We start from the raw sequence: 57,671 nt of genomic DNA on the forward strand, positions 1-57,671 counted from the left end.
CTTTACGGGCATTGGGAGGTATAAAATTGGCACCAGAAATTCTAACTCCTGCATTTCTTAACCTTCCTGCAAAATCATCTTCTATGGAACGTAGTACTAATGCATGAAGCGATAAAATATCCTTTTCATTAAGCTTATACCCTTTAGTAACCAATGTATACAAATAGTTTATGGCTGTTTCGTGGTTTTTTGCCTCAAAATGTTCCCTTAAAGATTTTCCTTTAATCGTAACCCCTTCCTGAAGTACCATTTGGGTTTCTCGCAAACTTAATGTGTTACCCTCTATACTATTGGAATTGTAAGTCCACTCTATAGATAGGGCTTCCTTAATTTTTTGCAATGCAATATTAGGCAGCGGTCTTGCTGCTTCTAGCATTGCTACCTTATCAAATAAACGTTGAAACGTTTCATTTAAGTCTTTCCCGTATGTAACATCTATATCCCACACAGTACAAAGATACTAAATATCGTTTGTACTTAAAAATAATTCTATCCGATATTGAAATTATTCCAACCAACCTTTAAAGTCCTTAACCCGTTCTCTGGCTACAATAACGTCTTGTTCATTATAAGAGTTTAATTTTATTTGTAAACGCGAATTGGTATAGCTTACCATATCTTTTATGGCGTTAATGTTGACAAAAAACTTACGGTTAATTCGGAAAAAAGTTTGTGGTTCTAGCTCTTCCTCTAATTGCTCTAAAGTAGTATCTATTAAATAATTTCTACCATCTGTAGTGTGTAAATAGGTGCCTTTATTTTCGCTATAAAAACACTCTATCTCGTCTATATTTATCAATTTTAAGTGTTGCCCAACTTTTACAGAAAATCGTTTTTTATATTCCCTATCTATAGGGTTTACTAATAGTTTTTTAATATCATTAAAATCTAGTGTTACGGCTTGTTTTTGTGGTGCACGGTCTTGGTATTTTTTTACTGCTATAGCTAAATCGTCTTCATCTATTGGTTTTAATAAATAATCTATGCTATTTAATTTGAAGGCTTGCAGCGCATATTCATCATAAGCTGTTGTGAATATCACGGCAGACTTAATTTCTATAGTTTCAAAAATTTCAAAGGAGAGTCCATCGCTTAATTGAATATCTAAAAATATTAAATCGGGATGCGTATTGTTTTGAAACCATGCTATGGCTTCTTCTACAGAATGTAGCATAACTTGTGCTTCTAAATGTAATGTTTGAAGCATGCGCTGTAAACGTCTTGCAGATGGTTTTTCGTCTTCTATAATTATTACGTTCATTGTATTTCGATTGACTGTTTTTGGTTGATAAACTTTGTACTAGTACGCTATTTTTGCCGATTCCACGTTAAGACTTTGAGAAATGAAAGCCTGTCAACAGAGAGGTATTTAAATGATTATTCAAATTGACGCTCGTCTCGTTGTTCTCTTTCCATATACTCTCGTATTTTACGTTCTTCCCATTTTTTATTGAAGGCTAGACGCTTGCCAAATACGCCTATGGCATGAAACCCCAAACCTATACCCCAAAAAACTGGTGTTGACCATGTGCCGAAATGCCACATATTCCCACTATTAACGGCTATTATCACAACAATAAAAATATTTACGACTACATACCAGAAGGCATGCCAGTAAAAGCCCTTAAGAGCTTTTAAGCGTTTTTCTGCCCGTAAATATGCATCTTCGTTTCTATAATTTCGTTCCCCGTAAGGTTGTATATCGTACTTATCCATTGTTTTAAATTTTTATTTTTTGTTTATTTTATAAAACTGCTACAACTTCAGTTCTATTTCCATCTATTCTCTTCCTCCTCACGCATAAATTGCTCTATTTTGCGTCGTTCCCAGTTACCCCCAAAAGTTTTATCACTTACAAAAACTTTAAAAGCTTGTATGGTTAAACCTATGCCCCAACCTATCATTGGAAACCAAAACCATTGAAAACCCCAAAACGTTTTATAATTGATAAATATTAAAAATGGTATCACTAAACAGTAGGATATTAAACTGTAGTAAAAGTTTTTTAATTCTTCTACATGATTGCGGGCTCTTAAATAAGTATCGTCTATTTGATTTGATGTTTGTGTTCTCATAACTGATATTTGTTTTGTAAGCATTGGTATTGCAACAGCAAACTTTTGTGCTTCTTTGTTAATGTCTATTTTTTTCTTTGTGAGCAGTTTGTAACGTTGCATGATATTTGCCAAACCTACACCACTACTCTTTTTTACGATTTGTTTGGGTTGTAAATTATTTTCTACTACCAGATATCCCTCATCCTCATAAATTTTTATGTGTAAAGGTTTATTTGGAGTTACCATATTGTGCTTTACAGCATTTTCTAATAATAATTGTAGCGATAACGGCACTACTTTACTTTCTGGATTTTTAGCTTGTGCTGGCATGGTAAAGACAATACTGTCCTCAAACCTCATTTTTAAAAGCGACATATAGGTTTTTGCAAACTGTAGCTCTTCGTCTACGGTTACCAACTCCTTATTTTTTTGCTCTAACACATAGCGATATACTTTGGATAATGAGGTAGTGAACTTTTGAGCTTGATGGGGATTCTCTTCAATTAAACTGGTTAATACATTTAAACTATTAAATAAAAAATGCGGATCTAGCTGATTCTTTAATGCATCAAACTTTGCACTTGCCGTACCTGCTATTACTTTTTGTTCCTTTAATTTGTTTTGCTGGTACTTGTTATAAAAGTATATAATGTGGAATACTGATACTATAGCAAGGGTAATCCAAAGCCCGAAATAGTAATATTCCAATTTGTCATTTGCTATAAATTCTTCAACAGAGGTCCCTCCAAAAACAAAGTAGGTAAATAATCTTAAAAAGAATAAACCTATTAATGTGATTAGTGTTGACCCTATAATTCCAGCGATAATACGCTTTAGTGTACTGTTCTTTTTCCATTTGTAGGCATTCATTTTATCAAAAAAGTACATATTGGAGTACCCTAACAGAAATGCATACAATTGATAGAATCCAAAATCGATTAAAAAATCCTGTATACTGTCGTAGCTAAACCTATCGGATAGTAGCTCTCCAATAACATAAACTATACAACCAATTATAAATGTTATAAGAATTTGTCTAATCGATTTTTTCATGATACGTTTTATTGCAAAAATTTACTGTTTACATGATTTTAGTAACTCCTCTACCCGATCCTTACCCCATTTGGGATGAAATTCCGTTTCTGCTTTAAATTTAGCAAAAAGTTCTAAGGCGCGTTCTAAGTCTTTACAAAATGGTGTGGTATCTTGTCCAAAGTATTTTGCACTGCCAATATTCCACTCTGCTTTAGATGCAACAACCCTTGGGTTATCTGGTGCTATGGCTTCTGCCTTAGCATATAACTCAATTACTTTTGGAGATAAGGTCATACCGTAAGTGGCACCATCTGAAGCAATCCAAGCCGTATGCAATAAGGCTTGCATTACCATAATCTCTGGGTTATTTTTTGAAATTGCTGTAGCGTCATTCAATAAATCCTGTCCCTTTTTTAATTTTGCAACTAGTTTATCTTTATCCTGTTCCCCAAAACTGGTTACGATATTTATTTGAGCTGCCCAGTACGGTGGCAACCAGTTGTCTGGCTCTGCTGAAGCTATGCGCTCAAACAAATTGGCAGCTTCTGCTGGTTTGTTTTCCCCCCACAACTCAAATGCTTTTTGCATTCCTTTTTCATAATTAGTTTGTGCCGTTGTTAATATTGACACTAAAAATGTTGCGATAATAAATAGGTGTTTCATGATATTAAGTGTTATAATGTGATATGTTGTGTTACTGATTCGTTATTGATTGTGAATTTGGCATCTTCCCATTTTGGTGGCCCCATAAAACCTTTAGCATTATTTGAGCACCCATAATCTTCTTTGGGAATACCAAACATACCTGTATCCATTTTATTGTTATTGTTTTCATCGTGGTAAAATGATACAGCATAAGTACCGTTAGGTATATTTTTAAAAACTACTTCGCAACTGTTGTTTTGTATTATTAAGGAAGTAGATTTATAGCCTTTTCCTAGGAAGCTGGCTTGTGAATTATAAAGGGATATGTAAACTTTCCCTGAATTACTTTCTAAATTAGAGATTGTTACGGTTACATGATGTCCTGTAGCCTCTTGTGCAAATGAAAGCGATGTGCTTATAATGATGAAGCAGATGATTTTGATAAGTTGTTGCATAACTGTTTTATTTTTAATGACAGTTCAAATATCTTATCAAAGCCCACGAATTTAAAATTGAACTTACCGAACTGTAAAAAACAGATACTGAATTGTAGTTTTCTTTTAAACTGTAGTAAACAGGCATAAAAAAGTTAAGGATACTTTGTAATAAAGTATCCTTAACCGTCCAAACATGATAACTGGGTATTAACCCTAAAAAAGCTTGTTATGTGTTTGCTATTGTTCTGCCATTTTAAAATTAATAGGCAAACTAAATGGTACACTTACAGGTTTACCGCGTTGTTTTCCTGGAATCATTTTTGGCAATAAACTTACTATACGGTGTGCTTCATCTTCCAATATTTTATCTGGACCTCTAGTTCTAATTTTTGTAATTCTTCCATCTTGAGCTATTACAAATATTACAAACACACGTCCTGATATTTCCATATCTAATGCCATTTCTGGATAGTTGAAGTTTTTTGCTACATGCATATTCATTTTTTCTTGAAAACACTTTCTGCGCTCAGATTTTTTTACCTTCTCACAACCAGGAAATAAAGGCACATCTTCAATTACAGCAAATGGTACCTCAACTTCCTCTTCTATTTGCCCAACATTTACATCTTCAACACGTATTACATTATCACTTATTAAATCATCCTGACTAGTTTCTGTACTTTCAAATACAGTTTCTTCAATCTCTTCTGTATCCTCTACAATTTGTACAGTCTCTTGCATAACTACTGGCGGTGGTGGCGGTGGTGGCGTATTCATACTTACCAACGGAATTTCTTCATCTATTTCCGTATCCATCACAATCATATCTATTACTACTGCCTCTTCTTCATATGTTTTATATTCAATCGCTTGCCACGAAAAGAATAACATAATATTGAGTCCTATAGCGAAATAAAGGCTGCTATTCCGGCCTACCTCTAATTCTGGGTTCTTTTTAGGTATCATGTTTACCGGTTTTAAAGTTTGTAATTGCTCTAACAATGAAATTTTTAAAATCTCATTGTTTGTTATCATTTTGTTACTGTAAAATTAAAGTGTGCCTTCAATATTAATTATGACTTTTGTCATATTACCAAAATAACATCGTAATTTTAACAATATGAAAATATAAAAGCCTTATAAATGAATATATTTATGATTATTCATTTTTTAATAAATCTACCATATGTTTGGCTCTGGCATAACTATCCTGTAACTTAGAGACTTATTTTAAACACTTATTATGAATATTAATCTTGCTGTTTTAATAGATGGGGATAACATACCTGCAAGTCATGTTAATGAAATGATGGAAGAAATCGCGAAATATGGTAATCCCACCATAAAGCGTATTTATGGAGACTGGACAAAACCAAATTTAAACAAATGGAAAAAAGTATTACTTGAAAATGCAATCACACCTGTACAGCAATATAGTTATACTATTGGAAAAAACGCCACAGACTCCGCCATGATAATTGATGCTATGGATATTTTATATTCCAATAAAGTTGAGGGGTTTTGCCTAGTGTCCAGTGATAGTGACTTTACACGTTTGGCTACACGATTAAGGGAAGCCCGTATGCAAGTTATTGGCATTGGGGAAAAGAAAACGCCAAATCCGTTCATAGCTGCATGTGACAGGTTTATATATATTGAAATTTTAAAAAGCAGAGATAACGAAAAAGAGGATAGTGATACTAATGATTCTAAATCATCCAAAAAACCTTCTGTTGATATTATTACCCTGAAAGAGATTAATTTGATAAAATCCTCAATAGAAGATTTGTCTGATGAAGATGGATGGGCATTTCTAGGGGATGTTGGTAGTTTAATACAAAAGAAACGCCCTAATTTTGACTCAAGAAACTATGGTTTTCAAAAGCTAACGCCTCTAATAAAATCTACAGGTAAATTTGATATTGAAGAGCGTAATGCCCCAAACAATAGTAGGTATAAACATATTTACATTAAGAACAAAGCAAAAGAAAAACGCGGTGAAAAACGCCACAAATCCTAAATATCGCACACCATATTAAAAACAAAAAATCCAGCTTTTCGCTGGATTTTTAAATTTCATGTAGTCTATGCAAATATTAAGCATTTTGCTTCTTTATTAAATTAAGTGCAGAGCCTTCCTTATACCATGCTATCTGTGCATCGTTATATGTATGGTTTAATTTAACAGTATCCTTAGTTCCGTCAGTATGCACAATCTCTAAGGTTAATTGCTTATCTGGTCCAAACTCGTTTAAATCTAAGAAGTTAAAGGAATCATCTTCTTGAATCAAATCATAGTCACTTTCATTAGCAAAGGTTAACCCCAACATCCCTTGTTTTTTCAAGTTGGTTTCATGAATACGCGCAAAAGATTTAACAATAACTGCCGCTACTCCTAGATGGCGTGGTTGCATTGCAGCGTGTTCTCTAGAAGAACCTTCTCCATAATTATGATCTCCTACCACAATAGTTTTAATACCTGCCGCTTTATAAGCACGTTGCACATCTGGTACACCACCATAATCTCCTGTTAATTGATTTTTAACAAAGTTGGTTTTCTTATTAAAAGCGTTAACCGCTCCAATTAAGGTATTATTGGCTATATTATCTAAATGTCCTCTAAAACGTAACCATGGACCAGCCATAGAAATATGATCGGTTGTACACTTACCAAAGGCTTTTATTAATAGTTTAGCACCTGTAATAGTGTCGCCTAAGGGTACAAATGGCGTTAGTAATTGTAAGCGTTCTGAATCTTCTTTAACCACAACATTTACATGGCTACCATCCTCTTCTGGAGCTAAATACCCATTTTCCTCAACCTCAAAACCTTTTGGAGGTAATTCCCATCCTGTAGGTTCATCTAGCATCACTTCTTCCCCATTCTCATTGATGAGTTTATCCGTCATCGGATTAAAATCCAAGCGTCCTGCAATAGCTATTGCTGCTGTAATTTCGGGAGAGGCTACAAATGCATGTGTGTTTGGATTTCCATCTGCACGCTTCGCAAAGTTTCTATTGAATGAATGTACGATACTATTTTTTGGTGCATTTTTAGGATCGGAGTATCGTGCCCATTGGCCAATACAAGGGCCACAAGCATTGGTAAATATAGTAGCATCTAATTTTTCAAAAACTTGTAAAATACCGTCACGCTCAGCAGTATAACGCACTTGTTCAGATCCTGGATTAATACCAAATTCTGCTTTTGTTTTTAAATTCTTATCTAATGCTTGTTGTGCTATTGAGGCTGCCCTGGATAAATCTTCGTACGAGGAATTAGTACAAGACCCAATCAAGCCCCACTCTACTTTTATCGGCCATTCGTTATCACTAGCTTTTTTTGTCATTTCAGAACCTACCGTTGTAGACAAATCTGGGGTAAATGGTCCGTTTAATAATGGGCCTAGTTCAGATAAGTTAATCTCTATAACTTGATCAAAATACTGTTCTGGATTTTCGTAAACTTCAGCATCAGCTGTTAAATAAGCTGCCACTTCATTTGCTGCATCAGCAACACCTTCTCTATCTGTTGCCCGTAAATACCTATCCATAGAATCATCATATCCAAAAGTTGATGTGGTTGCACCTATCTCTGCCCCCATATTACAGATAGTTCCTTTACCCGTACATGACATCGATAAAGCCCCAGGACCAAAATATTCTACAATAGCACCTGTACCTCCTTTTACCGTTAGGATTTCTGCAACTTTTAAAATCACGTCTTTTGGTGCTGTCCATCCCGATAGCTTTCCTGTTAGCTTAACACCTATTAACTTTGGGAATTTTAATTCCCACGCCATACCTGCCATCACATCTACTGCATCAGCTCCACCAACACCAATGGCCACCATGCCCAAACCTCCTGCATTTACCGTATGCGAATCGGTTCCTATCATCATACCGCCAGGAAACGCATAGTTTTCTAGTACCACTTGATGAATAATTCCTGCACCTGGTTTCCAAAAACCAATACCATATTTATTGGATACTGATTCTAAAAAATTAAATACCTCGCTACTTACTGTATTGGCATGTTTTAAATCTTTTGCTGCACCTTCTTTGGCTTGTATTAAGTGATCGCAATGCACAGTCGTTGGAACTGCTACTTTATCTTTTCCAGCTTGCATAAATTGCAACAAAGCCATTTGTGCTGTTGCATCTTGACATGCGATTCTATCTGGTGCAAAATCCACGTAGTCTTTTCCTCTTACAAAAGCTTTGGTTGGCATGCCGTCCCATAAGTGGTTGTATAATATTTTTTCTGAAAGTGTTAGTGGTTTTCCAACAATGTCTCGGGCGGTGTCTACACGCTCTTTCATTCTGGCGTAAACGCCTTTTATCATGTCAATATCAAATGTCATAGAAATTTATTTTATTTAATTTTTAGTTTCTTTTTAACGCTCTCTAAGATACGAAAATATGTAAGGTATTGAAAAAGAGAAAACATATAAATTTCATGGTTAAAAACAACTTTTAGAAAAATTGATCCGTAATTTATATCTTTACACTCTGTTATATTTTTCATTACATACTATCTGAGTCTTTTCAAGAAAGACAACTCTTAAAAAAGAGTAAAAATTGCATTATAACATCTTCTTGTTCTTTAATGCATAGATAGGCACATTTATTTTTCACAAAAAACTTAAAAATAAAAATCGCAGAAAAGCTATACCATCATTGATGCTTTGTTAAATGTGATTAAAAAATAGACAATAATGAATAAAAAACAGTTAATAAATAAGAGCATAGAACAATTTTATAATAATTCATCAGAAGAAACAAGATTAAATCAAGGTATGGGAGTTTTTGAGTTTGAAAGAATTAAAACTCTCATAGAAAAGTATATTCCAAACCAATGCTCAACAATAATAGATGTTGGAGGAGGTACAGGAAAATACGCCGAGTGGCTTGCAAAAAAAGGACATGTAGTACACTTAGTTGATCCCATTAAGAAACACATAAAACTAGCTCAAAATAGGGCTCATAAATTAAAGAACAAATTTACCGTAAACTATGGAGAGGCAAGAAAACTTGAATTCCCTAACAACTTTGCCGACCTTATAATACTACATGGACCTCTATATCATCTTCAAAAAAGAGAAGATAGAGCATTGTGTATAAAAGAAGCCAAACGCATCTTAAAAAATAATGGTATAATTTTAGGTTTTGCGATTAATTATACAGCATCAACGTTGGTAGGTCTATTAAATGGTTATATCCATAAAAAACCATTTCTTAGCATGTGCAAAGAAGTATTAACAACAGGTTTACATCATCAACCTGATGCGTTCCCGTGGGTTTTAGCTGAAGCATATTACCATAGACCAGAACAGCTCAAAGAAGAGTTTATTAATCAACAGCTACATCATATTAACATACATGCTGTAGAGGGAATAACATGGTTAGATAAAGATTTTTTTCTAAGTATGGCTAATAGTAGTAGAAAAGAAACTTTATTGCAACTCTTAAATATAACCGAGACTGATGATGCACTTTTAGCTTTTAGTCCTCACATAATGATAGCAACAAAAAAATTACCGTATGAACTATAAAAAAAGATATTTAGATGCATTTATTAAAAATGATGGTTTACTTAACGAAATAGATCTTGGGGCAACTTATTGGTCTTAACGAAGATGAAACAATTAAAATACTTGCAAAGTTGTTACAGGAGTATAAAATTGAATATACTATGCACAAAGCTTGTAATTATCGTGTAATGAAAAAACGAATAGCAAAATAAATCCAAAGCATAAAAAAGCCCAAGCATTACGCTTAGGCTTTTCATTTATGTGTGTCTCTGGTTAGAATTAGATGACTAATTCTTTTTGAGAGGGTTTAAACTTGGTTAATACGATACCATCTACTGCTGCTTCGTACTCTGCCATAGTTGGTGTACGACCTAAAATGGTAGATAATACGACTACTGGCGTAGAGGATAGTAAAGATTCTCCTTTTTTACCGTCTGTATCTTTTACCACACGGCCTTGGAATAAACGTGTAGAGGTTGCCATTACTGTATCCCCTGGTTCTGCTTTTTCTTGGTTACCCATACATAGGTTACATCCTGGACGCTCTAAGTATAGCATGTTTTCGTACTTGGTACGTGCTAAGCCTTTTGGTGCGCTATCGTCAAACTCAAAACCTGAGTATTTTTGTAATACTTCCCAATCGCCTTCTGCCTTTAACTCGTCTACAATGTTGTATGTTGGTGGCGCTACAACTAGAGGCGCTTTAAATTCTACTTTACCTTGTTGTGCTTCTATGTTTTTTAGCATTTGTGCTAAAATCTTCATATCGCCTTTGTGTACCATACAAGACCCTACGAAACCTAAATCGACTTGCTTTGTACCACCGTAGTATGATAATGGACGGATGGTATCGTGCGTGTAACGACGTGATGGATCTTCGTTGTTTACATCTGGATCTGCAATCATTGGTTCTGCGATTTCATCTAAATCGATAACCACCTCTGCATAATACTTAGCGTTTGCATCTGGTTTTAATGCTGGCTTGATACCTGTTTTAACTTCTGTTATTCTGGTATTTGCTTTATCTACTAAACCTTTAAGCACCTGCTTTTCATTGTCCATACCTTTATCGATCATGATTTGGATACGGTCTCTTGCAATTTCTAAAGATTCTACCAAAGTCTCGTCTTCTGAGATACAGATAGACGCCTTAGCTTTCATCTCTGCTGTCCAGTCTGTGAATGTAAAGGCTTGGTCAGACGTTAATGTCCCAATATGTACTTCTATAATACGCCCTTGGAATACGTTTTCGCCACCAAATTGCTTTAACATTTGTTGTTGTGTAGCGTGTACCACATCACGGAAGTCCATAAAACTTCTCATGTTGCCTTTAAAAGTTACTTTAACAGACTCTGGAATTGGCATCGTGGCCTCTCCTGTTGCTAAAGCTAGGGCTACTGTACCAGAATCGGCACCGAAAGCTACCCCTTTAGACATACGTGTGTGCGAATCTCCACCGATAATGATATCCCAATCGTCTACCGTGATATCGTTTAATACCTTGTGTATTACATCGGTCATTGGGAAATATACACCTTTAGGATCGCGTCCTGTAATTAAACCGAAGTCGTTCATAAACTTCATTAATCTTGGGATGTTAGCCTTAGACTTATCATCCCATACAGAAGCGGTGTGACATCCAGACTGGTAGCTGGCATCTACTATTGGCGATACCACTGTTGCTGCCATCATTTCAAGCTCTTGAGACGTCATTAAACCTGTAGTATCCTGAGAGCCTACAATGTTTACTTCTACACGTACGTTAGAACCTGTATGTAATATTTTGCCTGGTGTTGTACCTACAGCGTTTTTGTTGAATATTTTCTCTACTGCTGTTAAGCCTTGTCCTTCTATAGAAATTTCTTTAGATGGTGCATATACTTGTGGTACATCGATACCTAAGGCTTTACAAGCAAATGTTTGTAATTTTTTACCAAATACAACTGCATAAGAACCTCCAGCTTTTATAAACTCCATTTTTTGTGGTGTTAATGCTGTAGAGATATCTTTTAACTCTTTATCGCCGTTGTATAACTTTTTAGTTTTTGTATTTATAGTAAGTACAGTTCCTGTTTCTACAGAGTATACTTGCTCTAATACAGGCTCGCCATCGGCATCGTAAACCGTTTTACCGTCGGCATCCTTTTTAGTTACCCAGTTTTTAAGGTCTATCCCTATACCTCCTGTTACACCTACTGTCGTTAAGAAAATTGGTGCTATACCGTTTGTTCCTGCTATTACTGGTGCTATGTTTATAAATGGTACGTATGGGCTAGATGAGATACCTGTCCATAACGCCACGTTATTTACACCAGACATTCTAGACGATCCTACACCCATAGTGCCTTTCTCTGCCACAAGCATTACACGCTTATCAGGGTGCTGCTCTTTAAGGGCTAACACTTCTTTTTGCATGTCTTTGTTGTGCTCAAAAATACACTGTCCGTGTAATTCTCTATCTGAACGTGAATGTGCATCGGCTCCTGGTGATAATAAATCGGTTGAAATATCACCAACACCCGCAATGTAAGTTACTACTTGAATTTCTTCATCTACTTCTGGTAACTTGGTAAAAAATTCTGCTTGAGCATAACTCTCAATAATCTCCTTAGCAATAGCACTTCCCGTTTTCATTGCTTCTTCCAAGCGATCAGTATCTGCTTCGTATAAAAATACTTGTGTTTTTAACACTTTGGCTGCCTGTTGTGCTATGTCCTCATCATTTCCTAATGCTAAATCTAGAAGCACTTCTATTGAAGGTCCTCCTTTCATATGCGACAGTTGCTCGAAAGCAAATGTTGGAGTGATTTCTTCTACTACTGATTCTCCAAGAATAATCTCTTTTAAAAACTTAGCCTTAACACCTGCTGCACTTGTGGTTCCTGGCAAGGTGTTGTAAATAAAGAAATTTAAAGATGCTTCTCTGTGCGCATTACCCTCATCCTTAATTTGAGCGATAATGTCACTCAATAAATCTGCACCGTCGATTGGCTTTGGGTGTAAGCCCAGAGCTTTTCTTTCCTCGATTTCCTTGATGTAATCGTTGTAGTTCATATAAGAAATATTTCAGTTTTAGTTTTATTTAAAAAAGTGACGCAAAATACGAATTTAATGCAAAGGTTTAAAAGGAAAACTACAATAAAACTAAGTATCTATACTTAATTATTATAGTATCATTATTAAATAAAATGATTGAATTTTTGTTAGTTGAATACAGCAATTTCTAATGAATTAATAATTTAATGTTGACTTTTAATCTATACCTTTGAGGTAAACCAAACAAGAAGATGCTTCTTATACTATTAAGCTGGATATACATAGCCTTAACTTGCCTAAATTTTGGATTTGTTTTCAGGAGAATTCTCAAAATTGACAATTGCCATTTTACGATACATCATATCTTAGGGCTTTTTCTCTATACCATTACAACTAGTCTTGCAGCTTTTTTTATGAGAATTCATATTGAATACTATGTAAGTGTTTTAATTCTTAATTGTATACTACTTATATGGTTTAGAGCAGATATTAAACAGCTTTTAAATAGTGTGTGGCATGCAATCAAAAATTTAAAAACTCCTTATAAACTATTATATCTACTGCTATGTATTTTGGTATTGGCACAGAGTGCTACCAAGCCTTATTTAATTGATAACGAATCGTATTATATACAAACCATAAAATGGATAAATGAATTTGGTTATGTAAAAGGGCTAGCCAACCTACATCTTTTTTTAGGACAAAATTCTTCATGGCACGCCTTACAAGCTGGTTTTAATTTCCCTTTTATCACTAATTGCTTTAATGATATTAACGGATTTATTTTTGTGCTATTAGGCTTTCTGTTTATTGAAAAATTGAATCATAATTCTAATGTTCAGGATTATTTTTTAGGTCTGATACTTGTGTTTAGTTTATTCTTGATGCAATTTGTAAATACACCTTCTCCTGATTTAATTATCTTTTTGTTGACGCCATATGTTGTCTATGAATTCTTGATGAATTATAACACCATATCCATCAATACATTTAAACAGCTTTTATCTATAGTCCTTTTTTTATGTCTTGTAAAAGTAACGATGTTGGTAGTATCCCTTCTTATACTAATTTTATTTTTAAAACATTATAATGCATTGAAAATATATAGTATTAAGTTTACCTTACTGTGCATTGGAATACTTGGACTGTTTTTATTTAAAAATTATATCATCTCTGGATACTTATTTTACCCTACATCTGCTTTGGACATCTTAAACGTAGATTGGAAATTACCGCCTGAATTATTACAACTATACAAAACTGGCACCTATCAATCTGGTTTTAATAATATTGACACTTCATCATTTAGCTTTCTTGAAACACTTAAATATTGGTTGCAAATCCCCAAACTTAATGGGCTATTTAATAAACTGTTCTTATTTCTTTTAGTACTTTTTCCTTTTTGTATTCTTAAAAGTAAACACAAAACGCAACTATTAATTGTTTACCTATTAGGACTTGTACAACTTGTAATCGTTTGGCTTAATTCTCCTCAATACCGCTTCTTTTTTGTATTTATTGTTATTTTTTCGCTTCAAATATTCGTTACTTTATTTAAATCTCAAAAGTTGGGATTGTACCTCACGTGTAGTGCCATAATTTTAAGTGCAATTACTATTTTTATTCCTTTAAATTTAAATGCTTTTACTTCAAATAAATTTGCTATGACGCTAAGTAATTTCAAGTTTAAAAATATTATTATTCCAGAGAACAATACTAAAACTGCCACTACTTTTTCTAAAGTTACTGTTGATGGGTTTGATTTTTATACCCCTGAAAAAGATGTGTTCTTCTGGGGTACTGGCAATGGTAGCTTACCTTGTGTGAATCAGCAACAAGTGGAATATATAAAACACTATTATCATTATATTCCTAAGTTGAGAGGGAACAGCTTAAAAGATGGGTTTATGTCCAAAAAAACCAATCCTTAATTAGAATAAACTCTTAATGATCTGATTTTCTGAAATACCTTCTGCTTCTGCTTTGTAGTTTTTAATGATACGGTGCCTAAGAATACTGGTAGCTACCGCCTGTACATCTTCATTATCTGGAGAAAATTTACCATTAACTGCAGCATGGGTTTTGGCTGCTAGTATTAAATTTTGAGATGCTCTTGGCCCTGCTCCCCAATCTATATATTGTTTTACTAAATCTGATGCTACAGTACTATTTGGCCTAGTTTTACCAACCATAGTAACTGCATATTCAATAACATTATCAGCTACGGGAATTCTTCTAATAACATGTTGTAATTCTAAAATTTCTTTTGCAGTAAAAAGTGCATTTACCTCAACTTTCACATCGTTAGTTGTAGCCTTTACCACTTCTACTTCTTCTTTAAATGAAGGGTATTCTAAGTTAATGGCAAACATAAAACGGTCTAATTGTGCTTCTGGTAGAGGATAAGTTCCTTCTTGCTCAATAGGATTTTGCGTTGCTAAAACAAAATAAGGTAAATCTAGTTTATAATGATGTCCAGCTACTGTTACTGCTCGTTCTTGCATTGCTTCCAATAGTGCTGCCTGGGTTTTTGGCGGTGTTCTATTTATTTCATCTGCTAGAATAATGTTGGCGAAAATAGGACCTTTTACAAATTTAAAATGACGGTCTTCATCAAGAATTTCACTTCCTAAAATGTCGCTTGGCATTAAATCTGGCGTAAACTGTATGCGCTTAAAATCTAAACCCAAGGCTTGCGCAATGGTATTTACCATTAATGTCTTGGCTAAACCTGGTACACCTACAAGTAAAGAGTGTCCTCCAGAAAATACAGATATTAAAATTTGATCGATAACATCATCTTGTCCTACAATGACTTTAGCTATTTCCTGTTTTAACGTTTTATATTTTTTAACAAAATGTTCTATTGCAGCAACATCAGACATAAATTCCTATTTTTTTAACCAGTTACTAGAAAACTCACAATCTCTTGTATTACCTGTTATCTTAATGTAGGTATCATCAATCTTTTCCGCTTGCCAATTTTCTATAGCCTTAATTTTCTTTTCGTTAAGAGCAAGTCCCTTAATTTTTAAGAAGTCTCTTGCATAATCAGCTTCATGGTCTTCTACCCTATCAGAAACTGTAAGGATTTTAAACTTAAGCTTTTGAGATCTGTCAGACTCCGCAACTACTTGGCTAACCTCTCCATCCTTTAAATCTTGAATTTGAGAATATAATTCAGGATCCATACGCGTTAATTCAAAATTATAGTCTTGAGTTTCTGGATTTATTAACTGTCCTCCATCAAATCGCGTTACTTCATCATCACTTATTTCTCTAGCTGCTGCTTCGAATGTAATTTCTCCACTAACTATTTTTTGTCTTACTTCCTCAAGTTTTTCTTTTGCTTCAATTATTGAGGCATCAGAAACTTTTGGAATCAATAGCACATGACTAACATCATACTCCTGGCCTCTAATTTTTTCGCAATAGACAATATGGAATCCAAAATCGGTTTCAAAAGGCTCAGAAACCTGTCCTTCTTGCAAGGAAAATGCTGCTTCACGAAATTCCTTCACCATCCTAGGTTTTTTTCTGTTAAGCGTATATTTGTAACCCGATTGTTTTATACCTGGATCTTGACCGTATAGAATAACTTTAGACCTAAAACTTGCGCCATTATCCTCTACATCACTCTTAAATTTTTTTAGCTGACTTATGATACGTTGCTTTTCTTCTTCTGATACTTTTGGCTCTACCACTATTTGAGCTACTTTTAATTCTGTACCAAAATTTGGACGTTCTTCTTTTGGAATTTTATTAAAAAATTGCCTTACTTCTTCTGGAGTTATTTCAACCTCTTCAACAACCTTAGCTCGCATACGCTGGGCTAACATCATATCCTTATTGGTTTTAAACATCTCCTCCCTAAGACTTTCCTCACTTTCTTTATTGTATATCGCTAAGAGGCGGTTTATGTCCCCATTAACTTGGGACAAAAACTGCTGTAATTGATACTCTACATTATTTCTAACTTCAGCATCAGACACCAATACACTATCTTGAATAGCATGGTGAGCATATAATTTATCTTCTAGAAGTTTACCAAAAAGCTGACATCTGGTAATATTTTTAGTGTCTACACCAGAGGCTTGTAACTGTAAAAACTCTTTATCAATATCAGAGTTTAATACGATATAGTCGCCTACAACACCCGCAACACCATCAACCTTTACAGGTTTAAATGCTGAAGTAGAATCAGTAATTACCTTCTTTTCACTTTCTTCAACTTTAGTTGGCACGTCTTCAATAATTTCTTGCGCTTGTATTACTCCAACTAAGAGGAGTAGCACTAATAGGCTAATTATAAATTTCAAATTCCTTATTCTTAATGGCATCTTTTGTAATGTCTTTTTCTAATTTTTTAATGAGTTCTAGTTTTCGCTTATTGATAACAATTTGGTCAATTGTTGGTCTTACATACTCCAAAGGCGCAGTATCATTCCTAACCAAAACATCATTAACTTGCATCAAATATACTCCTAATGAATCTTTGAGTTGCACAAAATTAGATTTTTTTAACAGTTGATTTTTATTTTCTGAGTTCACACCTGGAATCTTAGTAATAACCTGACTCATTTTTACCCAAATAGAATCATTTAATGAATAGGATTTAAATTGGAGTGCTATAGAGTCTAACACTATTTTATCATCTTCCTCAAAGCGCTTAAAACGTTCTTTAATGTTATCAAAATCTATGATATTTTCATCTAAGTGAAGGTATCTAAATTTGATAAGCTCTTCATTAAGTTTAAATACATCTTTGTGCTTTTCATAATAACTACTGGCCTCTTGTACACTTACTGTTGTATCTAGGTTTTTCTTAACCAATGCTTCTAAATACGCTTTACTAAAAAGATCATACTTGTACTGCTCTACTAGCTTATTAAAATCCTCTTGTTTTTTTTCACTTAAATTTATTTGGGCTCCGTCCACCAGAAGTCGTCCTGTAGCCCATTCTTTAATAAAATTCTGAACAATTAGAGTACTATCCTTTCCTGTGACGCCCTCAGCTACCAAACCTTTTAAGTCATCCTTGTAGAGATACGTATCGTTGACCCTGGCTATAGGTTCCCTGTCATCGGTTTTTCTAAAAAAATCACAGGATGCAAGTAGAATAAAAACTAATATTATATTGAGGGATTTAATGCGCAAAACTCTACTTAATACCTGCCTTAACTTTCTTAAAGACATCCTTATTAATAATTACCTCATACTTCTTTCTCAGTTCGTCTAACCAAAGGTTTTCTTTATGGGTTTGATAATCGCTAATCACTAACCCTTTAACTTCTTCATAGGTCTTCTGCTTTTCAGAAAATACTTGACTTACATTAGCCACGATAAAGCCGTTATTGTGTTTATACACTTTTGAAACACCTTTCTTTACGTCAAATGCTTTTGGTAATGCTTGATGATCTACATCCATAGTATCTACTGTAAAAATCACATTAACCTCTCCATTCGTGTTCACTAACGCCTTAATATCATCAATTGCCATTCTTTCCTTCATGAGTTTAGCTACCTTTTTAATCACTTTCTTGTTTGTTGAAGATGCTACCTCTGCCTCTACCCTTATAGGCCAGACATATTTGTCCTTATTATTGTTATAAAATGCTTCAACCGCTACAGAATCAGTTTTTGCTGTTTTCCATATGGTATTTTCCATTAAATCGAATAACAGTAATCCATCTCTGTACTCACTAAAAATATGGGCAAAATCTTCATTTTCGTTTTCAAGATTGTCTTCTTGATATTGTTTTAAATTTGAGTTTAGAAAAGCTTCATAAGCACCATTCACTATATTTGGAAAACTTTGCTTTCCTCTTATTCGCTTTTGCTGGGACAACAACGCATCTGCAAAATCGGCATTTGTTAATTGCTTTTCTCCTATTTTCACTAGAGGTAAATCTCCTTTAAAATCTTTGGGCAATTCCCAAGTACGCTTGTAAAAGTCATCATTTAATATAGACACAAAATAACTTAAATCTGGGTTTTGGTCTGTAATGCCATATTTCTGCTTTAGCTTAGAGATTAAGGCATCTTCAATTAATTGTGAACGGGAATCCCTTTTAACTTTTTGTTCTAGCTCGTGCTTTAAATCTTCAAAATCGCCTACTGGTTTTGCTTTTACGAGTTTTATGATATGCCAACCGAAATCTGTTTTTAAAGGTTCAGAGATATCCCCTTCGTTTTGCAATGCAAATGCTTTATCTTCAAATTCTGGTACACTTAACTGTCCGCTAGAAAATGCTTTGAGCAAACCTCCTTTAGGTGCCGAATTTTTATCATCAGAAAACTCTTTTGCCAAAGCTTCAAACGCTTCTCCTTGTTGGATTTTTTTGTAAATCTCATTAATTCTCTCTTCTGCATTAAAAGCAGCAGCATCTTCTTTTGGTATAATCATAATATGCTTTACGGTACGTGTCCCACGAGCCTTACGCTTATCCAAAACTTTTACGATATGATAGCCAAAACGCGTTCTAAATGGCTGGGACACTTCGCCTACGGGAGTGTTATATGCTGGTTTTTCAAACTTGTATACCATTTTAAATGCAGAAAACCAACCTAATTCTTCTCCAAATAGTGTTTTGCCGTTATGAACTTCTTTTCTAACGGTTTCAAAACCTTCTTTAAGTGTTCTCTCTCTTAAATTTTTAATTTTATTAAACGCTGCCAATGTATCTTTAGGGCTAGCTTCTTCGGATACACGTACCAAAATATGGTTTGCCTTCACATCAGTTGTAACATGATCGTAAGCTTCTTTTACTAACGCCTCATTTACCTCTGCGTCTGTCATGTAATTTTTAGCTAATTGCTTTTTGTAATTCCCTAGCTCTCGCTGATAGGTAGGTTTTTCATGCAGTCCTTGTGCTTGGGCTTCTTTTAATTTTAGCTTATAGTTTACAAACAATTTTAAATACTGTTCAACATCTTTTTGAGATTCGTCCTGTACCAAGCTCAAGTTTTTATTATACACCCTTAAAAACTCTGAAACATATACAGGTTCGTCTGCAACAGTAAACAAAACTTCTTTGTTTTGTGTCTGGGAGAACCCAATACCTATAAAAAATAATGAAAAAACTAAGATGAGACTCTTTAACTTCATAGTAGAATTTAATTAATGGATGGCTACAAAAATACTAATATATAGCTTTAAAACAAGTTGAGTTAACAAACGTAAAAAAAGAGTTTTTATTTTAAGTTTTCGATGTGTTTTTACTTTGAATTTTAGACCTTTGAAGCCAAATAAAAACCTATGCGACAAATAAAACTTATTTGGGATTTTCGCGGACCTGATGCTTTAAAAATTGCCGAACATCATGAAATTCATTTAAAAGATTTTATCAAGGCACAACATTTAACGTTAAATATTACTGGTGTACAAACTATTAGTTCTTTACACGCTGTGGCTTTTATGGTAGTAAGTGATGAGGAAATGAAATCTGTACGAGATGCATTAAAACCACATCGCGGTCAGGTATATCAATAATAAATTTTTTTGAAGGGTTAATTTGTCTGTCTTTTTAATCTTAGCATTAATTTGAAATGAAATGGTTATGATAAATAAAATAACCGTAGCATTTCTTAAATGAGAATAATAGCTTTTCATAATGTTAATTTTTTAGTTTCTCAAATTTCCCATTTCAATTATATAATTTCTCACAATAAAATGTTAACCTTTTATTAGGTCAAACCCTTAAAACTAGAGATAACAGTCATTCAAACTATGTTAACAAATTAGGTTTTTATTACTCGTAAATAATTGTATTTTTACGCATTAAAAAACCAAATCAATTAATGGGCAAAGTCATTGCAATTGCTAATCAAAAAGGAGGCGTAGGAAAAACGACAACTTCTGTAAACTTAGCTGCTTCGTTAGGTGTTCTAGAGAAAAAAGTTTTGTTGATAGATGCTGACCCCCAAGCCAATGCGACTTCTGGGTTAGGTATTGATGTTGAAAGTGTGGAAATTGGCACATACCAACTTTTAGAACATACAAATTCTGCCAAGGAATCTGTAATTACCACAGAAACACCGAACTTAGATATCATACCTGCGCACATAGATTTGGTTGCTATTGAAATTGAATTAGTTGATAAAGATGAGCGTGAGTATATGCTAAAAAAAGCATTAACAGATATTAAAGATGATTATGATTTTATTCTCATTGATTGTGCGCCTTCTTTGGGTTTGTTAACATTAAATGCACTTACAGCCGCAGATTCTGTTTTGATTCCAATTCAGTGCGAGTATTTTGCTTTAGAAGGATTAGGCAAACTATTGAACACTATAAAAAGTGTACAGAAAGTGCACAATCCTAATTTAGATTACGAAGGCTTATTGCTTACCATGTACGATTCTCGCTTAAGGTTATCTAATCAGGTGGTAGAAGAAGTGCAAAAACATTTTAACGATATGGTATTCACTACCATAATTCAGCGAAATGTTCGTTTAAGTGAAGCTCCTAGTTATGGTGAAAGTATTATAAACTATGATGCAGGAAGTAAAGGCGCAAGCAATTACTTAAGTTTAGCTGAAGAAATTATTACTAAAAACTCCTAATTATGGCGAAGGCAACCAAGAAACAAGCTTTAGGTAGAGGTTTATCTGCGCTTCTTAAAGATCCTAGTAACGATATACAATCTGTTCAAGATAAGGGAGCCGATAAGGTTATTGGTAATATTGTGGAATTAGATATAACCGCCATTGAGGTTAATCCATTTCAGCCCCGTACAAATTTTAGTGAAGAATCTTTACAAGAGCTAGCATCATCCATACGGGAATTGGGAATTATACAACCCATAACGGTTAGAAAGTTAGAGTTTAACAAATATCAATTAGTTTCTGGGGAGCGCCGTTATCGTGCATCTAAGTTAGTAGGTTTACAAACTATCCCTGCTTACATTAGAATCGCCAACGATCAAGAATCTTTAGAAATGGCTCTAGTTGAAAATATTCAGCGCCAAGATTTAGATCCTATAGAAATAGCACTGTCTTACCAAAGATTGATAGATGAAATAAACCTTACCCAAGAACAAATGAGTGAGCGTGTGGGGAAAAAACGTTCTACAATTGCCAACTATCTACGTTTGCTAAAACTAGACCCTATCATACAGACTGGCATGAGAGATGGATTTATTTCTATGGGGCATGGTCGTGCATTAATTTCTGTTGAAAACCAATCACATCAACTTGATATTTACGAAAGTATCTTATCAAAAAAATTATCCGTTAGGGAAACCGAAGAATTAATAAGACAGCATAACAATCCCAATATAGAAAACACTCAATCTACTTCAGAAAATAATGATATAGAAGAGATCCCTAAGCATGTTAAAAAAGGCATAAAAGAATTTTCTGAATACTTTGGACATAAAATTGACGTTAAAGTCTCTAAAAATGGGAAGGGTAAAATTATTATTCCTTTTCATTCCGAAGAAGATTTCAACCGAATTAAAAAATTAGTGCAGCGTGCCAAATAAGCTCTTTTTAGCAAGTTTAACCATTTTATTTTGTTGCTTTATTTCCTTTTCCCAAAACAGGGATAAATCAAGTCAAGATAGTATTCCTTCTGCTCTTGTTGTTAAAGACACTATTGTAAAATCCAAAACCATAGATCCCTTAAGACCCGCAAAAGCAGCGTTTCTATCCGCAGTACTTCCAGGTTTGGGTCAGGCCTACAATAAAAAATATTGGAAAATACCTTTTGTTTATGGTGCTTTAGGTACGGGCATGTATTTCTATCTTACAAATGATAAAGAATATAGAAGATATCGCGATGCATTTAGAAGACGATCGGCTGGTTTTCAGGATGATGAATTTTACAATCTAGATGCTGAAGGTAATGTGATATCACAACGTGTTACCGATGATGGTTTAATACGGGCCCAAAGGTTATTTAGGAGAAATAAAGAAGTATCCCTGTTAATTACCATCGGGCTATATGCTTTAAATATTATTGATGCAAATGTAGATGCACATTTGTTACAGTATAATGTAGATGAAAACCTTACCTTAGCACCGCATTACGAACTTAACGATATAGATAGAAGCAGTACTGTTGGACTAAGTTTAAACTGGAAATTTTAGTTCTTAATGAATATTAAACAAAACATATGAATATAGCTTTACTTGGATATGGTAGAATGGGGCAAGCCATTGAAAAAATTGCAATAGATAGAGGGCATACTATCGTGCTAAAAGTGGATAAGGATGATAACGATTACGATATCACCAAAGCTGATGTAGCTATCGATTTTAGTATTCCTTCTGTTGCATTTAATAATATCTCTAACTGCCTAGAGAATGGGGTTCCTGTGGTTTCTGGAACCACTGGCTGGTTAAAAGATTATGATAAGGCCATTGCTTTATGTAAAGAAAAAAATGGAGCTTTTATTTATGCGTCAAATTTTAGTTTAGGCGTGAATATCTTTTTTGAGCTAAACAAAAACTTAGCCAAAATGATGAGTAATCTTTCTCAGTATAATGTTACTATGGAAGAAATTCATCATACTAAAAAATTGGATGCACCAAGTGGAACTGCAATTACCCTAGCAGAAGGCGTTATAGAAAATAATGCAAACTATGATGCTTGGAAATTAGATGAAAGTGCTGAAAAAACCATCCCCATAGAGGCAAAACGTATTGCAGATATCCCTGGTACACATACCGTTAATTACCAAAGTGAAGTAGACTCCATAACCATAGAGCATATTGCTCATAACCGACAAGGTTTTGCTCTTGGTGCTGTAGTCGCTGCAGAATGGTTGGTTGGAAAAACTGGTATATTCTCCATGAACGATGTGTTAAATATTGGTTAATAGTATTAATTATTGTAACAAGATTTACGTTTTTCGTTCTAATGGGCTTATCATAAAAACACTAATAAGATGACTTTTACTCAGTGGCTTATATTTTTATTAATCATTCAAATTATCCATGGCTTAGGTACATGGAAACTATATATTAAAGCAGGGCGACAAGCTTGGGAAGCTTTTATTCCTGTATACAATGGTGTAGTTTTAATGAAGATTATCAACCGTCCATGGTGGTGGGTTATTTTACTGTTTTTACCTATTGTAAACCTTATTATGCTCATGGTAGTATGGGTAGAAACAGCTAGAAGCTTTGGCAAAAACACGTATCTGGATACATTTTTAGCCATTATAACTTTAGGGTTTTACAGTTACTACTTAAACTATGTTACTGATGTAACCTATGTTGAAAATAGAAGTATTATGCCCAAATCCAGTTCTGGAGAATGGACTAGCTCTATTTTGTTTGCTATAGTTGCAGCCACCATTGTACATACTTATTTTATGCAACCATTTACGATTCCTTCCTCTTCTTTGGAAAAATCGTTACTCGTTGGTGATTTCCTATTTGTTAGTAAATTTCATTATGGTGCCAGAGTGCCTATGACAACTGTTGCTGCCCCTATGGTACATGACACTATTCCTTTAGCTAGAGTGAAGTCTTACGCCTTTAATGATAATTACGAAAAACGCAATACATCCTGGATTAACAAATTGCAATTGCCTTACATGCGTATTCCTGGCTTTCAAAAAATAAAACGCAATGATATTGTAGTATTTAACCAGCCAGCCGATACTTTGTTGGATATGAATGATTTTACACCAGATCGTAACTACTACAAACCCATTGATAAAAAGACCAATTTAGTAAAACGATGTGTAGGTTTACCGGGAGATTCTTTAGAAGTTAGAAATGGTTATGTTTTTATTAATGGCAAACAAAACGAACTACCAGATAGAGCAAAATTACAGTTTAGCTATAATGTTAAACCTAAATCCAGAACCTTTGATCCTAATTACCTAGCCAAGCGTTATGATATAACGGATGGTGCATATCCTACTAATCAACAATATTCTAATTATTATATCCCTGCGATGTCTGATGAAGCTTATACAAGCTTTAAAAACCACCCTAACGTTTCAGATATTAAAGTAAATAAACAAGAAAAGGGGCTACATGATCCTAATACGTTTCCGCATTCACCAGATTATCCTTGGAATGTTGACTTTTTTGGTCCCATTTACATCCCTAAAAAAGGAGCTACAATAGATATTAATCTTAATGTGCTACCTCTTTATAAGCGTGTAATTACAGAATATGAAGGAAACACGCTAAGTGTTGAAGGGAATCAAGTAAAGATAAATGGTAAAGTGGCAAACACCTATACATTTAAACAAGATTACTACTGGATGATGGGCGACAATCGCCATAACTCCATTGATGCAAGACGATGGGGATTTGTACCTTTTAGTCATGTTTTTGGTAAAGCTGTTTTTATCTGGATGAGCTGGGATGGTTTCCCCAATGCGAGATGGGAACGTTTCTTTACTACTGTTCATGGTTCTTCAAAAGAGCCCTCCTCTCTTTTCGTTCCTTTTTTAGTTTTACTGTTTATGATAATTGCTTTAAATAGGCTCTGGAAAAAAAATAAAACTCTGGGACTTGATGAAAACCTTAATGAGGATACTGTAAGATACGCATCTATCCCAGATAGAATCAAAGCAGCTATCATAGATTCAATTATTCTAATTGTAATAATGTATTTTATTTCTGAATTATTTACACTATTTGATTCTGTACCCAATTATGTGAAAATTGTTATTTCCGTTATTATATTCTTACTGTATGACCCGCTTATGACATCTTTTTATGGAGGAACAGTAGGTCATACAATTTCAAAAATTACAGTCAGAAAAGACGGAAACCTCAATAGCAACATATCTTTTCCAATAGCCTTAATTAGATTTCTTTTAAAGGCCTCTCTTGGATGGATTTCATTACTTACTATTTCTGGAGATAAAAAGAAAAAAGCCATTCACGATAATGCTGCTAATTCAGTAATTGTAATGAAATATAAGAGATAAACTTAAAGTATTAAGAATATATTGCATACAGCAAAGTTTGATTATTTATGGCTATTGTTATGCATCCAACATACTTTCCAAACATAGCGCACTTCGTAGCTACAGTGCAATCAAAACACATCTCGTTTGAGTTTGCTGATAGTTTTGTAAAACAAACCTACCGTAACAGATGCTGTATTTATGGTGCCAATGGTAAATTGCCTTTAACGATTCCTGCAGTTTACTCCCAAAAAAAAAGACAATTATATAAAGACGTAAAAATTTTTAATGAAGTTAAATGGCAATTACAACATTGGAAATCTTTAGAATCTGCGTATCGCACTTCGCCTTTTTTTGAATTTTATGAAGATGAATTAAAGCCTTTATTTTTTGAAGAAGCTCAGTTTCTAATGGACTTTAATTTAAAGTGTTTTCAAGCCATATGTGATTGTTTACAGTTGGAAATAGAAACATCTAAAACTAAAACTTTTGAAAAAACATTGAATCATAAAACCGATTTTAGATTCTTGGTAAACGCAAAAAATGAAATCAATTTCGGTTTTGAACACTATACTCAAGTTTTTACAAACAAGCACGGTTTTATGTCAAACTTAAGTATCCTAGATTTACTCTTTAACGAAGGCCCAAACGCACTAAATTATTTAGAATCTCAAACCTTAGTTGTATAATATGATACAGCCCTTAGCACATTACGGATGTCACTTCTTACTACCGCTATTAGTTGCTGTGTTATGCTTTAAATCAAACTGGAAAAAGGCCTACTTAATAATGCTTGCTGGGCTGCTAATTGATCTAGATCATTTGCTAGCAACACCTGTTTTTGATCCTAACAGGTGTAGTATCGGGTTTCATCCGTTACACTCTTCATTCGCCATTTTATTTTACATTTTTTTATGTGTCCCTAAAACATCTCGTTTGGTAGGTCTAGGCTTGGTGATTCACATTGTAGCTGATATGGTGGATTGTTCCTTTATGTAATACGTTACTGTTTCAAATCTAAAGTAGTCATAATAGGATAATGATCAGAATAATGCGCATTATAAGCCTTAAAACCATTCACTTTAAAACTATCATCTGATAATATAAAATCAATCCGAATGGGAAAAAATTTAAAATCATAAGTCCTCCCAAATCCATTACCCGCCTCTTTAAAAGTATCGTTTAAATCCCCTTTAATTTTTCTATACACATAAGAAAAAGCAGTATTGTTAAAGTCGCCACTAATAATCATTTTATAAGCACACTCATTTTTATGTCGCAAGAACAGCTCTGTTTGGAATTGCTGCATTTTAAATGTATTACCAACACGCTTAAAGAGACGCTCCGAGTTTTCCTTTTTCAAGCTCTCCACTTTGGTATCAATTCGCATAGACTCTAGATGTAAATTATAAACACGTACAGTATCTGATTGAATTTTAATATCAACGTAAATAGCATTATTGGATGTTTCAGGAAACTCTATAGACCCAGAATTCACAATAGGGAAATTTGAAAAAATGGCTTGTCCGTATTTATTCCTCTTGCCAGACAACTTCTCATACTTATGCCTAAAAAAAGATAAATCGATGTTTTTATGAGGATGATATTCCTGTAAGCACAAAATATCCGGGGCTTCTTCTCGTATTAAATCAATAATTTTGATTTCAACGCTATCTTTTTCAATCCATTTGTATAAGTTAAACAAACGAACATTATAATTCATCACTTTAAAATTTGTATTGGACGCTACTTGTTTAGAAGAAGAGAACTTATACAGCGATCCAAATGAAAAGTAACCAATAGCCAAAACTACTAGTGATAGCATAAACCTCTTTTTAAGTTTAACTAACCAATAGAGAAAAAATAATACATTTATTAAAATCAACAGTGCTACACCTAAGCTTAAAACCGAAAGGATGGAAAATGTTTTGGGAGGTAAAAAAGGTAAAACAAAAGACAGTAACAAAACAACAGCCAATATTCTATTGATGAACCAAAGAATTTTATCAACAAAACTTGTTTTTGCCATAGTTATAGATGATTGATGACCGATATTATTTAATATTACTTCTGAAAGCCATCAGCATATGCATTAGACGAAAGATTTATTGTAGGTTTTCGAAAAAATCTTTATCTATCATCACTTTCCTGCTCTGAAGAGATAATCTTTTTCCTCAGCAGTTAAACTATCATAACCGCTTTTACTTATTTTATCTAAGATTATATCAACTTTCTTTTGATTGTTAAACTCATTAAAATCTGCTTTAGTATATCCTCCAATCTTACTTTTATTTTTGTGTACGGTTTTTAGTGAACTTTTCTTTTTAAACTTAAAAAATCCAACAAAATTATCCATAGACTTTTCAAATCCCTTACCAATGTCATGCCCTTTAGTAAGTTGTTTTGCATAGACAAATCCTAATAATGCACCACCTAAATGTGCTAAATATCCACCACCATTATCACCAAAAAGACGCAAAACATCCAGTATCACAAAAAAAGCACCTATATACCAGAGTTTAATATTAAAAGTAAAAATACGCACATCTTGTTTTGGCATGTATGCACACAGGAAAATTAGAATTGCCATTACGGCTGCCGATGCACCTACAAGTGGTATGCCTGGTTTACTTTTGGGTAAAAACTCAAAAAACAATAAATAAAAAATCCCTCCAGAAATTGCACCTAAGAAGTAAATATTAAGTGCCATTTTAGAAGAAAATAGGTTTAAAAACATACGCCCAACAAAATAGAGTAAAAGCATATTAAACAGTAAATGCAAAAACTCGTAATGTACAAAAGCATAAGTGATGATACTCCATGGTCGTAATATAAACTTGGTAAACGCACTAGGTAATTCTAACCAAGATAGTAATGGGGACAACACAAAACTTAAGAGAAACACTATAACATTAACCACGATTATTTTCTCAAGTACGTTTAATCGTGACAGTTTATCTTTTATGTCTTGATTTAAAGACGTCATTAATACCAGCGATTATTATTAAACTGTGTTTTTTTCCAGTACCAAGCTATTAAAAAACCTGTTAATGCTCCACCTACATGAGCAAAATGAGCTACATTAACACCAAACATAGAGGTTCCTCCTGTAATTCCTGATATAATTTCATAAGCCAATAAAAGAGGAATAAAGTACTTTGCCTTAATGGGAATAGGCAAAAAAATCAGCATTAATTCGCTATTCGGAAAACTCATACCAAATGCTACCAATAATCCCATTACACAACCAGAAGCTCCTAAACCAGATCCAAAAAATAAACGAGCCAGTTGGTTTAAATTTTCATCTCCGATAATACCTTTCCATCTAGTATCTATATTTCCTTGATTAAGAGTTTCAACAATATAATCTTTAGTAAAACCATTCTCCAACAAAGGACTTATCAAGGAATTAAAACTGAAATAATCTATTAAAAAAGGCAGAAAAACAGCTCCTAAACCACAAGAAATATAAAAAAATAAAAACTTGTTTCTGCCCCACATCTGCTCTAAAGGACTTCCAAACATCCATAATGCCAACATGTTAAACAAAATATGCGGTATAAAAACCTGACTATGCATAAACATGTGTGTGATAATTTGCCATGGTTTAAAATTATTGTTTTCAAAAAACCAAATCGACAGACTATCAAACGCCAAAGTTCCTACCATCATACTGCCCACAAACATTATCACATTAATAATAATTAAATGCTTTACGGTATCCGTAATCCTCATCATAATCTAAATAAATTTTTTATCTAATTCATCAATACCCAAAGTAATAAACGTAACCCTATTAGTAGGCGACACATTAGGTTCTTTACAAGCAAACAATTTGTTAACTATGTGCTCTTGCTCGTCCTTTTGTAGTGATTGCCCTGCTTTAATAGCTAAACTTTTAGCCATAGACTTTGCTAACAAATCGGTAGCACTAAAATTAGCATCTGGCACTTCATTCTCTACATCGCTTATTAATTGCTCTAGAATAATGGAAATTTCACTTTCGGGTACCGTTACGGGCACTCCTTTAATTTCTACAGATTCGTCAGTTACATTAGAAAACACGAAACCTGTATGCTCCAAATCTTCCTGTAATTGCTTTACAATATCCATTTCCTGTACCGAAAAATGCAATTCTAATGGAAACAGTAGCTGTTGACTTACACCCTCTTTTACTGTAATATCCCTTAAAAAATCTTCATATAAAATACGTTGATGCGCTCTATATTGATCTATAACCAACATACCAGATTTTATGGCACTTAAAATATATTTGTTGTGCAACTGATATGTAGAACTTACTGTTTCTGAGGTATCTTTTTCATCAAATAAAACATTGGGTTGTGCTTCACTCTCAAAAGTAATTTCGCTAAAATCTGTTGACGCATCATTACTCTTAGATTCTAAGCCTACATAAAGACTCTCCCAATGTTCTGTTGGTGCTTTTTTAAAACTTTGGGTTGACGAATTCCCTGAAGACACAGTTTTAGAATCCTGAAACGGATTAAAATTACTATCTACTTCTATTCTTGGTGTTTTAGAGAGCGTACCTTTTAAATCGTAAGGTGTATCTAAAGTAGCATCGCGTTCAAAATCCAAAACGGGAGCAATATTAAACTGACCCAAACTATGCTTTACAGCAGACCGTAAAATGGCATACAGAGTGTGTTCATCATCAAACTTAATTTCTGTTTTTGTAGGATGGATGTTTATATCAATAGTTTGCGGATTTACCTTCAGGTTCAAGAAATAACTCGGGTGTGTTCCTGTTTTTAAAAGTCCTTCAAAAGCCGATAAAATCGCATGATTTAAATACGCACTTTTAATAAAGCGATTATTTACAAAAAAGTACTGTTCTCCTCTTGTTTTTTTAGCAAATTCTGGTTTTCCAACAAACCCTGAAATCTTTAATACTTCTGTATCTTCTTCTACAGGCACTAACTTTTCATTGGTTTTATTTCCAAAAATATTTACGATACGTTGGCGGTAATTACTAACAGGTAAATTAAAGTTTTCACTACCGTTATTGAATAATGAAAAACTAATATCTGGATGCGCTAGTGCTACACGATGAAATTCATCAATAATATGGCGTAGTTCTACTGTATTGGATTTTAAGAAATTACGACGCGCAGGAATATTAAAAAATAAGTTCTTAACAGAAAGTGAAGTCCCTTTGGGTGTTACCACAACATCTTGAGAAATTACTTCGCTTCCTTCTATTGATATACTGGTACCTACATCATCCCCTTCCTGCTTGGTTTTTAATTCCACATGTGCAATGGCAGCAATGCTTGCCAAAGCTTCACCTCTAAACCCTTTAGTATTTAATTGAAATAGGTCATCGGCATTTCTAATTTTAGATGTAGCATGCCGTTCAAAACTCAACCGTGCATCGGTAACACTCATGCCTTTACCATTGTCTATAACTTGGATGAGTGTTTTCCCTGCGTCTTTTACAATAAGCTTTATAGTGCCTGCACCAGCGTCTATGGCGTTTTCCAACAATTCCTTAACTACAGAAGAAGGGCGTTGTACAACTTCTCCAGCAGCTATTTGGTTGGCTACATGGTCTGGTAAAAGTTGAATGATGTCTGCCATATAAAATTATGCAAAGAAAATAGATAAATCGAAACCTATGATTAATAAAAATACAAAAAGTAAAACTGCTGCTATGATTATTACACGGCGATTTGCCTCTCTATTCTCATTGGTTTTATAATCGTTTATAGCATTAATAAACTTAGACTTAATACCATTATTATTACCTACTGTTGTACGATGTTCGTCAAACTTATGTTTTATTTCATAAGGGTTACCATCTCCTTTGTAATACCTAGGTGTATAGTCAAACTTCTTATTTTTTCTCACTTTTAATATTCCCATGGGTTCTCGGTTTCTAAGATTACATGTATTTTTTTTCCAATAGATACATACAAATCAATAATAGTACCAAAGCCAAGATTAAAAAACGTATAGATAAACCTCCTCTAACTTTTTTACCATTTTCCTTACGCCACTTTAAAGCAAATTCGCGTTTTTCATCCTCAACATCAGAATTGATGTTATCCTCAGAAAAACGAGGTGTATAATTAAAGGTTTTATGTTTTCGCCGCTTAAACAAATTATTGTTCTTAATCTCTCAAAAATACTTAAAAAACCACAGAAATGAAGTTCTGGACTGCTAAAAATTGTTAACAAACAGCATAGCCAAATTCCAAAAAAATAAAAACCAAATTCCAATAGATATCACATCCTTATTAGAGCACCTTTTGGAATTTCGGTTTTGGAATATGTTATTTATATTCTACTACTATTACGAAGTTCGGCCATTTTTATAGCAGCTATGGCAGCTTCTGTACCTTTATTACCATGCTTACCTCCAGAGCGTTCAATGGCTTGTTGCATTGTGTTATCGGTAAGTACACAAAAAATTACTGGAATATCGCTTATGATATTAAGGTCTTTTATGCCTTGGGTAACCCCCTCACAAACAAAATCGAAATGCTTAGTTTCTCCTTGAATCACACTTCCAATAGCAATCACAGCATTTACATTTTGCTCTTGCATTTTTTTGCAGCCATAAATCAGCTCAAAGCTTCCTGGCACATCCCAACGTATAATGTTTGTAGGCAATACACCATTATCAATCAGGGCATCATAAGCACCTTTGTAAAGCCCTTCTGTAATGGTATCATTCCACTCTGAAACAACAATCCCAAACCGAAATTCCTTCGCATCTGGGATTGTTGCTTTATCATAGTCTGATAAATTTTTATTTTCAGTAGCCATTATACTATGGAATTACTTACTCGCTATAACTTCTGCTTTTCCTATAAAAACATCAATAGAAGATGCTTCACTAGAATCTGGATACTCTTCTTTTATTCTTTTAAAATATCCTAAAGCTTTTTCAGCTTGCCCTAACTTTAGAGCTAAAGCGCCTGCTTTGTAGAGGTACATAGGTGTAGTGTAACCATTATCTCTAAGAGTAACGGCTTTTTCGTAATACCCTAAAGCATCTTCAGGCTGATCTAGTTGCACAAATGCATCGCCTATATTACCCTTAGCTAAAGGTGCTAGAACCTCATCATCACTTTCAAATTCACTTAAATATGCTATGGCATTTTTGTAGTCCTTTAACCTTAAATACGCAGTACCAGCATAGTAATTTGCTAAATTTGCAGCTTGGGTCCCGCTATATTCATCAATAATATCTAACATACCAAATTTACCCTCGCCTCCATTTAATGCCAAATTAAATAAAGAATCTTTTGCTACACCGTTTACAGCTTCATTAAAAAACTTTTGAGCTTGAAACATATCGTTCATAGCATTGAGTTGCTTAGGTTTTTTCACATATTCTTTGTATGCCAACGACCCTAAAACAGCTGCCGCTACTACCCCTACAATAATGAAAATATATTTTTGATTTTTGGCTACAAATGCTTCGGTTTTAGATGCAGTTTCATCTAACGTGTTAAAAACCTCTGCAGTAGTTGATCCTTCTTCTATATTTTGCTCCTTCTCTGCCTTAGTTTTAGGTTTAAATCCTCTTTTCTTGTAAGTTGCCATATCTTGAAAATTATCGTCGCGCAAAAATATAATTTTTCTTCATAACTAAAAGGCTAATTATTTGTTATTTTTCAATAATTTGCACTTCTTTTTGCTATATTTTCGAATTTAAACACATAATTAAGCAGCAACTGCATGATTTTAAAAACGCTTTCATTAGTAAACTATAAAAATTTTGAAAGTCACTCCTTCAATTTCAATGAAAAAATAAATTGCTTTGTTGGTAATAATGGCGTTGGAAAAACCAATATTTTGGATGCTATCTACCATTTATCTTTCGGTAAGAGTTATTTCAACCCTGTTGCGCTCCAAAACATAAAACATAATGAAGATTTTTTTGTTATTAATGGCGATTATGAGAAGGCAAAAAAACATGAAAAAATTAGTGTCAGTCTTAAACGTGGTCAAAAAAAAGTAATAAAGCGCAATGGAAAAGCGTATGAAAAATTTAGCGAACACATTGGGTTTTTGCCTCTAGTTATCATTTCTCCAGCTGATAGGGATTTAATTATTGAAGGTAGCAGCACCCGCCGAAAGTTTGTGGATAGTGTTATTTCCCAAAGTGATAAAAACTATTTGTTACAACTTATTAATTACAACAAAGTTTTAGCACAACGCAACGCTTTATTAAAATATTTTGCTTTGAACCATACATTTAATGCTGATACATTAAGTGTGTATAACGAACAGCTTTCAGAGTATGGAGCATTAATCTTTGAAAAAAGAGATGCGTTTTTAAAGGCCTTCATACCTATTTTTAAATCCAGATACAAATCAATTAGTAACGGTAAAGAGTCTGTAGATTTGGTATATGATAGCCACCTATCCAATGATAATTTAAACACTTTATTAACCAATAGTCTTGCCAAAGATAAAGCATTACAATACACTAGTGTTGGAATTCATAAAGATGACCTAGTGTTTCATATTGAAGGGCACCCCATAAAAAAATTTGGTAGCCAAGGGCAACAAAAATCGTTTTTAATTGCCCTGAAGTTGGCACAGTTTGATTTTATAAAAACGCAAAGCGGTGTAAACCCAATTTTATTATTAGACGATATTTTTGATAAATTAGATGAACAACGTGTTGCACAAATTATTACATTGGTAGATGATGAAAACTTTGGACAACTATTTATAAGTGATACCCATGCTGATAGGACGGAAGATGCTGTAAAACAAGTACACCAAAGTTATGAGATTTTTAAGTTATAAATAAACTAGTAGGTAGACTTTAGTACTTAGTAATGAGAACTAAATACCCTACACTCAATTATTAATTACTGAATACTGAATACTAAAATATGCCCAAACGTAACAACGAACATATCAGCATTAAAGATGCACTAAAAGAATTTGTAGAAACCAACAAACTGGAAAAAGGTTTAGATAAAGTTAATGCTGCCGAGGCATGGGCAAAATTAATGGGTAATGGTGTTAATAATTATACTACCTCGGTTAAACTGGAACGGGAAACACTTTATGTACAGCTTAGTTCTAGTGTGCTTCGAGAAGAGTTAAGCTATGGTAAGCAAAAAATAATTACTTTATTAAATGAAGAGTTAGGTAAAGAAATTGTAAAAAAGTTGATATTACGATAGAAAACCCAAACGTTAACAAAATAGTTTTTATGGTTTACCTTACTGTTTACCAAGACTTTTAAGTGTTATTTATTCTCTTAAACAAAATAAAAACGTAAATAATTGATTTACAAATATTTTAAACACTACCTTTGTGCTTTAATAATTTAATTTTTTTAACATGAGTACAGGAACAGTAAAATTCTTTAATGATTCAAAAGGTTACGGATTCATTACAGAAGAAGGTTCAAACAAAGAACATTTTGTTCACATTTCTGGATTAATTGACGAAGTTCGCGAAGGTGATAACGTTGAATTTGATCTTCAGGAAGGTAGAAAAGGTTTAAACGCAGTAAACGTAAAAGTTATTTAATATATATATACTTTAAGATTTACAATGAAAAGCCTATTGCTATGTAAAAATAGGCTTTTTTTTGTGGCACTAACTTTGATTACACAATTACATTAATTTAATATTTAACACAATGAGTACAGGAACAGTAAAATTCTTCAACGATTCAAAAGGATTCGGATTTATAACTGAAGAAGGTTCAAACAAAGAACATTTTGTTCACATTTCTGGATTAGTAGACGAAATTCGCGAAGGCGACAACGTTGAATTTGATCTTCAGGAAGGTAGAAAAGGTTTAAACGCAGTAAACGTAAAAGTAATCTAATATATATTATTTCACTTTTTTATTACAAAAAACCCAAGACGATTGTCTTGGGTTTTTCATTTTATAAACTTTTTTTAATTAGAACTGCTCTCTTCCTGAAAAGTGGAACGCTCCTTCAATAGCAGCATTGTCATCACTATCACTACCATGTACTGCATTTTCGCTAATAGAATCAGCATACAGTTTTCTAATCGTTCCCTCTGCCGCATCGGCAGGATTAGTAGCACCTATTAAGGTTCTAAAATCTGCAACTGCATTCTCTTTTTCCAAAATTGCCGCTACAATAGGGCCTCGTGTCATATATTCTACTAAATCAGGAAAAAATGGACGCTCTTTATGAATTGCATAAAATTCTTGCGCATCTGCTTTAGTCATTTGCGTTAATTTCATCGCTACAATTCTAAACCCTGAAGCTGTAATTTTTTCTAATATTGCACCAATATGCCCTTTTTCAACAGCATCTGGCTTAAGCATTGTAAATGTTCTATTTGTTGCCATTTCATGTATTATTTGGCGCAAAAGTAAGGTATTTTCAACAAAAAGCAAGTGTAAAAAATTGTATCTTCGTCCCTTATGGATACAAACGACATTACGGCGATTAAACAACTATTAAGTACGCCAAAACATATAGTGGTGGTACCTCACAAAAACCCTGATGGAGATGCCATTGGGTCTACCTTAGGTTTATCTCATTTTTTAAAAAAGTACCATCATAATATTCAGGTTATTACCCCTAATGATTATCCTGAATTTTTAAAATGGGTTCCAGGAGAAAACACCATACTAAAGTACGATTCTCAAACAGAAGCTTGTAATAAAGCTATTGAAAACGCTGATATTGTTTTTACTTTAGATTTTAATGCGTTTCATAGAACTGGTGCAATGGAACCTATACTTAAAAGCTCAACAGCAATTAAAATTTTAATTGACCACCATGAGGAACCAGATAACTATGCTAAATATAGCTATAGTGATGTGAGCATGAGTTCCACCTGTGAAATGATATATCATTTTATTGATATGTTAGGCAGCACAGATAAGGTTGATGCAGAAATTGCAACCTGTTTGTATTTAGGCATTATGACAGATACAGGTTCTTTTAGATTTCCTTCAACTACTAGTACAACACACAGAATTGTTGCTGAACTTATTGATAAAGGTGCAAAAAACGCAGACATCCATAATAATGTTTTCGATACCAACAGTTATAATCGCCTACAATTATTGGGGTGTGCACTTTCCAATTTAAAAGTTCTACCAGAATTAAGAACCGCATATATTACCTTATCTCAAGAAGAACTACGACGGTTTGATTACAAAAAAGGAGATACCGAAGGTGTTGTTAATTACGCACTTTCACTAGAGAACATTATCTTTGCAGCTATTTTTATTGAAGATAAGCAAGAAGGTATTATCAAGATCTCTTTACGCTCTAAAGGCAACTTTTCTGTAAATGAATTTTCAAGGGCGCACTTTAATGGTGGAGGGCACAATAATGCTGCGGGTGGACGTAGTGAAACATCATTAAGATCTACGGTTGAAAAATTTCTTAGTATATTGCCTCCATATAAAGATGCCCTAAATCATGAATAAATTTTCCGCATTACTACTAATAGTGCTTATTAGCTTTAGTTGTAAAACTCCCGAAGCTCGTAAACCAATCTCTGTAAAATCAGGCTCTTTTATTAACGAGTCCGTTGAAAGAAACAAAAAGCTTAATGCCAAAGAACAAGCGTTAATTAAAGATATAATGTCTGCAAATGATAGTAATGAGTACATTGCATCAGAAAATGGATTTTGGTATTACTATAACACAAAAACAAACGAAGAAACAGCTATAACTCCAGGTTTTGGGGATGTTGTGAATTACTCTTATCATCTTAAAAATTTAAATGGCGACTTGATTTATCCAACAGATTATTTTAAGAATCTGGACTATACCATGGATAAGCAAGAACTATTCACAGGACTTCGAGAAGGTTTAAAACTAATGAAGCCAGGAGAAACGGTTACGTTTCTTTTTCCATCCCAAAAAGCTTATGGATATTACGGGGATGAGAACAAAATTGGTACCAATGTACCTTTAATTGCTGAAGTTACCTTAAATTCCATTACCAAATCACAAGATAACTAATATGTTTAGATTAAACGTTATCTGTATTCCATTAGTAGTTGTCTTCATACTATGTTTGTCTGGCTGTAAGTCTCAATATCCAGAGTTAGATGATGGTATATATGCAGAATTCAATACCACAAAAGGTAAAATGGTTGCCAAACTATATTACCAAAAAGCACCAATTACTTCTGCTAATTTTATTGCTCTTGCCAATGGTACAAATACGCTTGTAACAGATTCACTCAAAGGAAAAAAGTTTTATGACGGACTCATTTTCCATAGAGTTAAAGACAAATTTATGATTCAAGGTGGAGACCCGTTAGGTACTGGAGCAGGAAACCCTGGTTATCGTTTTATGAATGAGTTTCACCCAGATTTAAAGCATGATAAACCAGGAATATTAGCCATGGCAAATGCTGGCCCAAACACAAACGGGAGTCAGTTTTACATTACCGAGATTCCTAGACCAGATTTGGATAACCGTTATAGCGTTTTCGGGGAGTTAGTTATGGGCTTGGATGTACAGGATTCCATATCTAATGTTGAAACTGACAATAGAGACAAACCTTTAGACAGTGTGGTTATAAATCAACTAAACATCATTAGAAAAGGAAAAGAGGCAAAACAGTTTGATGCTCCAGAAGTATTTAAAAATCATTTTGCCGAAAGAGAGGCTCAAGAAAAAGCTGAAAAAGCCCGAAAAGAAAAAATTTTAAAAGCTACCATTGAAAAGCATACCAAACAAAAGGAGGAAGCAACATCCCTTGAGTCTGGTTTAAAATATTATATTTCCAAAAAAGGAAATGGCGAACCTCTAAAAGTATTCTCTAAAGCCAAAACGCATTATGCTTTGTTTTTTGAAGATGGCACCTTACTCGACACCAGCGATTTAAGTCTTGCCGAAACATTGGAAGCCGTAAACGAAAGAAAAAAAGCAGCAAATAGATACCTCCCCATTACGGCAGATTTGAGCCCAGATGCGCCCATGATTGCCGGTTTTAAAGAAGGTTTACAGCAACTTAATGTTGGGGACAAAGCTACGTTATTTATACCTTACCACTTAGCGTATGGAGAAGCTGGCAACAGAGGTATACCTCCAAAAACCAATCTTATTTTTGAAGTTGAAATTTTAAGCTTGGCTAAATAGCTAAACAAAATTTTAACAGATATGTAGTGTTAAACCTTTATATTTACGCAGTAAAACATTTTTTATGCACGCCTTAAAATTTGACTGGAATCCTATAACAGGGATAGATATTGTTGGTAATTTCAAACTACATTTTTACAGCCTCATGTGGATTGTGGCTTTTCTTTTAGGTTGGTATATCATGAAACGCATTTATACCAAAGAAAAAGTAAATTTAGAATATCTAGACCCTATGTTTATCTATGTAGTATTATCTACTATGTTGGGGGCGCGTCTAGGACATGTTTTATTTTACCAATCTGAACTTATAAGTGAAGATTTCTTTAGTATTTTTCTACCTTTTAAATTTAAAGGAGGGTTTGAATTTACTGGTTTTCAGGGACTGGCTAGCCACGGTGCAACCATAGGTATCATTATTGGAATGTACCTTTACAGGAGAAAGTACACCTATAAATCCTTATTATGGATTTTAGACCGTTTGGTAATACCTGTAGCCTCCGGTGCAGTTTTTGTTAGAATTGGTAACTTTATTAATTCTGAAATTATTGGAAAGGTCTCAGGAGATTTTCCTTTAGGTGTTCGATTTATAAAAGACCATTACAAGGAATATGAAGTTATAAGAGCTACAAAAATTAAAGATGTACAAGAAGCATATAATGCAGTTGCCAATACCCCTGAATTATTAGAAGCTGTTCCTTACAGACACCCTGCACAATTGTATGAATCCTTTTGTTACATTTTTGTGTTTTTAATTTTATGGTATTTCTACTCTAAAACCTCCAAACGAGACCAAACTGGATTTCTTTTTGGTTTATTTCTAGTGCTACTCTGGACTGTTAGGTTCTTTGTTGAGTTTGTAAAGGAAGCTCAGGTTGATGAAAGAGCAACATGGGCATTAAACACTGGACAATGGCTAAGTATCCCATTTATACTATTAGGTTTTTATTTTATGTTTGTTTACACACCTAAAAAACGAGTGGTTTAAACATGAAATTAAAGCACATCATATCTTTTTTATTATTATCTATTTTCAGTTTTGGTGTTACTTCATGTAAAAAAGATGTAAAAAAGATAAAGCAAACAGAAGTTCAGTTTACAAAAGAAGGGACACTTTCAATTTTTAAAACCGAAACTGATTCGCTTAAAGTAGAATTAGATATTGAAATCGCCGATACTGACTTTGATGTCCAAACAGGATTAATGTATCGCAATAGTATGAAAAACACCCAAGGCATGTTATTTATTTTTGAAGACGAACGTGAGCGTTTCTTTTACATGAAAAATACCAGAATTCCTTTAGATATCATATACATCAACGCCAACAATGCAATTGTGAGTTTTCAAAAAAACGCCAAACCTTTTGATGAGTCGTCACTTCCTTCTGGAGCTCCAGCCAAATACGTCCTTGAAGTTAATGCTGGTTTAGTTGATGAGTGGGAACTTAAAGAAAAAGACTCTGTTGTATTTATTAAAGAATAAAACTTAACGTCTCTTTCCTCCTGAATATTCCATAGCTTCTCCTTTACCAAATCCGTAACTGAAGCCTATAGCTATAAATCTTCCTCGCCTGCTCCAATTGTAAGCATTTGAGTTACCTTGCGTTATAAAGTTTTCAAAAAATCTTGATTTAAATACATCTCTAATACTCAAATTAATAACGCCTTTATCTTTCAATATTTTTTTTCGAACACCTATATCTAAAAATGTATTTGCACTTCTTATACCTTGTACTGTTTTTACTTTTGATATGTGATTCCCTACTGCTTCTACATCTATTTTAGCTGGCAATTTAAACTTTGCCATAAGTTTTGAACTCCATTGATCTCCATTAAAGTCAAAAACAGCAGATTCAAAAGTTCCTTTTCTGTTGAATTGATTGTAATTAAAATCAACATTAAACGTTATCCATTTAATGGGACTATACTTTGTATTAAACTCAATACCAAACGTGCTATTTGTACCTACATTCTCTGGCATACGCGTATTAACATTATTCTCAAATACAGAAATTCGCTCTATTACATCAGTTGTGTAACGATGAAACATTCCTAAATTTAAAGATGTTTTACCAATATCAATAATACTAGTTAGCTCATAAGAATCTGTAAACTCTGGCATAAGCGCTGGATTACCTTGACGGATCGTAAAATTATTACGAATATTAAAAAAAGGATTTAACTCCCACATGCCTGGTCTATTTATTCTCGCCGAATACCCTGCTTGTAACGATACTAGATCTGATATTTTATATGATGTATGAATGCTTGGAAACAGATTGGTGTAATTTTGATTATTGCTCTCATTTGTGGTTACAAGAAGTGTAGTTAAATCGGTTTGTTCTAAACGTAATCCTGCTTTTATACCCCAAGCTTCGTATTCATATCCTCCTATAACATAAGCCCCTAAAACTTTTTGATCGAACTCAAAATTATTAGTAAAACCTAAATCTGTTTGAAATTCACCATTAACTAAATTTTGAACTTCAAAATCATTACCAATATCATTAATAACATATTGAGCACCGGTTTCCATAGTCCATATTTCTGAAAACGGTTTAGTATAATCTAATTTAAATGTATACGTATTATCAGAGTAATCCGTTCTTGTATTTTGTGTATTGTCTCTATCTGTTCCCGAAATAGTAGTATCTTGGAATAATGAAGTTAAATCCTTTGCAAAAGAATTCCCTGTAGCACTTAGTAGTAAATCATGATCTTCATGATCTTCAAAATCTCGCTTGTACACTAATTCATATTGCCACTTAGGATTTGTTGCTTCTGTAGTTTCAGTACGATTCCATTCAGAAGTTAAATTATCATTCGCATCTAGTGCCTTAAAATTAAGATCTGATGGTTGGTCTTCTATTTCATAAGCAAAATTTCCTGATAGTGTAATGACATTATTGGGATTGATATAATAATCTGTTCCTAAAGTAATATTATAGAATTTTTCAATTCTGGAATCTTTACCTTCACTTAAAATTGAAATACCACTTTCTAAATTTTCATTAATATTTTCAGAATCCCGAGGATAAACTCTTCTTCCTAATCCAACCTGTGTAAACAAATTAAATTTTTCTGAACGTTTATTTAAACTCAATCCAAAACTATTATTATCAGGTATACCAGCATTAACACTAAACGCACCATTTATGCCTTTTCGTTCATCTTTTTTGATGACGATGTTAATGATACCTGATGTGCCTTCTGCATCATATTTGGCTGAAGGGTTTGTGATCACCTCTATTCTATCAATCATATCTGCGGTAATACTTCCTAAAGCACCTCCATCATCGGTTAATATTGAAGGTTTTCCATTAATTAAAACCTGTACTCCAGAGCTTCCCCGCAAACTTATAACACCTTCAATATCAACATTTACAGACGGCACATTATTTAAAACTTCTAATGCACTTGCACCAGTACTACTTAAATCTTTTCCAATATTAAATACGCGTTTATCTAATTTAAATTGCGAGGAAGACACTTCAGCTTCAACCAATACTTCTGCTAATTGTTCGGTATCTTCTTTTAATGTAATAACCTCTAAATTGATTTTTCTCTTTGTTTTATCAAACTCAGTTATCGTTTTTGAAACAAAACCTATAAAACTTATCTGTATATAAATTTGCTTTACGTTTGTTTCTATTTTAAATGTACCATCTTCTTTGGTTATTACCCCTGTTATTGTTTCATTTGTTACCTCATCAAGTATAGCTACAGTAGCATAAGGGAGTGGTTGCTTGGTAGTTTCTTCAATAACTTTACCTCGAATTTCAATACTTTGTGCAGAGATAAGGCCTCCGAAGCAACACATCAAAATTGTATAAAATAACTGTTTCAAGCCCATTTTAGAAAATAAACTATAGTGACTCTGTAAGAGCGTTGTGATAATTTTGAGCGAAGTTATAAAGTATTAGTAGTTAAACCCTAACACCTTTTAAAAGTTTTAACAAAGATTTTTAGTAGAGTTCTTTAAAAGGTGTCATTTAAATAGCAACTACTTATAAGTAATTAAAGCCCCTTAAATACAAAAATGTGTACTTTTCAAGAAGAATACACATTTTCAAGTCCAAAAAAAACAAGTAATTTATCTAGAGTAATTTGGAGATTCTTTAGTAATGGTTACATCATGTGGATGACTCTCGTTAATACCACTAGCCGTAATTTTTACAAACTGTCCTGTTTCCTTTAGAGTTTCTATATCCTTAGCACCACAATATCCCATTCCTGCTCTTAGGCCTCCTATGAATTGATGTATACTCTCGTTAAGTTCTCCTTTGTATGGCACGCGCCCAACAATACCTTCTGGTACTAACTTTTTAATGTCATCTTCTACATCTTGGAAATAACGGTCTTTACTACCTTGTTTCATGGCCTCCACCGATCCCATACCACGGTAGGACTTAAATTTTCTTCCTTCGTAAATAATCGTTTCTCCTGGAGATTCTTTAGTTCCTGCTAAAAGCGACCCTAACATTACTGTATCTGCCCCTGCTGCAATAGCCTTTGGAATATCGCCTGTATAACGAATACCTCCATCTGCAATTACTGGTACTCCAGAACCTTTAATAGCGGCAGCTACTTCTAACACCGCTGAGAATTGAGGGAAACCAACACCTGCAACAACTCGTGTTGTACAAATAGACCCTGGCCCGATACCAACTTTTACGGCGTCGGCTCCAGCTTCAACTAAATATTTTGCTGCAGCTCCAGTAGCTATATTTCCAACTATTACGTCTAACTTAGGAAACTTAGATTTTACTTCTTTTAAAACACTTACCACACCTTTGGTATGCCCATGTGCCGTATCAATAACGACAGCATCAACTCCTGCGTTAACCAAAGCCTCTGCTCTATCAACCGCATCTCCCGTAACCCCTATAGCAGCAGCTACACGTAAACGTCCAAATTTATCTTTATTCGCATTTGGTTTTTGACTTAGCTTGGTAATATCCCTAAACGTAATTAATCCTGACAATTTATAATTATCATCAACAATTAATAGCTTTTCAATTTTATGTTCTTGAAGGATAGCTTCAGCATCTTTTAAAGAAGTACCAACTGGTGCGGTAACTAAGCTTTCACTTGTCATTACTTTAGCTATTGGCTTTTTATTTTCATGCTCAAAACGTAAATCGCGGTTTGTCACTATACCTTTTAGCGTTCCGTCTTCATCAACTATAGGAATACCTCCAATACTATGTTCTGCCATAGCACGTTTTGCATCCTTAACCTTGGCATCCATTGATAGGATAACAGGGTCGATAATCATACCACTTTCTGCACGTTTTACACGCCTAACCTTTTGGGCTTGTTGTTCTATGGTCATGTTTTTGTGTAGTACACCAATACCGCCCTCTTGTGCCATAGCTATTGCCATTTTACTTTCAGTAACAGTATCCATAGCGGCAGACACCACAGGAACATTAATTGTTATGTTACGTGTAAACTTTGTTTGGATATTTACTTCGCGAGGTAAAACTTCTGAAAAAGCTGGAACTAAAAGGACATCGTCGTAGGTTAAACCTTCTCCAAGAATCTTATTTTGATGTGCTATCATGATGCAATTACGATTATAATTGCGTGCAAATATACACAAATTATAGGAACTAAACGTTAAATTTATCTTTACAAATTACAGCTTTATTTGTAGTGTTGTATACCAGTTTCTCGGTGCAGATGGAATAATACCAGGTCCTGGATAACCCGTTGCCCTTCTGGTAAAATATGAATTATCCAACATATTATTTATACCTGCTTCCAGTTTGAAGTTTTTATAAGTATAGGACAACGATACATCTAAAATATCATATGCTGGAATTTCTCCAATTACCCCACTTAAACTTGCTTGGGTTGAATTTGTGGCATCAGTAAATTGTCTGCCCAAGTACGTATATTGAATACTGCCCAAGACATTCTTATAACCTCCTCTTAGCCCTGTTTTTAAATTTAAATCGGGAACAAACTCCACCTTATTACCCTCAATTCCCGATTGCTCGGATACCGTGTATTCTGATTTAATAACTGATGCATTGACAAAGTAATTTAGTTGAAAATCATTATTTAAACCCATAATTTTTTTCAAATTAAAGTCAAATAGAGATTCTATGCCGTACATAACTGCGTCCCCAACATTGCCACGCTCACTAGTTACACGTCCATCAGACAACCCTTTTTGAACAAACCCTATTCGATCATTGTAAAATAAACCAAATACACCAAGATCATAAGAAACTAAACGCTTATAATTTCCTCTTAACCCCATATCTGCAGTAAAACCTCTTTCATCAGTAATATTTGGATTGATTGAAAACGCTGGGTTAATAATATTAATATCTGAAAACGTCACAGAACGATAATTTTGTGAAATATTTCCGTAAAGTTCTACACTTTTGCTAGGCTTATAACTCAAACCAACACCAAGCAATACGAATGAGCGCTCAAAGTTGCGATTATCTTCTACTGCTTCATTTAAGATAACATTTCCTGCACCATCAGTGTTAATTCTTCTAAAAAAACCATCGCTTTGTGTCTTTATATATTCAAAACGAAATCCTGGAGTAACCGAGAACGCATCTGATATATAAAATATATTCTCTCCAAAAATTGCGACATTAAAATTAGGCAAATCAAATTCTGATTGGTCTGGATAATTAGGGAAATCTTCTTCAGCAAAATTAAAATCTGGTCCTTCATCTGCACTACCTGGCCCTTGTTTTTGATAATTATCTGCTTTATACAATTTACCACCTATTAAAAACGTAGCATCCTTTTCCTTAATCTTGTATTTACTTAACAAACGTGTTTCGAAACCAAAATTATTAAAGTCGCCTACAATTAAATCCCTTTCGTTGCCAGGATCAATTTGATTGACACGGTTTGTTCTAAAACCCAATGCCTTTCTTGAAGCATTTAACCCGAAAAAGTTAAATGTAAAATTAGTTGTGGTTGAAAATTCATGAGCAAATTTTAAATTGTATAGTAACCAATCTACCTCAAACCAGTTTCTTTCTCTATTACTTTGAAACGGGTCATCCCGAAACATATCATCTGTTAACCCACCTCCTTGTTGTGCTAAGTAATTAAGATAAGTTACTTCTCCTTCTAGGGAAGATTTTTTGTTGAATTGATAACCAATATGAGCAAAAATATTTTTAGATTCAAACTCCGAGTTAGGTCTAAATCCATCTCCCTTCTTATAATTAAAATAACTGTAATAACTCCATTTATTTTTGGTACCGCTAAGGCTAGTAAAGTTGGTATACAAACCAAAACTACCCAAGGTATTTCTGGTTATAAGTTCTAATGATTTATTAGGGTTGGGCGATTTTATTTTAAAATTAATCAACCCTCCAAACTGGGTACCATATTGAAGGGAAGCTGCACCTCGTATTACCTGTATTTCTTGTAACCCTTCAGCAGCAGGAGTGTAATAGCTCTCTGGGTATCCTAAAACATCAGCACTAATATCATAACCATTTTGCCTAGTATTGAAGTTAGCCGTTCTGTTAGGGTCTAAACCACGGCCTCCCACATTTAGCTGTAAACCAGCATCATCATTTTGAAAGATATTTAATCCAGCAACTTGACTGTAGATTTGACGTGCATTATTAGATGCCAAATTTGCCATAGACTGATCTACTAAAACTACCTCTGTTTTTTTACCTGCATAAATTGCGGTTTCCTCTACATCATTTAATCGTTTTAACTCAAACACACGTTTATTCCTAGCATTAATAATGACTTCGGATAGCTCTGTGGTTAAATCTTCTAAAACGACTTTAAGGGTTTGTGCATCTTTAGTAACTACTTCTACTTCTTTAATTTCATATTCAGAGGAAAAAAATACAAGTATTAAGGTTTCTTTTGAAGTCTCGAATGCAAACTCACCAGAACTGTTTGTTGTCGTTAGAAGTCCAGAAGTCTTATCGTAAACACTAACATCTGCAATGGGAGTGCCTGTTTTAGAAAAAGTAACTATACCTGTTACGGTATGTTGCGCATACAATGAAACGCTTAGTATTAATGCTGTTAATAGCTTATAAGCCTTTAATGTCATCTGTAAAAGGTAATATCCAATGCTTAGGTCTAAACGATTCTTTTTCGGCGTACAAATCTACGGTTTTATCAATATATAGCATACTTAATCTACCATTTAATGCTACATAACTTTCCACAAATACCTGCACGTTTTTATGACCTTGGTTTGCGAAATGATCTCCTAGATAATGTGCATACTCTAAAATAAAATCGGGTTGAAAGCTCATTTGCTTTTCCTGAAAGGATGTTAAAAAATCTGTATTATCCACAAGAAAGAAATCTCCTGTATCTTTATTTACAATTTTAAAGGTTGCTATTCCCATTTTTTCCATAAGCATTACACGCCATGAAAAACGATAGCCTTCTTCTGTCCAGAATAGTTCTCCTGGATAAAGCATGTATCTAAATGGAAGAATTAGCTGTACAATAAAAAATAAGGTTAATAAACCAATGACAGGTTTTTTAAATTGATATTTATAATTTTCTTTTTTCTTGATGAAACCTCTCGTTTTCACTCGAAGTGATAATTGGTTTAAAATCTTACTTAATATTTTAATCAACTTTTTATGCAAATTAGCATCAAAAAAGATTAAGGTAGATACAATCATTATAAAGGGAAACATTCCGATAGGAAATAGTACTCTTGTAAATACATGAAAAAATACTACTAGGGCAAAAGCCAACCCTCTTGTTTTTTTGTAAAGTAATAGAAATGGAATGGCTAGATCATACAGCATACCGCTCCAACTCATGGCATAATGGAACCAATTTTGATGCATTAACGTATCTCCTAACAAAGGTAAATCGTATTTTGAAGTGAGCCATATTTTTAGGGGTTGCGCCCTAAACAACCAATCACTATTAATTTTTGCTAACCCAGCATAAAAGTAAACTATACCTAATAGTAATTTTACACTGTCTATAGTCCATTTGGGAACATGAGTATAGCTCTTTTTTTTTAGTAGGTTATCAACCGAAAAATGGGCGTTGGCTGGTAAAAAAATCATTAAAAAACTTAAAAGGCTTATAAAGTAATAATGATTAAGGTATGTGGTTTTATCCATCAATTCTATATAAGTAAAACTTAAAAAGAACGTGATAATGGCTATACGGTACTTTAAACCCATAGCTACTAATAAGGCAGAGATACCACAAACTACAAATAGTAAATAGGTGTAGTTCCCTATGGGTTTTACCCACCCAAAACCATAATAAGAGAAATGAAATTTTGGCTCTAGATACAATGATTCAATCCAACCGTGGCTCCAAAATCGAATAATACTAAAACACATCATAATACCAAACGCCACTCTAAATACTGCTAAAGGAGCAGCTTGCGTGTTTTTATTGAGATATGTGTTTAGCTTAAAACTCATGCATGAAATAAAAAAGGTTGTCTTTAACGACAACCTTTACTTCTTTTATTTTTGTTTCTAGTCTCCATCTGCATCAACATAATCTACTCTTATATTAAAAGCTTGTAGCATGTCTACTTTTAGAGAAACAACTGCAAGCTGCAACGCGTCATAGGCTTGTGTCATTTTAGTATTATCACTGTTTACTTGAGCATAAAAATCAGAATCTAAAGCTTCTAACTTTTGGCGCGCATCATCAAATCTAGAGTTAATTAAAGTAACTAAATCATTTCTGTCTAAATCTATCAAGTACGAATTAAAACTTTCCCCTGTTGTTTCTTCAGAAAAAGATTTTCCATTAAATAGATTCTGTACTGCATTTAGAGCCTCCAAAGCAAATTCTTTAGAATATACTCGGCTGTAATACCCCTCAACTTTTTCAGGTAATGGTGTAGATGAAAAATTACCTGCTGGAATACCAACTTTGTTGGCTCTTAATCCTTTCTCATAGTAAAACACAAAATCATTGGTAAATTTATTCAGGGCACTTGTAGCCGCATTTCCTGTTTGACTAATAAATATATCTTTATATGAATTTATCCAATCATTCAATACTGTTTCAGTCAAAGAATCCATTTGATCAATTATATCTGATAAGTAAGTAATGTACTTACCATCTGCATATTTATTCAAGATAGCTGTGTCATCACTTGCTAAGCCATATAACATATAATCTAATGCAGGGAAACCTACCGCATCATTATTATTCACATTAGATAAATCATAAGATCCGCTAGAAATATTATTTTCAATATCCACAGTATTTGTCGGGTAAACATTCATTTGAAAACCATACAAAACTTCTTCTGCTTTGCCAATATTGAAAACTTCTACATTCTGCCAAGATTTATAAGCTGAAACAAATGCTATTCTTATTGCATCTAGATTATCTTGATTTGGCGTGGTTATAAAAGTTTCTTTTTTTGTTTTTAATTCTGATAATTTATTGCTCAAGTCCTCAAAAGCAGGAATAATAATATTATTAGCTACATTGGTTAATAATGCGCCTCTATCAAAATTATCATTACCTCCTGTTGGTCCATCATCGGAAGATGAAGAACTGCAAGCTATAACTAAACATGTAACAACTAATCCTAAAAAAAACTTTCTCATCTGTTTAAATTTTATTTCTTTTTCAAAATTTTTTGCAAAAATATGAAAAGTAGTCACTCTATTTTATAACAAATAGAATAACTACTTTCACTTTATAAATAATAACTAACCTTCACTTTAGCTCCCTGCTTGGGCAACGGTAAAATTAAATTTTGCAGCAATGGTACTAGACATTGTATCTAACGCCTCTTCTGTAATATCCCAAAAACCGTTTCCTGCTGTTAATGTAGCTATAAAGCCATTCACTTCAGATTTTGTAAAATATGGCTCGTTTGTTCCTGGTTTTCTGGTAAATTGTAAACTATAGATAAACCCAAAACCTTCAGATAAATCATGAAATGCAGCGCCTTTATCTGTAGCTAAAATATTTTTGCCTTGTTGTAAATAGTATACAGCTCTAATTCCAATTATTTCAGAAATTTTCTCTCTAATAATTTCAGCTTGAGCATCTCTAACTGTATAGTTTTTAGCTACAATTGCTGCTCTACCTAATTTAAACGCTTGGTAAATTTCGTCGGCGATTCCTGTAAAATCATCATCACCTTCAACACGACCAATGTACTTATTTAAGAAACTATCTGCTCCTAAATCTGCATTAGGATTGGCAGGATCTGCATTTACACCGTATACATAACCATAAGCTTCATCCCACTTATGTTCCATGTTTGTGTAATCTTTACCTTCAGCTACTGTATCAGCATCGTTATCTGCTACGTTTGTTCCTGCATCTAAAACAGCAGTACTTAAATAATTATTTAGAGCTTGGTCTACCATTAACGCTCCAATAAGTCCTTTATTTACTGCTTGATTATACTCTAATCCTTTGGCGTTAACGTACCTAGTACTTCCACCGCCAGCTTCTTGAATCTTACCTGCAGTACCTGAAGCTGCATCTACATCCCAATTTGGGTAAACTTCACTTACTTGTGCCGCAATCCAGGAATCAAAATCTGCTTTAATTGCATTCGCATCTGTTGTGTTTGCAGAAAAGTAATCTGCTGACGCAGCAGTTTTACTTCTGATAGATTTACTTGAGGCATTTAAATCTGCATCAGAAAATTTATCTCCCGTGTTGGTAAACATACCATCTAAGTCTTCTTCAGTTTTAGACGTATCTTTGAGGCCATCGATTAATTCTTGACCCATTTCAATTCTAGTCGTTTGTCCACTAAAACTTACCGTAGAATTGCCGTTTCTGGTAAAATCGTAAGTTGCTGGTGCTACTACGTTAGAAGGCCCTCCTGTATTGTCATCATCATTGGAACATGATTGGAAAAACGCTGAAGCTACAAATAAGCTTAGTATAATTTTTTTCATAGTTTTAATTTGGCGTCCTTTTATTTAGACTTATTATAAATAGATTGTTCGGGTGCAAATATAAAAGGGAAAATCACTTCAACAAAGTTTATTTAGATTAAATTTAAATAAAAACGCAGTAAAAAACACAACCTATTGTTTTTCAAATATTTAAATTATGTTAAATTTTAAAATTTAACATTTAGATAAAATGGTAACCTTAATGAAAATGATTAAAAATTTTGGAAGCTTCATTATGGGCGCTTTCAAAACTTAAAGCATCAAGGTTATTTTTCTGTTTAGCTGTGAAATAAGACAAGAGTTTTTCTGTAGGCATATTTCCTGTTAGTTCATCTTTAGCCATAGGGCATCCTCCAAAACCCTGAATAGCTCCGTCAAATCTATTACATCCCGCTTTGTAGGCTGCATCTACTTTTTCAAACCAAGACGTAGGTGTGGTGTGTAAGTGTGCTCCAAATTCTATGTTAGGATATAAAGGAATTAAATTAGAGAACAAATAATCTATACTTTCTGGGTTTGAAGTACCAACAGTATCACTAAGCGATATTATTTTAACCCCCATTTTTGCTAGTTTTTCGGTCCAATTACCCACAATGTCAACATTCCAAGGGTCGCCGTAAGGGTTCCCAAAACCCATCGAGATATAAACAACAACCTCTTTTTTAGATGTATCGGCAATTTCTAAAATCTCCGAAAGTATATCAACGGATTGCGCTATGGTTTTGTGAGTATTACGCATTTGGAAATTTTCTGAAATAGAAAAAGGATATCCCAAATAATTTATTTGGTTGTGTTGACTGGCATCATTGGCACCTCTAGTATTTGCAATAATGGCTAGAAGTTTACTTGTGGTTTTACTTAAATCCAATTGCGATAAAACCTCAGCAGTGTCTACCATTTGCGGAATGGCTTTAGGAGATACGAAACTTCCAAAATCAATGGTATCAAAACCCACACGCAACAAGGATTGGATGTATTGCACTTTTTGCTTAGTGGGAATAAAGCGTTTTATGCCTTGCATCGCATCTCGTGGACATTCTATTATTTTAATGGTTTGCGACATGAAGTTTTAAAAATTTAGAGAGCTAAAAGTACTACTAATTTTAAAAATGTAAGTTCTGGTATTTAATGACGACTTAATAAATTGATTTTTATTCTACACTAAAACATAACCACTATGAAAAAAATTACGCTCCTCACATTACTACTAATATCCTTCTTTTCTTTCTCGCAAAGTATAGCGAATTATGATATTTCTGTAACTACAATTTGGAATTCAACAGATCATACCTCAGTTCCTGGGAATGCACATTGGTCTCCATTAGCAGGAGCTACTCATAAAACAACAAATACCGTTTTAGAGTTTGGCGTTGTGGCTCCAGCTACTAATGGTATTAAAAATATAGCTGAAACAGGGAATACAAGTGCATTTAATAGTGAAATAAACACATTAATTTCGTCTGGAGAATGTGACCAATATTTACAACAAGGTTTTTCCCCTTTTGCTGGAAACAATAGTAACTCCACATTAACAAGTGTGTCTGTAAGTGAAGATTTCCCTTTAATTACCTTAGTCTCGATGGTGGCACCAAGTCCAGATTGGTTTATTGCCGTAAACAGCCTAGATTTAAGATCTGGAAATCCTTCTGTAAATAATGGTTGGAAAGATACTTTTACTATGGATGTATTTGTTTATGATGCTGGAACAGACTCAGGAACTGATTACGGTTCTGGGAATTCGATAACAACGCCTAGGGATCCCATTAGTATGGTTTCTGGATTTCCTATTAATGGTAATAGAATGGCAACTGTTACTTTCACCTATAATTCTTCTACATTAAGTAATCCTGCTGTAGAAAGCTTTGGTAATGTAAAAATACACCCAAATCCAACATCTGGAAAAATAACGATTTCTAATATTCAAAATACAAATATCAAGCGTGTTGAAATATTTTCAATTCTAGGTAAATTAAAACAAGACTATTTTATTGAAAAAAAAGTTAAACACCTAGATTTAGATGTATCAAATTTAACTTCAGGCATTTACCTGCTAAAGCTTAATAATGAGGATGGTAACGCTAAAACGCAAAAGTTAATAGTACGATAATCTCACATCGTCGATAAAAAATTTACACTTAACGTTTTTTTTACATAAAATTAAAGCCATAGGGTACTTTTGATCCAAACGATGTGCCCCATGAAGTTTTACCCCAATTTGAGTATTCCTATACTTGCTATATTATTATTGTTTGTAACGGACAATTTTGCTCAAAACACTTCTCATTTTTGTGGTACTGAAATAACAGAGAAATCCCTATCATACACCCAAGCTTTTCATGATGATATAAAATTTCATGAAAATGAGTTTATGGCTATTACAGAAAAAACTAAAAAATCTGGAACGCATAAAAACACATTACCTGCTCCATTAAATTCTATACCTGTAAAAGCATTTATTATCAGGCCTTCTTCAGGTCATGGCGGTTTAAACATAGATGATTTGCATAAGGCTATTAATGATCTAAACACATTGTACGCTGATGCGTTTATGGAATTTTTTCTTTGTGATGGTGTAGAATATATTGATAATGATGATTACTATTATAAGTTTAACAGAACACAAGAAACTGATGTAACCGAAAGTTACTATACTCCCGGCGTCATCAATATTTATTTCACAGATTATGTTGAGGTAACAACTGGTGTTGGGTTGTGTGGATACTCTAATACTTTTGGAGGCTCTGATGTTATCGTGATGAATAATACATGTGCTACCAACGGTACATCGTTAGCACATGAAATTGGACACTTCTTTTCTTTAATGCACACCCATGGCCCTGACAACCATAAACTAACTACTGAATTGGTAGATGGTTCTAACTGTGATACCGATGGAGATATGATATGCGATACACCTGCTGATCCCGGGTTAAGTATTTATAATGTTAATACTGATTGTGAATATACTGGTAGTATAAAAGATACTAATGGAGATTTATTCCAACCTGATACTGAAAATATAATGTCTTATTCTAGATCTAGCTGTAAATCTCATTTTTCGCAACAGCAGCTCGCTAGAATGTACGCTTTTTATAAATCTGCCAGACAATATTTATCCTGTCCGTCAACAAATGTAAATTTTACTGCTGATAATTTTCAAGCTTGTGAAGATGAGTTAACTGTTAATTTTACAGACTTAAGTGTTGGTGCTACTTCGTGGCAATGGGATGTAGATGGAGATAATGAAATTGACTATGTAGAACAACATCCTACCCATACCTTTACTGCGGGTATTTATGATGTAACGCTAACCATTACCACTGCTAGTTCGGCATTTAAAAACGGGGATGAAAACACCAAATCTTTTGTAAAAACGATAAGCAAGACATTTTCTCAAATTATAAAAGTTGGTACTCATGAAGATACTACTATGGATGTAGATTTTGATACGTTCGGTTTTGCCAGTTCTGATGGTTGGTCTGCAATTGATGTTTCGGGTCATGGCTTTAATTGGTTAATAAATTCAGCAGAAACGGTATCTACAAATACAGGACCTATGATGGATAAAACCAGTGGGGAACGTTCTGGAAACTATATTTACACAGAAGCTTCAGGATCTAAGGAAGGCGATGTTGCTGAATTTGTTTCCCCTTGTATCAGTATCAATGAACAAAATACATCTCTAGACTTTTACTATCACATGTTTGGAGATCATATAGGAGAACTTCATATAGACATAGAAACAAATGAAGGCTATGTGTATGATGTTATTCCTGCCATTAAAGGTGCTCAGCAAATTAATCAAGATGATGATTTTGTGTTAGAAACGGTTAACTTATCTCGTTTTTATGGAGAGACTATAAATATTCACTTTAGAGCCGTTCGTGGCAAGGGATGGGCTGGAGATATTGCCATTGATGGTATTCGTATTAAAGGAAACTCAGTGGTGCAAAAAAGTAAAAATACCTCTACCCTAAAACTGTTTCCTAATCCTGTTACCAATAACATTATAAACATAGTATCTACATCAGAAAAACCAAATCCAAAACAATATTACACCATATCTAATCTTGTTGGACAGGTATTTTTAAAAGGAAGCTTACTAGACCATCAACAAATTAATGTATCTAAATTACCCAAAGGATCCTATTTAATTACTGTGATAAATGGTAAAAACGTGGAGGTAAAACAGTTTATCAAATAGTAACTACTTACTATTTCCCTCTAGGATAGCTTTGTTGATGCGCTTTATTAAACTAGGACCTTCATAGATAAAACCTGTGTAGATTTGTACTAAATCTGCGCCAGCGTTTAACTTATCCAATGCATCTTCCGCAGAATGGATACCCCCTACTCCAATAATAGGAAATGTTTTATTACTTTTTTCCGAAAGGTATTTAATAACCTTAGTGCTCTTTTCTTTAATAGGTTGCCCACTAAGCCCGCCATTACCAATAGCATCAAGCCTCTCTTTTTTAGCTTTTAAACCGTTTCTATCTGTAGAGGTATTACTAGCTATAACACCATCTAGATTAGTGTCTTTTACAAGTTCTACGATTTCATCTAACTGACCATCATTTAAATCTGGAGCAATCTTCAACAAAATTGGTTTTTGCACCTCAAATGTAGTGTTCTCCTTTTTAACAGCTTCTATGAGTTCTTCTAAATAGTCCTTGTCATTTAGTTTTGCATGGCTCCCTACATTTGGGCAGCTTACATTCAATACAAAATAATCTACATACGGGTGTAGTGCCTTAAAACACTGTAAATAATCCTTGGTATAATCTTCAGGCTTAGTAGCTGTATTTTTTCCAATATTTCCTCCAATAATTAGTTTGCCCTTATTCTTTTTTAATTGGGTAATGGCAGCTTCTAATCCTTCATTATTAAACCCCATTCTGTTTATAACACCTTTGTCATCCTTTAAGCGAAATAACCGCTTTTTAGGGTTCCCGGGTTGCCCTTTTGGAGTTACCGTTCCTATTTCTATAAAACCAAATCCAAAATTTGCCAGTTCGTTATACAACACAGCATTCTTATCAAATCCAGCAGCCAGTCCTACTGGGTTTTTAAACTTTAATCCAAAAAGATTTCGTTCCAAACGTTTATCTTCAACCGTATATAAACTCCTAAATAAAGCAGAAACCCCAGGTATTTTTGAAGTAATTTTTACAAGACTGAATGTAAAATGATGAATTTTTTCGGGATCGAATGCGAAAAATATTGGTCTTAGAAGTGTTTTGTACATCTGTAATATTTGTGCAAAAATAGGTTGAAATCTTGTAAATAAAAAATTGACATTATGCGAGTATAGGACACTTTAAATTTCAATAAATATTGTAAATTGTATAAAAATACTTAGCTTCAAAAGAGACTTAACAAACCATACATCTAAACCATACTTCTGTATGATTTCAAAAGAAGATATCACAAAACGTTTTATAGGTTATGCTAGGATTGACACGGAGTCTGATCCTAATTCGAACACAACCCCAAGCACTAAAAAACAATGGAATTTGGCTAATAAGCTAGCTGAAGAACTTAAAACTATTGGCATGCAAGATGTGTCTGTAGACCACAATGCCTATATTATGGCAACTTTACCTAGTAATGTAGATTATAAAGTACCTACCATAGGTTTTATATCTCATTTTGATACCTCTCCAGATTTTACTGGTGCTAACGTAAACCCGCAAATTGTAGAAAATTACCATGGAGGCGATATAGTTTTAAACAAAGAACAAAACATCATATTATCACCTGATTATTTTGATGACCTAAAACTATATATTGGGCAGACCTTAATCACTACTGATGGCACTACACTGTTGGGTGCAGATGATAAAGCTGGTATATGTGAAATTGTGTCAGCAATGGAATACCTTATTAATCATCCAGAAATTAAACACGGTACTATACGTGTTGGGTTTACACCAGATGAGGAAATTGGTAGGGGCGCCCATAAGTTTGATGTGGAGAAATTTGGTGCAGATTGGGCTTATACTATGGATGGAAGTCAAATTGGGGAGCTAGAATATGAAAACTTTAATGCTGCTAGTGCCATCGTAAAAATAAAAGGTAAGATCGTACATCCAGGTTATGCAAAAGGTAAAATGATAAATTCCATGTATATCGCAACAGAATTTATCAACTCCTTACCGAGAATTGAAACACCAGAACACACTGAAGGTTACCAAGGTTTTTTTCATTTACATGATATGATAGGTAATGTAGAGGAAACTACGCTACAATACATTATTCGTGATCATGATAAAGCTCATTTTGAAGCACGCAAAGATGTGATGCTAAAACTAACCAATGAGTTGAACACACAATATGGAAAGGAAGTTATTACTACAGAAATACATGACCAGTATTATAATATGCGTGAAAAAATTGAACCTGTAATGCATATTGTTGATATTGCCGAAGAGGCTATGAAACAATTAGATATAGCCCCTTTAATTAAAGCGATACGTGGTGGCACCGATGGTTCGCAATTAAGTTATATGGGGTTGCCGTGCCCAAATATTTTTGCTGGAGGTCATAACTTTCATGGGCGTTATGAGTATATCCCCGTAGAAAGTATGATTAAGGCCACCGAAGTGATTTGTAAGATTGCGGAGTTAACAGCAATTAAAACTAAGGATAACTTGATTTTTTAAAAAATTAGCCCCTCTAACTAACATAGGATTTAAGTCGTTTAAACAACACTTATCCATGAAACTGTTATTAGTAATTTAGAATAAGCATTACCTATATATATCAAAAGTCTTGATTAGTAACTCCAAACACGAAATGTCGTGTAAATGTCGTAGATAAAACATTATTAAGTTTTGGTAAACTTTATGATTGAAGATAATTTTACTTAAAATTTCAATTTGAATGGATAGACTTGATTTCGGAAAAGAATTAATTAGAATAAGAAAAGCTAAAGGATTAACTCAAGCTGAAGTTGCAGATAAATGTAATATAACAATACGCACGATTCAAAGAATTGAATCTGGTACTGTTAAACCAAGAAGTTCTACTATCAAAATTATTTCTGAATTCTTAGAAATTGA

At 33.8% G+C, this 57,671-nt stretch carries 54 protein-coding genes and 2 pseudogenes (2 of these 56 cut by a window edge); 26 read left to right on the forward strand and 30 right to left on the reverse strand.

Annotated elements, in window-relative coordinates:
• The 7 genes from JS605_RS08400 to JS605_RS08430 all read right to left on the reverse strand — a co-directional run.
• A protein-coding gene (locus tag JS605_RS08400) for a Fic family protein (RefSeq protein ID WP_203257250.1) crosses the window boundary here: on the reverse strand, positions 1-448 show its 5' end (the start). The gene continues 506 nt to the left of window position 1, outside the view; 448 of the gene's 954 nt are visible here — the first part of the coding sequence; the start codon lies at positions 446-448; the stop codon falls past the left edge of the window.
• Positions 449-505: 57 nt separating this feature from the next.
• On the reverse strand, positions 506-1,261 hold the full coding sequence (locus JS605_RS08405) for a LytR/AlgR family response regulator transcription factor (protein WP_203257251.1): 756 nt from the start codon (positions 1,259-1,261) through the stop codon (positions 506-508).
• Positions 1,262-1,377: 116 nt separating this feature from the next.
• Positions 1,378-1,716, reverse strand: coding sequence for a 2TM domain-containing protein (locus tag JS605_RS08410; RefSeq protein WP_203257252.1), 339 nt, complete (start codon positions 1,714-1,716; stop codon positions 1,378-1,380).
• Between the two features lie 53 nt (positions 1,717-1,769).
• Positions 1,770-3,110, reverse strand: a complete 1,341-nt coding sequence (locus JS605_RS08415) for a 2TM domain-containing protein (protein ID WP_203257253.1) — start codon at positions 3,108-3,110, stop codon at positions 1,770-1,772.
• A 21-nt stretch (positions 3,111-3,131) separates the two neighbouring features.
• The gene (locus JS605_RS08420; protein WP_203257254.1) at positions 3,132-3,755 is read right to left on the reverse strand and encodes a hypothetical protein; all 624 of its coding nucleotides are present in this window, start codon (positions 3,753-3,755) and stop codon (positions 3,132-3,134) included.
• 11 nt (positions 3,756-3,766) lie between these two features.
• On the reverse strand, positions 3,767-4,192 hold the full coding sequence (locus JS605_RS08425) for a DUF2141 domain-containing protein (RefSeq protein ID WP_203257255.1): 426 nt from the start codon (positions 4,190-4,192) through the stop codon (positions 3,767-3,769).
• A 219-nt stretch (positions 4,193-4,411) separates the two neighbouring features.
• Positions 4,412-5,209: an energy transducer TonB gene (locus JS605_RS08430; protein WP_317194138.1), complete on the reverse strand. Its 798-nt coding sequence runs from the start codon at positions 5,207-5,209 to the stop codon at positions 4,412-4,414.
• Positions 5,210-5,417: 208 nt separating this feature from the next.
• On the opposite strand from JS605_RS08430, the gene JS605_RS08435 reads away from it, so the two are divergent.
• Positions 5,418-6,194: an NYN domain-containing protein gene (locus JS605_RS08435; protein ID WP_203257256.1), complete on the forward strand. Its 777-nt coding sequence runs from the start codon at positions 5,418-5,420 to the stop codon at positions 6,192-6,194.
• A 76-nt stretch (positions 6,195-6,270) separates the two neighbouring features.
• Here JS605_RS08435 and JS605_RS08440 read toward each other — a convergent pair whose 3' ends face one another.
• Entirely contained in the window at positions 6,271-8,538 is a 2,268-nt protein-coding gene (locus tag JS605_RS08440) for an aconitate hydratase (protein WP_203257257.1), read from the reverse strand.
• 354 nt (positions 8,539-8,892) lie between these two features.
• Here JS605_RS08440 and JS605_RS08445 point away from each other — a divergent pair, with 354 nt between their 5' ends.
• The gene (locus tag JS605_RS08445) at positions 8,893-9,729 is read left to right on the forward strand and encodes a class I SAM-dependent methyltransferase (RefSeq protein ID WP_203257258.1); all 837 of its coding nucleotides are present in this window, start codon (positions 8,893-8,895) and stop codon (positions 9,727-9,729) included.
• Between the two features lie 258 nt (positions 9,730-9,987).
• On the opposite strand, the gene JS605_RS08450 is transcribed toward JS605_RS08445, so the two are convergent.
• Positions 9,988-12,762, reverse strand: coding sequence for a bifunctional aconitate hydratase 2/2-methylisocitrate dehydratase (locus JS605_RS08450; RefSeq protein WP_203257259.1), 2,775 nt, complete (start codon positions 12,760-12,762; stop codon positions 9,988-9,990).
• A 233-nt stretch (positions 12,763-12,995) separates the two neighbouring features.
• Here JS605_RS08450 and JS605_RS08455 point away from each other — a divergent pair, with 233 nt between their 5' ends.
• Entirely contained in the window at positions 12,996-14,675 is a 1,680-nt protein-coding gene (locus tag JS605_RS08455) for an LIC_10190 family membrane protein (protein WP_394369021.1), read from the forward strand.
• Here JS605_RS08455 and JS605_RS08460 read toward each other — a convergent pair whose 3' ends face one another.
• From JS605_RS08460 to JS605_RS08475, 4 genes are read right to left on the reverse strand one after another with little or no spacing between them, the layout of a single operon-like run.
• On the reverse strand, positions 14,676-15,629 hold the full coding sequence (locus JS605_RS08460; protein WP_203257261.1) for an AAA family ATPase: 954 nt from the start codon (positions 15,627-15,629) through the stop codon (positions 14,676-14,678). It lies immediately after the preceding gene.
• Positions 15,630-15,635: 6 nt separating this feature from the next.
• The gene (locus tag JS605_RS08465; RefSeq protein ID WP_317194140.1) at positions 15,636-17,063 is read right to left on the reverse strand and encodes a peptidylprolyl isomerase; all 1,428 of its coding nucleotides are present in this window, start codon (positions 17,061-17,063) and stop codon (positions 15,636-15,638) included.
• A complete protein-coding gene (locus JS605_RS08470) occupies positions 17,047-17,940 on the reverse strand; it encodes a peptidyl-prolyl cis-trans isomerase (protein ID WP_239000301.1) in 894 nt (297 codons plus the stop codon). Before JS605_RS08470 ends, JS605_RS08465 begins: the two co-directional genes overlap by 17 nt.
• Positions 17,906-19,852, reverse strand: a complete 1,947-nt coding sequence (locus tag JS605_RS08475) for a peptidylprolyl isomerase (protein ID WP_203257263.1) — start codon at positions 19,850-19,852, stop codon at positions 17,906-17,908. Before JS605_RS08475 ends, JS605_RS08470 begins: the two co-directional genes overlap by 35 nt.
• Positions 19,853-20,002: 150 nt before the next feature.
• On the opposite strand from JS605_RS08475, the gene JS605_RS08480 reads away from it, so the two are divergent.
• The 9 genes and pseudogenes from JS605_RS08480 to JS605_RS08515 all read left to right on the forward strand — a co-directional run bounded on the left by JS605_RS08480 (position 20,003) and on the right by JS605_RS08515 (position 26,624).
• Positions 20,003-20,236, forward strand: a complete 234-nt coding sequence (locus JS605_RS08480) for a hypothetical protein (RefSeq protein ID WP_203257264.1) — start codon at positions 20,003-20,005, stop codon at positions 20,234-20,236.
• A gap of 308 nt (positions 20,237-20,544) precedes the next feature.
• Positions 20,545-21,309 (forward strand): ParA family protein, encoded by a 765-nt coding sequence (locus JS605_RS08485; protein WP_203257265.1) that lies wholly within the window; start codon positions 20,545-20,547, stop codon positions 21,307-21,309.
• A gap of 2 nt (positions 21,310-21,311) precedes the next feature.
• The gene (locus tag JS605_RS08490) at positions 21,312-22,229 is read left to right on the forward strand and encodes a ParB/RepB/Spo0J family partition protein (RefSeq protein WP_203257266.1); all 918 of its coding nucleotides are present in this window, start codon (positions 21,312-21,314) and stop codon (positions 22,227-22,229) included.
• Positions 22,219-22,836: a DUF5683 domain-containing protein gene (locus JS605_RS08495; RefSeq protein ID WP_203257267.1), complete on the forward strand. Its 618-nt coding sequence runs from the start codon at positions 22,219-22,221 to the stop codon at positions 22,834-22,836. Before JS605_RS08490 ends, JS605_RS08495 begins: the two co-directional genes overlap by 11 nt.
• Positions 22,837-22,862: 26 nt before the next feature.
• Positions 22,863-23,567 (forward strand): 4-hydroxy-tetrahydrodipicolinate reductase, encoded by a 705-nt coding sequence (gene dapB, locus JS605_RS08500; RefSeq protein WP_203257268.1) that lies wholly within the window; start codon positions 22,863-22,865, stop codon positions 23,565-23,567.
• Between the two features lie 69 nt (positions 23,568-23,636).
• Positions 23,637-25,214 (forward strand): annotated as a pseudogene (gene lepB, locus JS605_RS08505) (signal peptidase I); the annotation flags it as partial.
• A 54-nt stretch (positions 25,215-25,268) separates the two neighbouring features.
• Positions 25,269-25,646, forward strand: a pseudogene (locus JS605_RS17520) (RDD family protein); the annotation flags it as partial.
• A gap of 47 nt (positions 25,647-25,693) precedes the next feature.
• Complete coding sequence (locus JS605_RS08510) at positions 25,694-26,314, forward strand: WbqC family protein (protein ID WP_203257270.1); 621 nt, start codon at positions 25,694-25,696, stop codon at positions 26,312-26,314.
• Between the two features lies 1 nt (position 26,315).
• Positions 26,316-26,624 carry a DUF6122 family protein gene (locus tag JS605_RS08515; protein WP_203257271.1) on the forward strand — a complete coding sequence of 103 codons (309 nt, stop codon included), beginning with the start codon at positions 26,316-26,318 and terminating at the stop codon, positions 26,622-26,624.
• Positions 26,625-26,628: 4 nt separating this feature from the next.
• On the opposite strand, the gene JS605_RS08520 is transcribed toward JS605_RS08515, so the two are convergent.
• Positions 26,629-27,450, reverse strand: a complete 822-nt coding sequence (locus tag JS605_RS08520; RefSeq protein WP_239000302.1) for an endonuclease/exonuclease/phosphatase family protein — start codon at positions 27,448-27,450, stop codon at positions 26,629-26,631.
• Positions 27,451-27,541: 91 nt separating this feature from the next.
• On the opposite strand from JS605_RS08520, the gene JS605_RS17635 reads away from it, so the two are divergent.
• Positions 27,542-27,670, forward strand: coding sequence for a hypothetical protein (locus JS605_RS17635; protein WP_262896316.1), 129 nt, complete (start codon positions 27,542-27,544; stop codon positions 27,668-27,670).
• A 95-nt stretch (positions 27,671-27,765) separates the two neighbouring features.
• On the opposite strand, the gene JS605_RS08525 is transcribed toward JS605_RS17635, so the two are convergent.
• The 7 genes from JS605_RS08525 to JS605_RS08555 all read right to left on the reverse strand — a co-directional run bounded on the left by JS605_RS08525 (position 27,766) and on the right by JS605_RS08555 (position 33,200).
• Positions 27,766-28,611, reverse strand: a complete 846-nt coding sequence (locus tag JS605_RS08525; protein WP_203257273.1) for a rhomboid family intramembrane serine protease — start codon at positions 28,609-28,611, stop codon at positions 27,766-27,768.
• A complete protein-coding gene (locus JS605_RS08530) occupies positions 28,611-29,363 on the reverse strand; it encodes a rhomboid family intramembrane serine protease (RefSeq protein WP_203257274.1) in 753 nt (250 codons plus the stop codon). Before JS605_RS08530 ends, JS605_RS08525 begins: the two co-directional genes overlap by 1 nt.
• 3 nt (positions 29,364-29,366) lie before the next feature.
• Positions 29,367-31,226, reverse strand: coding sequence for a DNA mismatch repair endonuclease MutL (gene mutL, locus JS605_RS08535; RefSeq protein ID WP_203257275.1), 1,860 nt, complete (start codon positions 31,224-31,226; stop codon positions 29,367-29,369).
• Positions 31,227-31,232: 6 nt separating this feature from the next.
• Positions 31,233-31,511: a riboflavin synthase subunit beta gene (locus JS605_RS08540; protein WP_203257276.1), complete on the reverse strand. Its 279-nt coding sequence runs from the start codon at positions 31,509-31,511 to the stop codon at positions 31,233-31,235.
• Positions 31,512-31,530: 19 nt separating this feature from the next.
• Positions 31,531-31,749 (reverse strand): hypothetical protein, encoded by a 219-nt coding sequence (locus JS605_RS08545; protein ID WP_203257277.1) that lies wholly within the window; start codon positions 31,747-31,749, stop codon positions 31,531-31,533.
• 176 nt (positions 31,750-31,925) lie between these two features.
• The gene (gene ribH, locus JS605_RS08550; RefSeq protein ID WP_203257278.1) at positions 31,926-32,417 is read right to left on the reverse strand and encodes a 6,7-dimethyl-8-ribityllumazine synthase; all 492 of its coding nucleotides are present in this window, start codon (positions 32,415-32,417) and stop codon (positions 31,926-31,928) included.
• A gap of 12 nt (positions 32,418-32,429) precedes the next feature.
• The gene (locus JS605_RS08555) at positions 32,430-33,200 is read right to left on the reverse strand and encodes a tetratricopeptide repeat protein (protein ID WP_203257399.1); all 771 of its coding nucleotides are present in this window, start codon (positions 33,198-33,200) and stop codon (positions 32,430-32,432) included.
• Positions 33,201-33,335: 135 nt separating this feature from the next.
• Between JS605_RS08555 and recF the strand changes: the two genes are divergently transcribed.
• The 4 genes from recF to JS605_RS08575 all read left to right on the forward strand — a co-directional run bounded on the left by recF (position 33,336) and on the right by JS605_RS08575 (position 35,457).
• Complete coding sequence (gene recF / locus JS605_RS08560) at positions 33,336-34,415, forward strand: DNA replication/repair protein RecF (protein ID WP_203257279.1); 1,080 nt, start codon at positions 33,336-33,338, stop codon at positions 34,413-34,415.
• Positions 34,416-34,504: 89 nt separating this feature from the next.
• The gene (locus JS605_RS08565; RefSeq protein WP_203257280.1) at positions 34,505-34,801 is read left to right on the forward strand and encodes a DUF721 domain-containing protein; all 297 of its coding nucleotides are present in this window, start codon (positions 34,505-34,507) and stop codon (positions 34,799-34,801) included.
• A gap of 160 nt (positions 34,802-34,961) precedes the next feature.
• Positions 34,962-35,153: a cold-shock protein gene (locus tag JS605_RS08570; protein ID WP_130963393.1), complete on the forward strand. Its 192-nt coding sequence runs from the start codon at positions 34,962-34,964 to the stop codon at positions 35,151-35,153.
• Between the two features lie 112 nt (positions 35,154-35,265).
• Positions 35,266-35,457 (forward strand): cold-shock protein, encoded by a 192-nt coding sequence (locus JS605_RS08575; RefSeq protein WP_203257281.1) that lies wholly within the window; start codon positions 35,266-35,268, stop codon positions 35,455-35,457.
• Between the two features lie 78 nt (positions 35,458-35,535).
• Here the strand turns inward: JS605_RS08575 and JS605_RS08580 are convergent, their stop codons facing one another.
• Positions 35,536-35,955, reverse strand: coding sequence for a nucleoside-diphosphate kinase (locus tag JS605_RS08580; RefSeq protein WP_203257282.1), 420 nt, complete (start codon positions 35,953-35,955; stop codon positions 35,536-35,538).
• Positions 35,956-36,030: 75 nt separating this feature from the next.
• Here JS605_RS08580 and JS605_RS08585 point away from each other — a divergent pair, with 75 nt between their 5' ends.
• The 5 genes from JS605_RS08585 (at position 36,031) to JS605_RS08605 (ending at position 40,199) form a co-directional block, all read left to right on the forward strand.
• Positions 36,031-37,050: a DHH family phosphoesterase gene (locus JS605_RS08585; RefSeq protein ID WP_203257283.1), complete on the forward strand. Its 1,020-nt coding sequence runs from the start codon at positions 36,031-36,033 to the stop codon at positions 37,048-37,050.
• Complete coding sequence (gene gldI / locus JS605_RS08590; protein ID WP_203257284.1) at positions 37,043-37,591, forward strand: gliding motility-associated peptidyl-prolyl isomerase GldI; 549 nt, start codon at positions 37,043-37,045, stop codon at positions 37,589-37,591. The genes JS605_RS08585 and gldI overlap by 8 nt, the downstream gene beginning before the upstream one ends.
• A 1-nt stretch (position 37,592) precedes the next feature.
• The gene (locus JS605_RS08595) at positions 37,593-38,720 is read left to right on the forward strand and encodes a peptidylprolyl isomerase (protein ID WP_203257285.1); all 1,128 of its coding nucleotides are present in this window, start codon (positions 37,593-37,595) and stop codon (positions 38,718-38,720) included.
• 64 nt (positions 38,721-38,784) lie between these two features.
• Positions 38,785-39,705, forward strand: a complete 921-nt coding sequence (lgt, locus tag JS605_RS08600; protein ID WP_203257286.1) for a prolipoprotein diacylglyceryl transferase — start codon at positions 38,785-38,787, stop codon at positions 39,703-39,705.
• Positions 39,706-39,707: 2 nt separating this feature from the next.
• Positions 39,708-40,199 (forward strand): DUF192 domain-containing protein, encoded by a 492-nt coding sequence (locus JS605_RS08605; RefSeq protein ID WP_203257287.1) that lies wholly within the window; start codon positions 39,708-39,710, stop codon positions 40,197-40,199.
• A 3-nt stretch (positions 40,200-40,202) separates the two neighbouring features.
• Here JS605_RS08605 and JS605_RS08610 read toward each other — a convergent pair whose 3' ends face one another.
• The 7 genes from JS605_RS08610 to JS605_RS08640 form a co-directional block, all read right to left on the reverse strand.
• Positions 40,203-42,569, reverse strand: a complete 2,367-nt coding sequence (locus JS605_RS08610) for a TonB-dependent receptor domain-containing protein (RefSeq protein WP_203257288.1) — start codon at positions 42,567-42,569, stop codon at positions 40,203-40,205.
• A 240-nt stretch (positions 42,570-42,809) separates the two neighbouring features.
• Entirely contained in the window at positions 42,810-44,282 is a 1,473-nt protein-coding gene (gene guaB / locus JS605_RS08615; protein WP_203257289.1) for an IMP dehydrogenase, read from the reverse strand.
• A 75-nt stretch (positions 44,283-44,357) separates the two neighbouring features.
• Positions 44,358-46,781, reverse strand: a complete 2,424-nt coding sequence (locus tag JS605_RS08620; protein WP_203257290.1) for a TonB-dependent receptor domain-containing protein — start codon at positions 46,779-46,781, stop codon at positions 44,358-44,360.
• Positions 46,762-48,138: an HTTM domain-containing protein gene (locus JS605_RS08625; protein ID WP_203257291.1), complete on the reverse strand. Its 1,377-nt coding sequence runs from the start codon at positions 48,136-48,138 to the stop codon at positions 46,762-46,764. The genes JS605_RS08620 and JS605_RS08625 overlap by 20 nt, the downstream gene beginning before the upstream one ends.
• 57 nt (positions 48,139-48,195) lie before the next feature.
• Positions 48,196-49,290 carry an imelysin family protein gene (locus JS605_RS08630; RefSeq protein ID WP_203257292.1) on the reverse strand — a complete coding sequence of 365 codons (1,095 nt, stop codon included), beginning with the start codon at positions 49,288-49,290 and terminating at the stop codon, positions 48,196-48,198.
• Positions 49,291-49,407: 117 nt separating this feature from the next.
• The gene (locus JS605_RS08635; protein ID WP_203257293.1) at positions 49,408-50,607 is read right to left on the reverse strand and encodes a DUF4856 domain-containing protein; all 1,200 of its coding nucleotides are present in this window, start codon (positions 50,605-50,607) and stop codon (positions 49,408-49,410) included.
• Between the two features lie 199 nt (positions 50,608-50,806).
• Positions 50,807-51,670 (reverse strand): hydroxymethylglutaryl-CoA lyase, encoded by an 864-nt coding sequence (locus JS605_RS08640; protein WP_203257294.1) that lies wholly within the window; start codon positions 51,668-51,670, stop codon positions 50,807-50,809.
• Between the two features lie 114 nt (positions 51,671-51,784).
• Between JS605_RS08640 and JS605_RS08645 the strand changes: the two genes are divergently transcribed.
• Both JS605_RS08645 and JS605_RS08650 read left to right on the forward strand, forming a co-directional pair.
• Complete coding sequence (locus JS605_RS08645; RefSeq protein ID WP_203257295.1) at positions 51,785-52,714, forward strand: T9SS type A sorting domain-containing protein; 930 nt, start codon at positions 51,785-51,787, stop codon at positions 52,712-52,714.
• Positions 52,715-52,804: 90 nt separating this feature from the next.
• Positions 52,805-54,811: a T9SS type A sorting domain-containing protein gene (locus JS605_RS08650; RefSeq protein ID WP_203257296.1), complete on the forward strand. Its 2,007-nt coding sequence runs from the start codon at positions 52,805-52,807 to the stop codon at positions 54,809-54,811.
• A gap of 3 nt (positions 54,812-54,814) precedes the next feature.
• On the opposite strand, the gene JS605_RS08655 is transcribed toward JS605_RS08650, so the two are convergent.
• The gene (locus JS605_RS08655; protein WP_203257297.1) at positions 54,815-55,855 is read right to left on the reverse strand and encodes a quinone-dependent dihydroorotate dehydrogenase; all 1,041 of its coding nucleotides are present in this window, start codon (positions 55,853-55,855) and stop codon (positions 54,815-54,817) included.
• Between the two features lie 160 nt (positions 55,856-56,015).
• Here JS605_RS08655 and pepT point away from each other — a divergent pair, with 160 nt between their 5' ends.
• Entirely contained in the window at positions 56,016-57,272 is a 1,257-nt protein-coding gene (gene pepT / locus JS605_RS08660) for a peptidase T (RefSeq protein ID WP_203257298.1), read from the forward strand.
• Between the two features lie 220 nt (positions 57,273-57,492).
• Positions 57,493-57,671, forward strand: the beginning of a protein-coding gene (locus JS605_RS08665; RefSeq protein WP_203257299.1) for a WG repeat-containing protein. It continues 814 nt past the right edge of the window; the window shows 179 of its 993 coding nt (coding positions 1-179); it begins with the start codon at positions 57,493-57,495; its stop codon lies off the right edge, out of view.

The sequence above is a fragment of the Hyunsoonleella ulvae genome, from assembly GCF_016827605.1.
GTDB lineage: Bacteria > Bacteroidota > Bacteroidia > Flavobacteriales > Flavobacteriaceae > Jejuia > Jejuia ulvae.

Bases quoted from the DNA above. Each gene is read 5' to 3' on its own strand.
- JS605_RS17635 (WP_262896316.1), top strand. From the start codon at position 27,542: ATGGAAAATGTTTTGGGAGGTAAAAAAGGTAAAACAAAAGACAGTAAC.
- JS605_RS08530 (WP_203257274.1), bottom strand. From the start codon at position 29,363: ATGATGAGGATTACGGATACCGTAAAGCATTTAATTATTATTAATGTG.
- JS605_RS08405 (WP_203257251.1), bottom strand. From the start codon at position 1,261: ATGAACGTAATAATTATAGAAGACGAAAAACCATCTGCAAGACGTTTA.
- JS605_RS08555 (WP_203257399.1), bottom strand. From the start codon at position 33,200: ATGGCAACTTACAAGAAAAGAGGATTTAAACCTAAAACTAAGGCAGAG.
- JS605_RS08440 (WP_203257257.1), bottom strand. From the start codon at position 8,538: ATGACATTTGATATTGACATGATAAAAGGCGTTTACGCCAGAATGAAA.
- JS605_RS08655 (WP_203257297.1), bottom strand. From the start codon at position 55,855: ATGTACAAAACACTTCTAAGACCAATATTTTTCGCATTCGATCCCGAA.
- JS605_RS08410 (WP_203257252.1), bottom strand. From the start codon at position 1,716: ATGGATAAGTACGATATACAACCTTACGGGGAACGAAATTATAGAAAC.
- JS605_RS08430 (WP_317194138.1), bottom strand. From the start codon at position 5,209: ATGATAACAAACAATGAGATTTTAAAAATTTCATTGTTAGAGCAATTA.
- JS605_RS08580 (WP_203257282.1), bottom strand. From the start codon at position 35,955: ATGGCAACAAATAGAACATTTACAATGCTTAAGCCAGATGCTGTTGAA.
- JS605_RS08625 (WP_203257291.1), bottom strand. From the start codon at position 48,138: ATGAGTTTTAAGCTAAACACATATCTCAATAAAAACACGCAAGCTGCT.
- mutL (WP_203257275.1), bottom strand. From the start codon at position 31,226: ATGGCAGACATCATTCAACTTTTACCAGACCATGTAGCCAACCAAATA.
- JS605_RS08455 (WP_394369021.1), top strand. From the start codon at position 12,996: ATGCTTCTTATACTATTAAGCTGGATATACATAGCCTTAACTTGCCTA.
- JS605_RS08525 (WP_203257273.1), bottom strand. From the start codon at position 28,611: ATGACGTCTTTAAATCAAGACATAAAAGATAAACTGTCACGATTAAAC.
- JS605_RS08575 (WP_203257281.1), top strand. From the start codon at position 35,266: ATGAGTACAGGAACAGTAAAATTCTTCAACGATTCAAAAGGATTCGGA.
- JS605_RS08480 (WP_203257264.1), top strand. From the start codon at position 20,003: ATGCGACAAATAAAACTTATTTGGGATTTTCGCGGACCTGATGCTTTA.
- JS605_RS08610 (WP_203257288.1), bottom strand. From the start codon at position 42,569: ATGGGCTTGAAACAGTTATTTTATACAATTTTGATGTGTTGCTTCGGA.
- pepT (WP_203257298.1), top strand. From the start codon at position 56,016: ATGATTTCAAAAGAAGATATCACAAAACGTTTTATAGGTTATGCTAGG.
- JS605_RS08450 (WP_203257259.1), bottom strand. From the start codon at position 12,762: ATGAACTACAACGATTACATCAAGGAAATCGAGGAAAGAAAAGCTCTG.
- gldI (WP_203257284.1), top strand. From the start codon at position 37,043: ATGAATAAATTTTCCGCATTACTACTAATAGTGCTTATTAGCTTTAGT.
- JS605_RS08510 (WP_203257270.1), top strand. From the start codon at position 25,694: ATGGCTATTGTTATGCATCCAACATACTTTCCAAACATAGCGCACTTC.
- JS605_RS08470 (WP_239000301.1), bottom strand. From the start codon at position 17,940: ATGTCTTTAAGAAAGTTAAGGCAGGTATTAAGTAGAGTTTTGCGCATT.
- JS605_RS08650 (WP_203257296.1), top strand. From the start codon at position 52,805: ATGAAGTTTTACCCCAATTTGAGTATTCCTATACTTGCTATATTATTA.
- JS605_RS08415 (WP_203257253.1), bottom strand. From the start codon at position 3,110: ATGAAAAAATCGATTAGACAAATTCTTATAACATTTATAATTGGTTGT.
- JS605_RS08520 (WP_239000302.1), bottom strand. From the start codon at position 27,450: ATGCTATCACTAGTAGTTTTGGCTATTGGTTACTTTTCATTTGGATCG.
- dapB (WP_203257268.1), top strand. From the start codon at position 22,863: ATGAATATAGCTTTACTTGGATATGGTAGAATGGGGCAAGCCATTGAA.
- JS605_RS08425 (WP_203257255.1), bottom strand. From the start codon at position 4,192: ATGCAACAACTTATCAAAATCATCTGCTTCATCATTATAAGCACATCG.
- JS605_RS08475 (WP_203257263.1), bottom strand. From the start codon at position 19,852: ATGAAGTTAAAGAGTCTCATCTTAGTTTTTTCATTATTTTTTATAGGT.
- JS605_RS08490 (WP_203257266.1), top strand. From the start codon at position 21,312: ATGGCGAAGGCAACCAAGAAACAAGCTTTAGGTAGAGGTTTATCTGCG.
- lgt (WP_203257286.1), top strand. From the start codon at position 38,785: ATGCACGCCTTAAAATTTGACTGGAATCCTATAACAGGGATAGATATT.
- JS605_RS08595 (WP_203257285.1), top strand. From the start codon at position 37,593: ATGTTTAGATTAAACGTTATCTGTATTCCATTAGTAGTTGTCTTCATA.
- JS605_RS08640 (WP_203257294.1), bottom strand. From the start codon at position 51,670: ATGTCGCAAACCATTAAAATAATAGAATGTCCACGAGATGCGATGCAA.
- JS605_RS08585 (WP_203257283.1), top strand. From the start codon at position 36,031: ATGGATACAAACGACATTACGGCGATTAAACAACTATTAAGTACGCCA.
- JS605_RS08420 (WP_203257254.1), bottom strand. From the start codon at position 3,755: ATGAAACACCTATTTATTATCGCAACATTTTTAGTGTCAATATTAACA.
- JS605_RS08645 (WP_203257295.1), top strand. From the start codon at position 51,785: ATGAAAAAAATTACGCTCCTCACATTACTACTAATATCCTTCTTTTCT.
- JS605_RS08630 (WP_203257292.1), bottom strand. From the start codon at position 49,290: ATGAGAAAGTTTTTTTTAGGATTAGTTGTTACATGTTTAGTTATAGCT.
- JS605_RS08445 (WP_203257258.1), top strand. From the start codon at position 8,893: ATGAATAAAAAACAGTTAATAAATAAGAGCATAGAACAATTTTATAAT.
- JS605_RS08635 (WP_203257293.1), bottom strand. From the start codon at position 50,607: ATGAAAAAAATTATACTAAGCTTATTTGTAGCTTCAGCGTTTTTCCAA.
- JS605_RS08620 (WP_203257290.1), bottom strand. From the start codon at position 46,781: ATGACATTAAAGGCTTATAAGCTATTAACAGCATTAATACTAAGCGTT.
- JS605_RS08540 (WP_203257276.1), bottom strand. From the start codon at position 31,511: ATGGGAATATTAAAAGTGAGAAAAAATAAGAAGTTTGACTATACACCT.
- JS605_RS08565 (WP_203257280.1), top strand. From the start codon at position 34,505: ATGCCCAAACGTAACAACGAACATATCAGCATTAAAGATGCACTAAAA.
- JS605_RS08460 (WP_203257261.1), bottom strand. From the start codon at position 15,629: ATGTCTGATGTTGCTGCAATAGAACATTTTGTTAAAAAATATAAAACG.
- recF (WP_203257279.1), top strand. From the start codon at position 33,336: ATGATTTTAAAAACGCTTTCATTAGTAAACTATAAAAATTTTGAAAGT.
- guaB (WP_203257289.1), bottom strand. From the start codon at position 44,282: ATGATAGCACATCAAAATAAGATTCTTGGAGAAGGTTTAACCTACGAC.
- JS605_RS08515 (WP_203257271.1), top strand. From the start codon at position 26,316: ATGATACAGCCCTTAGCACATTACGGATGTCACTTCTTACTACCGCTA.
- JS605_RS08435 (WP_203257256.1), top strand. From the start codon at position 5,418: ATGAATATTAATCTTGCTGTTTTAATAGATGGGGATAACATACCTGCA.
- ribH (WP_203257278.1), bottom strand. From the start codon at position 32,417: ATGGCTACTGAAAATAAAAATTTATCAGACTATGATAAAGCAACAATC.
- JS605_RS08485 (WP_203257265.1), top strand. From the start codon at position 20,545: ATGGGCAAAGTCATTGCAATTGCTAATCAAAAAGGAGGCGTAGGAAAA.
- JS605_RS08570 (WP_130963393.1), top strand. From the start codon at position 34,962: ATGAGTACAGGAACAGTAAAATTCTTTAATGATTCAAAAGGTTACGGA.
- JS605_RS08605 (WP_203257287.1), top strand. From the start codon at position 39,708: ATGAAATTAAAGCACATCATATCTTTTTTATTATTATCTATTTTCAGT.